This is a genomic window from Anaerolineales bacterium, from assembly GCA_037382465.1.
Taxonomy (GTDB): Bacteria; Chloroflexota; Anaerolineae; order Anaerolineales; family E44-bin32; genus WVZH01.
Map to the genome: position 1 here is coordinate 1 of JARRPX010000025.1, position 52702 is coordinate 52702.

A 52702-nucleotide genomic window follows, 5' to 3' on the forward strand; every position below is an offset into this window, starting at 1 on the left:
AGCACCGGCTTTGACCATCAACATCACGCGCCGGGGTTTCTTCAGCACACCAACCAGTTCTTCGATGGAATGGGTCCCGATCACGTTGGTGCCCTTCGCGCCAGCCTGGAGGAACTCATCCACCTTCGAAATCGTACGGTTGAAAACAGCCACGGTGAAACCGTGATCGTCCATATTCAGGACTAGATTCTGGCCCATCACCGCCAGTCCGATCAAACCGATGTCAGCTTCTTTCATTGAACAGCACTCCTTTGGTTCGTGAATTGAAGATTTTTTAATCTCAACCAGGACGGCCACGAGATGAGACATGGCGCCTTGGGGTCCGTCCGGTCATTCACTGCAGAAAAATAGAATGCGGATCGCCTTTCGACGACATGCTTGTGTGATGTCCGCTTCACTCATCTCACACGGCTTTATTCTACGTTTTTCAACCGCCGCTACGGCACCGAATCTCGCACGATGAGGCGCGGCGGCATGACGACGGCATTGTCTCAAATCCCATCGCCTTCTTCGATATTCTGGTTCAACAATCTCGTGGCAGCAGCGTAGCATTCCGATGGCTTCCGTCTACCGGGTCGCCAGACTGCGAGCGATACCACTGGGCGATGACCGAGCGGTTGGATGACGGCCCCTGACCCGCTGCCGCGTTTGCGGGCTGGGTACAGATGCTGACCTTGCGCGAAGCCTTCATCAATGAGACCCCAGCCTCACGTGCCGAGTCAGACACGCCGTTTCTGCGCGTCATGATTCTCCTGTTTGCCTTACGTTAGCGCTAACGGGACTATAAACGGTGATATGCAGCTTGTCAATCTCTGCTGCAAGTTCCTCGTTCGAGATGTCGACTGGGTTGAGAGACAGCATAACGCAGCACATCAACCGTCTTACATGAGGCCAAAGATTAGCAATATACTTCTTCGAAGGAGCCGGTCCCGCAAGGCTGGTGTGGCGTTCGAGAAGAACATGAGGTCGAGAGTGAACGTGTAGGGAATCGTCCCTTCACCCAGCCTACGTACTCACGGCCTGGGATTGATGCACCAGATTCCGAATGATACGCAGCACCTCATCCTCCTGATAGGGTTTGACGAGGTATTCCGCTGCACCGATCTCCAGCGCTTTGCTCCGATGCTTACCCCCTGCGCGTGAAGTCAAAACGACGAGCGGTATGTTTTTGTAATTCTCGTGCGCTTTCAAAGTGGACATCAGTTCAAAGCCGTCCATGCGCGGCATTTCGATATCCACAAGGATCAAGTCCGGGAGTTGGGAGGCTTGCTGCAGAATCTCCAGCGCTTCGATGCCGTCTTTCGCAGCAAGCGGCTGCCAACCGGCATGCGTTACAAGTTTGGAGACGACGCGGCGAACGCTCAACGAATCGTCGACGATCATGACGATCAATGACCCTTCATCCTCCACGGCGGTCGCCCGGTCTCTTGCCCGGCCCTGAACTTCCGCTTGCGGGGTTCCTGTGATCAGATCGGCCGGATTCAGAATGAGAACCACGCTTCCATCCCCCATCAGCGTAGCCCCGGTGACGCCGTGGACCCTGCGCAGATGAGTGCCGAGAGTCTTGATCACGATCTCGCGTCCCGTCAGGAGCTGATCTACTACCAATCCGATTTCTTGATCTCCAACTTTGAGGATCAAGAGCGGCATGTGCTCAATGATATCGCTGGCGGATTGACCAAGCCCGAGCGCCTCGCCCAGATGGCGCAGCGGAACGACACGATCTCCCAATCGGATCCCGGGCTTTTTACCTGCGGTTTCGATCCGCTCCTCTTCCAGTCGCAGGATTTGCGATACCGCACTCAGGGGGATGGCAAAGGTCTCCTCATTCACCTTAACGAGGATGGCCCGCGTGACCGCCAACGTCATCGGCAGGCGAATGGTATAGAGCGTATATTCGCCGGGCGCCGAATCGATCGCCAGCGTACCTTTCAGGTTCTCGACGTTGGTACACACGACATCCAGCCCGACCCCGCGGCCAGACACCTCACTGACTTCATCGGCAGTGCTGAATCCCGGCATGAAAACAAACGTGTAGATCTCTGCATCGGAGAGGTTTTGTACTTCGGTATCCGTAACGTATCCCTCTCGAACGGCGACGGAACGGATTGCCTGGAGATCCAGTCCAGCTCCATCATCCCGCACCTGTATGACGACCTGGTTGCCCTCGTTATAGGCGCGCAAATCGATGCGGCCACGTTCCGGTTTACCCTTCGACTTGCGAACTTCCGGCGTCTCGATGCCGTGATCCACGGCGTTGCGCAGCAGGTGCAGCAAGGGGTCGACGATCGCATCCAGGACCGTCGTGTCCATCTCGATCTCCTCGCCTTCGATGATCAAATCCACCAGCTTTTCCTGTTCGCGTGAAAGTACGCGGACGGTTCGATAGAAACGTGTCGCAAGTGTAGCCAGGGGCACCATGCGCGTGCGCATCAATTCGTCCTGAATTTGAGTCGAAAGCCGGCGATGACGGGTGAGGATGCCGTCGAACTCCGCAATCAAGTTGAAGAGTTCGGTTCCCATCGTGCGGATGTCACTCGAAGTCTCCGTCAACTCTCGAGACAAAAGATGAAACTCGGTATAGCGGTCGAATTGCAGCTCATCGAAGTCTCCCGCGTCCACCATTCCCGTTTCGTTGGCTGCGTTCCGATCTCTCGTTCCGCCAAGCATGCTGATCCGTCCGCCGAGTGCACGCACCTCATAATTGGTCTCGATGGTCGACGTCAAACGGCGCAGGCGCTCGCTGCTCAGCCGCAATTCATCCACTTCACGAGTGAAGTCTTTCATGCGCAGCTCGAAGGCAGAGCGGCTGATGACCAATTCGCTCACCAATTTGACAAGCTCATCCAGCCGTTCCAGAGGTACGCGCACGATCTTACTCGGCTTACGCGATGCCCGTGTCATCGCAGGAAAAGCGCCGACCGATTTTTCGGTGAGCGTCGGCAAAGTCTCCAGATCCAGAATCCCGCCTTCGCCGAATAATTCGATTTGGGGAGAAAGCGGTTCCTCGATATCATCTCCGAGGAGGTCTGTATAGCGGCCGTACAAATCATGCAGGGTATTCTGCATCGCAGACGCTTCGACATCCCCCGAAACCAAATCCTCCAGGGCGTCTGCAGAATCGAACATCAGATCCATGGATTGTGTGTCAATGGGCATGCTTGCTTCCGAAAAACGATCCAGCACATCTTCCATTCTGTGGGTGAGCTGCGCCACGGCCAATAAGCCGACGGACCCCGCTGCGCCCTTGAGAGTATGCACACTGCGGCGAATGGCTTGCAAAGATTCTACGTCCGACGGTTCTTTGACAATCTTCACCAACAGCGAGCCGACATTGCGCATGTGCTCTTCAGACTCCACGCGGAAGACGTTCAAAAGTTCGGGAGAGACATCCTCATGACGCTGCGCGTCATCCGGTGTGGAAACGACGGGTTCGAATTCTACATCCAGAGTGCTTTCTACATTTTTAGCGATTTTACGCAGCGCCTCTTCAATTGCAGTCTGGTCTTCCGCCTTCGGCAGTCGCTGCATGCGGCGATAAACGATCGTGGCATCCTCGATCAACCGCCGCTCATCGAGCTCGCCGCTGACAATACCGCCCAGGAATGTTTCGATCTGAGTGACCAGTTTATGCAGCCGTCCGAATGCCTGTTTGCCCATCTTGCGTTTGCCCGCGACGAAATCTTCGAGGACTTCCTCCAGATAGGAAGCAATGAGGCTCAATCCCGGCAGCTCGATCATCGAAGCAGTACCCTTGATGGTGTGCGAATAACGGAATGCCTCTTTGATCGCGGTCGACTGCTGCGGATCTGCCCGGAAAGCTTCGAGCCTCTCCAGGATGATGGGCAGGTAACCTCGAGCTTCGTCGAGAAAACCAGCGAGCACATCCTCGTCCGTCTTCTTTACCATTGGGTCTTCTCCAAACTCGTGTCTACAACCCCGAACCGACCAACGGGTCACCCCGTATCGATCGTCGTTCGCCACTTCGACAGCTAGGCCATCGCATGCATACCGTCGCTGGGTAATTTGAAGGCGCTGACCGATACGCGCAGTTCGTCGGCCATTCGAGCCAGCGAGTTGATCGAAACAGCGGTGTCTTTCGTTCCTTCGGCGGTCTGCTGCGTGATTTCTGCGATCTCACTCATCGCCTTTGCCACATTTTCCGATCCGCGGGCTTGCTGCTGAGCCGCCAATGAAATGGATTGACTCAATTCCGCCAGGCGAACCGAAACGGCCTCGATCTCGTTCAGGGCGTTGCCCGCTTCCTCCGCCAGCTTTGTTCCCGAAACCACCTCGTTGGTGGTAGCTTCCATGGCCGCAACGGCCTCGTTCGTCTCAGTCTGGATGGTGCGGATCAACGTTTCGATCTGCTGCGTAGCCTGCAGCGAACGCTCGGCCAGACGTTCGACCTCCTCGGCAACGACGGCAAAACCTTGCCCGGCCTCACCCGCCATTGCAGCCTGGATCGATGCGTTGAGGGACAGGATGCTGGTTCGATCGGCAATGTCGCTGATCAATTCCACGATCTCGCCAATCTCCTGGGAACTTTCACCCAGCCGCTTGATCCGTTTGGCGGTCTCCTGCACTTGATCGCGAATGCGATTCATACCTTGCATGGTATTCTGTACGGCCAACGTCCCCTGTTTGGCGTTGACCAGGGACTGCTCACCCACCGACGCCGACATTGTTGCGCTCTCCGAAACCTGAGCGATCGACGTCGCCATCTCCTCGATCGCACCGGAGGTCTCAGCAATCTGCAGGGCTTGCGATTCACTGCCCCGGGATAACTGCTCGGTTCGTGCCTGGATCTCGTTCGCCGAAGCGCTCACCTTTTGTGTGGCTTGCTGTACGCCGGTGATAATCTCGCGCAATTGGCCGATCATCAGGTTGAACGAGTCGGCGATGGCGCCGGTCATGTCTGCCGTCACTTCCGCCTCGACGGTTAGATCGCCATCCGCGACACCGCTGACCTCGCGCAGCAGCTTCTGGATCGAAGCCTGCATCGCGTCCCGCTCCTCACGCGTCTGGATCAGTCCCAGCGTATTGTCGAGCATGGCGTTCAAGGTTTCGCTCGTCTCACCAAGCTCATCGTGGGACGTCACCTCGACTCGAGCGTCAAAATTCCCCATACCGATCTCGGAACAAGTCTGCGAGATGGCGTCGATCGAGCGCAGAATATCCTGGACGACGACGAAGCGCAGCAGCACCGCCGCAGCCAACGCACCAAAGCCGATGAACAAGATCGCCCTTCTACCAGAAGCCTGCACTGCATTTACAGCAGCGATCGAAGCATCGACTTCGCCCAACCGTTCGTTGACTTGAACATCAAGGAGATCTCCCAGGACATCCGCATCGGCGTACATCTCCTGCTTCAATCCATCCAGCTCAGTTTGCTTTGCCACATAAGAATCAACTTCCTGGAGATATCCCTGGGTTAAATCGAGTATGTTCGCTGCACGCGCGGCTACATCTTTCGCCATCACGACCGTATCATCGCCCATTTCAACCGAACGCGATTCGAGTTCTGCGGTATTCGCTTGGATCTGTTCTCGATATAGATCGACGTTTTCAGTGAGCGCGGCGAGGTCCCCCGTTGCCGCCGCCTGATCCACCTCCCGGATCATGTTGCCCAGTGTTGAATCCGTTTCAAGCAGAACAACCCAAAACGGCACGACATCTTGGGTAAGGAAATTGAATGTGGGATTATCCGGACTGCCAAGAGAGATCGAATTCGCGACACTGGCTTGTGTTTCGGCGTACTTATCCGCGTTAACCTCGATTTGCACTTCAAGGATTCCGCTGAGTTCGACGGCCTCCTGGTACATGGCAGTCCCCAGGCTGTTGAGATCAGATTGCCTTCGCTGGATATCTTGGCCCGTCCCCATACCGCGTTGAACCAGGACGAGAATGGAATCGGATTGTTCCTTGATCTGATTCGCGGCTTCAGATGACCCAGCACTCCCTTGAACTTCTTCCACGATGTACTCATCAACGGATTGCTGTATCGATAAGACATAGTTCAAAACATCATTGAGGTTATCTTCCCCACCCGATGCCAAATATCCTTCCATCTCCTTGAAAAGTGAACTGTAAGCCGCCTCAAGCTCCAGCAAGGCACTCGCTCCTGGAACGAGTGCCTGTTCTAGCTGCGCAGCTTCATTGCCAGCTTTTGTGATCGAGCCGGCCGAATTGTAACCCAGGAAGGCTACGAAAACGATGATGATCAGAAAGCCCACCGTCATTTTCGTTCTGAGTTTCACATTGCGAAGTGGATTAAAACCAACACCTCGATCACGCAACCTTTTCAACATCTCGAACTCCTTTCCCAAAAACACGTCCCCTGGGGAATATATTTTGAGTCATGATTTCTTCCCACCGGAGATATCCTTGAATACACCTCTATCTAATCTGCATTCTCTCCGATGAAAGCACCCGATCGAAATCCAACACCATGAACTCTTGTCCTTCGATTTCACATACGCCGTCGACAAATTCTTCGATGAATTCCGTGACCGCGGTCGTCGGCTGCCGAATTTGATCCAGGTTCAAATATCGAATCCCACGCACCTGATCGACGAGCACACAGGTAGAGATCTCTCCATCGCTCGATCGCGCGACCAACATTCTTTTATCCTGCCCCGGATCGGCATCCGGCAAGCCCATGAAGATGCGTAAATCGATTACCGAGACGATGTCCCCGCGCAAGTTGGCAACCCCCAGAACCCATTCCGGCACGTTGGGCACCGGCGTGGCATTCAATGGCTCACCAATCTCGACTACGTTATCGATGGACACCGCATATTCATACTCGCCGAGGGCGAACGTTACATGCTGCTTCCCTTCGATCGCTTCGATCTGACGAACAAAAGGCAAGGCGGCCAACGTCGCCCGTTCCATGGCTTTCTCGTCGCCTTCATCGATGGACGCAATCAACGTCGCAAGCAGGGTCCGACCTTTCTCAGGATCGAAGAAAATCTCGTGGCTCGACCCGATCGCGATTCCTTCGTCCGGCAAATCTTGATCCGCGATCTGAGAATCGATTTCTGCTTTATTCAAACCGGTCGACGAAGGGGCTTTGGTTTTTCGTTCGGCTGCAGTTGATCCTTCGAGCCGAGATTCCGGCTTCGCGGCGGCCGCGGGTTTCTCCTCCGACTTGGGCTTCGGCGTCGTCTTCTTCGCCGTCCGCTTGCGGGATGCGGTTTTCGGCTTCGCGGCGGCCGCGGGTTTCTCCTCCGACTTGGGCTTCGGCGTCGTCTTCTTCGCCGTCCGCTTGCGGGATGCGGTTTTTGGCTTCGCAGCAGCCGCGGGTTTCTCCTCCGACTTGGGCTTCGGCGTCGTCTTCTTCGCCGTCCGTTTGCGGGATGCGGTTTTCGATTTCGCGACGGCCGCGGGTTCCTTCTCCGACTTGGGTCTCGCCGGCGCGCGTTTACGGAGTTCAGCCTCCGGCTTTACCGGGGTTTCTTCTGGCTTCCCCGTGTCGTCTGCCTGTGCGAACGGATCATCAAAGAGTGGTTTGGTGGACTTGTCTTTATCCTTCTGCATCGCTCACGACCCTTTCCACCAAACGCGCATAATCCATCGCACCGGTGCTGTTGGGGGCGTATTCATAAATCGTCCGCTGCCGCCCTATTGCTTCGGATATTCGAACGTTGATTCGGATCGGTTCGGCGACTTTATCGGCGAAGTGCCGCTGGAGAATTTCCATAACCTCTCGATCTTTACGCAGCCAAGAATAATAAAACGTGGGCACGATCAGCATGAGTTCGCTGTCGTGATTCGAAACCTTACCAACCGTCATCAAAGTCTGAATGACCTGCCGCGTGCCGATCAACGCCAGATAATTCATCGCTACCGGTACGATGATCTTGCGCGCATAGAGCAAACCGTTCTCATTTACGAGGCTGGCGGAGGGTGAATGATCGAGAAGAATGTAATCATAGCCACGAACGTATCGCATCTTCTCGCGAAGCACCCATCTCGCTTTTTGGTCGTCCTTCATGCGCCATAACTCCCCCTCCGCCTTGAGCAGACTATCGTTACTGATGATCAGGTCGAGATTTTCTCTCGCTTTGACGATGCATGCTTTCGTTTCGGCCTTCCCGAGCAGCAAATCGGTCAGTGAATTCGGGTGCTGAACGCCGAAGCACGTCGCCAGGCTTCCTTGCGCATCCAGATCGATACATAACACTCGCTCGCCGCGGAGCGCAAGTCCGGCGGCTAAATTGACAACCGTGGTGGTTTTTCCCGTACCCCCTTTGAAGTTCAGTACACCGATGATCTCGGTCATTCTTGCGCCTCCCGCAGCAGCATGTACGAAGTTGCGGAAATTACCGGCTACAGCAGCTTTTCGATGTTGGCTAGATACTGTTCGGTATCAAAGGGTTTGGTCATATATTCGTCAGCACCTTGCTCAAGGCCCCAAAAGCGATCGCTGTCCTGGGTCTTGCTGGTCAACATGATGATCCGGATGTCTTCTGTATCCGGGGAAGTTTTAAGTTGCCGGCAAACCTGGAAGCCATTCTTCTTGGGCAGGATGATATCCAGCACAATCAAATCGGGACGCTCCCGCATGGCAACGTCCAGGGCTTCTTCTCCATCCACGGCAGTGAATACCCGATACCCCTTGTCCTTCAAGGGGGCCGTCATCAATCGCAAATCGGTGGGGCTGTCATCCACTACCAGGATTTTTTCGTTTGCCATCTAGACCTCCTTATGATTTTCCTGAAAGTATTATTGTCACGGCTCGCTATTCCGCTGTTATCCACCAAGGCGGTGCAGGATCTGCTGCATGCATAAAGTCCTTTCCATCAAGATCCAGAACCCCGCCGGAGAAACCTGGATGGGTACCCTTCGATAGCGGACCTCAATTCATCCAGGAAAGCATCGCACGTATCGGACCATCTATTCGCAGCAGACACGGATCGGAAACGCTTCGTGAGTAAAGCGAAGAACCGATCGAGAATCTCCACGATGCCCAATCCGATCCGGGGATATGCAGCCTGGAGATCACCGCCGCCCGCCTGCCATTTCTGATCGTTTCCCGGCATTTCCACGGACATCAAGTCATTCTTTACCTTCAAGAGATCCATTCCGCTGTCTGCCGTGTATGCAGCGGACAAAGCTTCATCCAGGACATTGCCAGGGAGATGTTTCCCGGCCATCTCGACCACGTTCTTCATGATTCTTGAGAAAATGCGGAAGGCCTCCGAAATCTGATCCTGTCCGGCGGACTCGGTCAAGGAGGCACGCGAATGTTCGAGTTTCGACAACAGGTAAATCAAGTCGAGTTCCAGGGCATTATCATGCTCAATTTCACTCTGGGTGAGATTCTCGTCTCGTTTGAGGATGGCCGCCCCTTCGACTTGCATCTCAGCGACACGCCGCCGGCCCTCTGCCAGGATTTCTTCCCATGGCGTAGTTATCGTGCGGCGAGGCAGCAACACGTCACTCGACAGACGGAATTTACCCTCGTTCCAGGTCAGGATTTCGAGCACTGCCTCTTCGCCGTGAATTGGACCGGCCGCGGCGTCGATGATTTCGCCTTGGTTGAAAAAGATGACCCCGTCCTCCTCATCCTCCTTCATCAGGATTAATGCAGCACTCTGTTTTTCCAGACAAATCAGCTGTACGAGATTTACCAGACTCATCGTTTTCAATCCGCCGTATACCCTCGCTCAGCAAGAGACATTGGGGGCATCGACCCTTCAGGCATGATTACCAATTGCGTACTCTCTGACGAATTCAACCAACTCGTCCGGTTCGAACGGTTTGGTTATATAGCCGCACGAACCAACTTTCCGTCCCATTTCCCTATCGGCAACATCATCCTTTCCCGATAACATGATCACCGGGATATTTGCGGTTTCCTGGGTTGTCTTGATACTCTTGCAAAGCTGATATCCATTCATCCGCGGCATGGTAATGTCGAGCAGAACCAGGTCGGGCAGCTCGGCGATGATTTTTGCCAAGCCTTCCTGCCCGTCGGCAGCCGTAATGACCCGGTAGCCTTCACGCTCCAACGTGATCTTGACCAGCCGGCAGATCGTCGGGCTGTCATCAACGACAAGCACGGTCGAACCAACTTCTTCGACCTCATGCTTCGCTGATGCGATTCGCGTGAGTTCTTCAAGCCGAGAAATCAAGAAGCTGTCATCCGGACGCAAGCGTAACGCCTGCCGCAAGCGAACCGTCCCACCATCGATCTGACCAAGATTTAAGTAAGCCAGCGCCAGGTGGTAATGTGTGTCGAACGAAGCCTCATCCTCCTCGCCGTTCCGAAGACGTTCAATGGCATCGAGGATAATCGCTTGCTTCGCCCCTTTGTTGCGCATGAGTGCATCCAGGTCATTGAACGTGAGTACAGCTCCGCATGAACGGCACACTGTAAGCTGCTCTGTAAATTGAGTCTGGCAAAGCGGGCAACACCAGCCAGCACTTCTCTCCGATCCTTCAGTATCTTGCGCCTCCGCCAGCTTTCCCTGTGCCCACTTCAATCCGGAAATAGCATGCTGGTTGGCAGGATTGATCGCCAGCACGCGCTTCAGGTATTCCACCGCTTCTTGTGGGCTTTCTGAAACGCCGGCCAGCCACAACCAACCAAGCTCGCCATCAGGGTTGACCTTCGTGGCCTTTTGAAGGAGTTGATACGCAAGCGATTTATTGCCATCTTTTGCGGCGGCAATCCCTTCACTAAGCAGCATGCGGAACATATCTTCAGACAAATCCACTTACCTCATTCGGCGCAGGGGACGATTAAGCTACCCGGGGCGCGATCGTCATTCCAAGCTCGCTACGTTCTATCTCTTGATGAACTTGTCGATACCTTCCTCTCGCCAGACCTTCAATGTCTTTTCGTCCTTCGGATCGATTTTTAGACCGATGGCATTGACGGGTACATCGTGCTTCTTCTGGATCTCGATCCAGTTCTTTTTCACTGCTGGATCAATTGGCATTTCGTTGCCTCCTATCTGTCAGGCGCTCATCGAAAATCAGCCAACATGTCGTTGATCGACGATGAGCTATAGTGCTGCGTATCCCCAGGACCGACGATCGCGATCATGGCCTTCCCGAACACATCTGCGAAGGTCTCGTTCGCAAATCGCTGTAAATCGTGATGATCGGGTGAATCGATTCGAGCAAGAATTTCATCGCTAGGAATGTGTTCTCCGAAATAGAATTCTTGCGTAGCCAATCGACTCATGCGGGTATTCGTGTTTTCACCGGCGAGTAAATGCTGCCCGCGCAAATACATTTTTGCCTTCCAGAGTTCTTCGGCGTCCACCGGTTTATCACCGAAAAAGAGCTGCCCCGTTTCGACAAGCGTCATAGCCAGGACCTGCATCAGATTTTCAGGCGCCGTACTCCCCTCGATGACGAGCAAACCAGCATCTCGATAGGCGTGATACTCGGAATCGATGTGATAGACGAGTCCGCGCTCCTCGCGTATGCTGCGGTAAAGCCGCGAGCTGATTCCACCGCCGAGAATGTTGTTGATGAGGTGGATGGAATATCGATCTGCAGAAGCATAGGGAAGCGTTTGGATTCCCAGAGAGAAGTAGACTTGCGAAACCGATGCGTGTTCGATCTTCTTTCCGGATCGAAACGAAGGGACGTCGACGGCTCTGATCTGTCCAGCACCCTGGAGGCGCCAGAAGGCATCCCGTACCTGGGCAACAAAATCCTTATGCTCCAGATTGCCGGCTGCAGCAATGATCATGCGATCCGGCAGATAGTGATTGTGTACAAAATAAATTACATCCTCGCGCGTGAGTCCTCGAACCGTCGTCGAATCACCGGTAATCGCCCGGCCCAATGGGTGATCCGGCCAAACGGCGGATTTCAGAAGCATGTGTGCACGTTCGTAGGGCGTGTCACGTACCCGGTCGATCTCGCGCAGGATGATCGTCTTTTCCCGCTCGACGTTCTCAGGCGGAAAGATCGAATTGAGCAGGATGTCGCCGAGTAGATCGATGGCGTACGTCCGATAATCGTCGAGTACAGTGGCAAAGTAGCACGTGTAGTCTCGGGTAGCAAATCCACCGAAATTCCCGCCGCCCACGTCCATGAGATTGGCAATTTGATTCTCATCCCGGCTGCTGGTCCCCTGAAAGAGAAGGTGTTCTGTCAGATGAGCCAAACCCGCTTTTTCCGGCTTCTCGTCCCGCGGACTCGCATCGATGAGAATGCCGATGGCAACGGAGCGCGAACCCGGAATGGTTTCGCTGACCACGCGGATGCCATTTTCCAAAGTCGTCCTTTGATACTGGGACGGACGCGTTTCGAGTGCTACAGTGAAATCCTCCCTCCCCTCAAGCAAGTTGCGCGGGCCGATATCTGCCGCTCGGATCGCCAGAGATGCTGAAATGGAAGCCGCGTCACAGAAGTCGTGATGAAATTCGGATGATTCGGGTCTCGCATGCAGTTGCATCACATCATCACCTTTGAACGACGTTGGCCATGAATGACATCGAGATGCGGCTTATAGGACACACCCGATGGCATTCCTCATCTCTCGCCTGTATCTCCCCCCAGCCCCTATGAGATGCATTTATGAATGCTGGGTAGAATGATGCGCGCTAAGAGAGATTTCTCAAGTAGGCTCATCATGAGATATACCTCTCATGATATATTGCCCTTACGCTCCCCTTACCTTACGAGCACCTTTCAATTTATTGCGTTCCTTAAATGTACATCATCTGGGACAATCGCGCTTGTCGCACAGACATCATTTTTACGGCGGACTTATTCTTGAAACGACAGGACGGATGCGGCGGTCACCTACGCTACCATCGCCCGAAATTCAGAGTCCCTTCGAAGTCCAGAGACCCAGCGTCGTTGGTGCTGGTCGGCGGTGGCGGATTGAGATCCGTTGGATTCAAGGTTGTCTGCGTGTTCGTCGGGAACGGATTCGATAGCGAGGTACACCTCGCAGCGAGCAGAAAGCACGTCCGACAGCGGCGTGAAACTAAAACTCTATTTCGACCCTCAGACGCGAATCACCAGCCCGGTTCCAGGGTGAAGTACGTGTAATGATAGTGGATCTTGCCATCTTTCAATCCCAGAATATCGTTCCCGTTCCGGACGACGCCCGTTTCGGCCTGAGCATTCCAGGTGAAGTGACGTGAATTACCGCTTCCGCTTCTGCCAGTCAGACGAAATTGGCCTCGCGGCATCAACTGGCTGAACAATGTCTGATACCAATCCCGAATCGAGCCGTTGCCCACGACCGTTCGTTCCCCCGTGACGTGAGCCGCGCGGGCGGCATAGAGTTCAGCCAATTGGGATGCATCGTGCTCGTTCATGCTGTCGATCAGCTGCTCGGAAATATCCGGAGGCGGTGGCGGTGGATCCCAATTGTATTCGGCAACGGCATCCCATAATTCCATGTAGCCGCTTCGTCTGGCGTTGTCCCAACTCCAGGCGTTTGCCGCGCTCAAGCCGAGTTCTTTCGTGCGTGCCAGGAAGCGCTGGATTTCATCTTTCGTCGGGCGCCAACTGCCCCGTCCGTAGGTTGGGGCCGTGGGAATCACGGGTCTGGCGTTTGCGAGCGACATGTACTGCTCGACGCTGCGATCCAGCTGCTCTTCCGGGTTGTGGGCGCCCTCGAAGTACACCTGCGGCATGGCGTAGTCGCAGTACTCGAGAAACTCATTGAACGGCAGTTCGGCGTGTGTTTTGGGGTAGCGGTAGGTACTCAATGCAACAGGTAAATCGGGTAATCCAGTCCTCAACACTTCCATGAATCGGGTCGCAGCCTGTGCCCTGCCGCTCTTCTTGTACTCCGCTTCCGCGTCGAGCACGTAACCGTCAAGGCCCAGAGCCCGGGTGCGAGATACTGCCAGGCGAGCTTCCCCGATGGGATCGTAGCCCATGATGTAGTGCCAGCCCCATACTTCGATACCCACCTTGCGCAATTCGGCCACGACCGGAGGCACGAGATCGACGCCCTGAGGGGTTTCATCATAGTTGTAGCGCCAGGACGGACCATCCGCGATTTTGATCAGTACGTGCGAGAGTTTCGCTTGCGCGGCGCTGGCGGCAATACTCACCGGATTTCCAGAATCGCAGTTCGGAATCCGCCAGATAAAGTAACCCTTTCCTTTCAAAGTCATCGACGATCCTCCAGCAAGACTCAAAGACCTCAGCGATGAAAATCCACGATCAACCGTCCCCGTTTTCTGCAATTGAAAACAAACGCGCAGTTTACTATGCATCGTCTTCGTGTAGATCCTCGGATCCGAGCTGCCTTGCCCGGCGCAGGGCTTTCGTACCGTAGCGGCTTCGAATTGCATCGATCGCCTGCAGCAAACGGCCGTCCTGTTCCCAGGAACGATCGAAGAGCGAAAGCTGGCGAAGCGGAGATGCCAGGTCGGCGACTCCAACGCCCAACAGGCGGACCCGGCGTCTGGGCGTCCAGGCCCGGTCGAACAATCTACAAACGGCTTGATAGATTTCACCATCCTGATCCGTTCCCTGCGGCAGCTGGTGCTGCCGCGTGATGGTCGTGAAATCTGCCCAGCGTAATTTTAGCCGTACGGTCTTTCCAGCCAATTCTGCCTTCCGCAATCGGGCACCCACCCTTTCGCTGAGTTCGAACAGCACATGCTTCAATTCCTCGAGATCCGCAATGTCCTTTGAAAACGTCCTCTCCGCAGACATCGATTGAGGTTCATACGTTTCCTGAACCGGCCTGTCGTCCTCTCCACGTGCTCTGGATGCAAGTTCCATTCCGTAATCACCGAAAATTGCCCGCAGCCGGCCGGGCGGCATGTCTGCCAGCTGCCCGATTTTATGAACGTTTTCGGATTTCAAACGCTCCGCCGTTTTCGGGCCGACCCCCCAGAGCATTTCCACCGGCAGCGGCGCCAGGAAACTACGCTCCTCACCCGGTTGCACCACGATCAAGCCTTTCGGTTTACCGACCTCCGTGGCGACTTTTGCCACCAATTTGTTGCCGGCAACTCCCCACGAAGTCGGCAGTTTGAAGCGCTGATCGATTTCCGCCTGCAGTTTCTTCGCCACTGCTTCCCCACCGAGTGGATCGTCACTCACATCCAAGAACGCTTCGTCGATGGAAAGTTGCTCCACCAACGGCGCCGAATCACGCAGAAAGGCCATAATTCTTTTCGAGTGTTTGTGGTAATCAGCGTGCTTGCCGTGCAGCACGATCAGCTCCGGGCACAGACGCAGCGCACGCAACGTAGGCATCGCCGAGTGAATCCCGTAGGCGCGCGCCGCATAGGATGCGGAAGCCACGACGCCCCTACCCTGCGGTGAACCCCCGACGACAAATGGACGATCCTTCAATTCGGGCCGATGCAGTTCCTCAACGGAACAGAAAAATGCATCGAGATCCACGTGTAAGATCGTGCGTTTCGTTTTACCGGACATTCCGATTCCACCCGGCATTCTTTTTACGGCCGTACTTCCGGCTGCCTAAGCAGACCGTTCCCAAGCGTCATACGTCTCACGCGCCACAGTCAACGCTTCACTGCGAGTCGCAACCTCGGCGGCCGCCTGTGCTTCGCGAACGACTTCGAGCAATTCGCCGACGACGGGTCCCGGTTCGAGGTGTAAAACGCGCATGATATCGTCGCCATCGATGAGCTGCGGTGGATCCACGACTCGTCGACGGTTTTCGAAGAAAGCTTCCAGAAGTGCGCGCGCCAATTCGACCCGCTGCGCCCATCGATCTTGAGACAGTCGAGCCGCACGGGCGCCGATAAAACTCGCCAACGCCAGCATGATGACCTCCACCCCGGCTCCGCGCGTCGTGCGGAAAAAACGGTAGATCGCCCTGGGTGAGGGAAGCTGCTCGAATCCGAGGCCTTCAAATGTCCCCTGATGGCGGACGATGCGTTCCACAAGATCGACTCCGGCGTTGCTCAAACGCATTCTACGCCCAATTGCTCCGGCGATGCGCGCGCTGTTTACCGCCTCGGTGTTCCCCACCAGATACGGTGTCTCGGAATTCACACCGCCAGATAAACCGGCCGTGTGGCAGATTGCGGCGAAAAACAATATCTGACGCGCCTGATTCGCCTGACTCAAATAGCGAGCGAGATGGTCGGCCAGGGGATTGCGGAAACGTCCCAATCGTAGTGCGACCTCCGCCCACAACAGATTCCCCGCAGCCTGCGGATCGTGAACCGGATCGAGCACAGTCAGCAGATCGCCCAAACGGTCCACCACAGCAAGTGTATGCTCCAAAGCGTTGATATCTTCGGCTGCAGGAAAATCGATTTCCCGAATCGCCCCAAGTTCTGGGAATAGCGAGTCCAGAATGCCCATGTAATCCAACAAACGAAACGCCTTGCCGGGATGCGGCATACGGCAAATCTGCATGAGTTCGTCTCGTATTCGCTCGAAAGAGACGGAACCAAGTGTCCCTTTAACTCGTACGATACCTTCCCTGGTCTCGTCCGCAATTTGGAATTCGAAGCTCAACGCGAAGCGGATCGCCCGCAGGGCGCGAACCGGATCGTCGGCTAGCGAATGGGAGCTGCACGCTTTTACGACTTTCTCTTTGACGTCGCGCGCCCCGCCGAGGGGATCGATCCACGTGTAGGGTGCGCTGAGGCGAACGGCTATGGCGTTGATCGTGAAGTCCCGGTCGCGAAGGTCGTCCTCGATGGTGGTTCCCCGGAGCCTGGCGAAATCGAAAGTGATGCGATCCTTTTCCCCTCCGGTCAAGATGACCCGACCGATGTCGCGTTCCCGATCGAGAGCATAGTAAGCCGCTCCCAGCTGGTCTGCAAATCGCCGGGCGAGCGCTCGTGCTTCCCCCGCCACCACAAAATCGAAATCCCGGCTCACGCGGCCGAGGAGCTGATCTCTTGGTATGCCGCCGACCAGCCAGATTGCGGGTTCTTCAGGAAGGTAGGGGAGATATTCTAGGATCGCAGGCGGAGGGGCAGAATCTGATGACATGCTCGTGCAGCACTTAGCTCTTGCCTTGGATTTGTTCCGCTCGAACGACGCCGATGAACGGAAGATTTCGATAATATTCGTCGAAGTCCAGGCCGTAGCCGAAGACGAATTTATTGGGGATCGTGAATCCCCGGTAATCGATGGGGACTTCCACTTCCCGCCTTTCGGCTTTGTCCAGCAGCGTACAAATCTTCAGGCTTTTCGGACGGCGCGTGTTCAAAAAGTTGATCACTGACGTGAGTGTGTGCCCGCTGTCGATGATGTCTTCCACGATCAAGACGTTGCGGCCTTCGATCGGCGTGGCCAGATCCAATTTGATCTGCACACTGCCCGTTGAGTGCCTCACCCCCGCGCCGTAAGAGGAGATGGCCATGAAATCGATGGTATGGGGGACGTCGATGGCGCGCATCAAATCCGTGAGGAACATCACGCCCCCTTTCAAGATGCAGACAAGGAGCAAATCTTTGCCCTCGTAATCGCGACTGATCTCCTGTCCGAGCTCTTTAATGCGTTTATGAAGTGCATCCTCTGGGATGAGAATTTCCTCGAGTACTTCTTGATAATCCTGCACGTCACTCCCTCGGCACGGTGTGATGCGCGCGGCAGCGGGCTTCATACATTTCACTCGCGCCGACGACGACCACTGGATCGTCGTAGCGAGCCGGCTTGCCGTCGATCAAGCGTTGCGTGCGGCAGGCGTCATTGCCGCATACCATGCAAATGGCATGCAGTTTATCGACATGTTCCGCCTGCGCCATGAGTGAGGGCATCGGCCCGAAGGGTTCGCCGCGGAAGTCGGTATCGAGTCCGGCCACCAGAACGCGGATGCCGCGGTCCGCCAGTTCCTGGACAACATGGACGATATCTTCATCGAAGAACTGCGCTTCATCCACGGCGACCACCGTGGTGTCTGCGTCAAGCAGCTCCAGGATCACACTCGAATGATCGATCGGCGTCGCTTCGAATTCGGCTCCCGCGTGGGATGCGAGTTTCTCTTCGCCGAAGCGCGTGTCGATGCTCGGTTTGAAGACCTGCAATTTCTGACGGGCGATCTTCGCCCGGCGTAATCTGCGGATGAGTTCATCGGTCTTTCCGCTGAACATCGACCCAACGATGAGCTCAACGCTGCCATTTTGATGTTTCATGCAAACCCTCTGTTTTGAAGTCGACAACGAAAAAGGCAGGTGTGATTCACCTGCCCTACGTTACCTCATGCGCTCTTGAGAATCAAGCTCGCTTGCGATAGCAATATTGCCTCACGCCTCTTTTTCAGCCTCAGGCAGTTTGAATCCGGCCCGGCCCAACGCACGTTTCAGATCGGCCAGCGTCTTGCGGCCGATGCCATCGATCGCCAATACTTTGTCGTCCCCCTCAGCCAGCAGTGCAAGTGCGTCACCAACGACTTCGATCCCGGCCTTGAGATACTTGCCTTCCGTTCGAGAGCCCAACTCGAGCTCCGTAATCGGCAGGTCAGGTGACGTGCGTGCAGCTTCGCGCTCTTCTTGCTCGGCGATGTATTCTTCCCGGGCTTGCAAGCGTTTATAGAAGCGATCCACCTGCCCCTCGGTGTCTACGATGCGTTGTTCGCCGGTGTAGAACGGATGACACTTCGAGCAGACGTCGGTCGTGATCGACTCCACGGTCGAACCGGTCTCCCATGTATTGCCACAAGCACAAGTGACTTTGGCATTCGTGTAGTATTTGGGATGTATGTTTTCTTTCATCGTTTATCCAACCTCCCCGGTTTGGCACGAATTGCCCCGGGCAAGCTGATCCCCGGGGAAGGATTCAGCATGTTGGGCGACAATCGTGCGCGTTATTCGAATCTATTCAGGAATTACGTTTACGCGTTTTCGGCCTCGACTCATGTAATCGTAGTGCACCACGCCGTCCGAGATAGCAAAGAGCGTGTCGTCTTTACCTCTGCGCACGTTCTCACCCGGGTGAATCTGCGTGCCGCGCTGACGGACGATGATGTTGCCGACGATCACGCGCTCGCCGCCGAATTTCTTGACGCCGAGCCGCTTCGAATGACTGTCACGGCCGTTGCGGCTTGAACCGCCACCTTTTTTATGCGCCATGATATCCTCTTACCTTCTACTTCTCACTTTTTGCTTTACTCGAGCTCGACTTTCCGCTCGACTTTCCGCTCGATTTCCCACTCGACTTTTTTGCCGTCGACTTCTTGGTGCTCGTTTTCTTGTCCGCCGATGTGGATTTTGTTGAACTCGACTTCGATTTTGTTGTCGAGGATTTCGCCTTGGTGGTTTTTGCTTTCGATTTCGACGTTGAGGCGGCTTTGGTCGTCGTGCCAGCCTTGGTCGTCGGCTTCTTCGCAGCGGGTTTTGTCGAGGCTTTCTTCGCCGTTAACGTCGATTTCGCCGCCGGCTCGGATTTCTCAGCCGTCTTCTTCTGCGGCGCGGGCTTGCTTTCCTTTTCCGCTTCCTTCGTCTCGGCCTTCTTCGCCGACGATGGTGCGCCGATCGCGTCGATCAACACACGCGTGTAGCGCTGACGGTGCCCCTTTGTGCGCCGGTATCTCTCCTTTGGAATGTACTTGAAGACGATGACCTTCGGCGCTTTTATCTCGGCGAGAACGGTGCCCTTGATCGAAACACCCTTGACGTAGGGATTGCCGACCTCCGTCGTGCCGTCGTCCACGACAAGCAGGACCTCTTTGAACGTGACCGATTTGCCGACTTCGATGGGCAGACGATCGACTTCGATCGTTTCACCTTCACGGGCAACGTATTGTTTGCCGCCCGATTCAACAATTGCATATTTCATCTCTATACGTTCTCCAGCTTCGCTTCACCATCATCTCTGCGAACTTCACGGTATGGCCGCCGAGTGACGGGGAAGTTGGGGATTCACACACATGCCCCAACCTCATCGGTGGGGCGACGAGATTATACCACCAGCCCAATGCCTGTCAATGATTCGCATTCGAGGAACTATAGATCCACTGTAACGAACCAGGTCAGGCAGAATACCGCACTCGAAATTCATCCGAAGCCGCCGGTCGTGGAAATGAGTCGAGCTAATCTCCCGCTACGGGCTCAGGTTCCTCGACCGAAGCTTCCACCTCGATTTCGACGTCTTCATCCGCAGGCTCGAGTTCGCCATCCAGTCGTTCGTCGTGCAAAGCGACGTCGGAGCCCGGGAAACCCGTCCCGGCCGGGATCAGTTTCCCGATGATCACGTTTTCCTTCAAGCCGCGCAGGTAATCCACTTTGCCTTCGATCGCCGCATTGGCCAACACCTTGATCGTGTGTTGGAATGATGACGCCGAAAGGAACGACTCCGTGCTCAACGAAGCCTTCGTCACGCCGAGGAGTACCTGCATCGCTCGAGCGGGTTTGCCGCCCTCTGCGATGATGGCTTCGTTCAAACGGATCAAGTAGCGTCGATCGATCAGGTCGCCCGGCAGCAGCGAGGTATCACCCGCCTGCATGACTTGCACCTTAGAAAGCATCTTGCGGATGATCACCTCGAAGTGCTTGTCGTTGATGTTCTGACCTTGCGAGCGATACACCTTTTGTACTTCGATCAACAGGTAGGCTTCACACGCCTCCGGCCCAAGGATGCGTAATATTCGATGCGGGTTCAGGGAACCTTCCGTAATCTGCTGGCCGGCTTCGATCTTCTGTCCATTTTTAACCAGAAGTCGCGCGCTGGCCGGGATGTCATATTCGACTTCATCGACGCGATCGTACGATACGATCACCTTGCCATCCTCCAAGCGCAAACGGCCTGCATGGCTGGCAACGATCGTCGAATCGCCGCGTTTCGCAATCAACTCGCCGGCATCGATTTCCTGGCCATCTTCCACTTTTATCGCCCAGTTCCCCGGTACGGAATATTCATCGGAGAGCAATTCGCTGAGGTGGACGCGGACCTTGCGTGGTCCGTCCGGAACGTCCGGCTCGATGATTTCCACCGTTCCGGCGATTTCCGAGATGACCGCCTCACCCTTGGGTTTCTTGCGCGCTTCGAACAGTTCTTCAACGCGCGGAAGACCCGTCGTGATGTCGCCGCCTGCGGCCACGCCGCCGGTGTGGAAGGTACGCAGGGTCAGCTGTGTGCCTGGCTCACCAATGGATTGTGCGGCCACGATTCCGACTGCGGCGCCGAACGATACCAGCTCGCCTCGTCCCAGATCCATTCCATAACAGTTGCGGCAGAGGCCGAACTGCAGTTCACAGGTCAGCGGGGAACGGACGTAGACTTTTTCGACGCCCGCTTCGGAGATCATGCGTGCTTCACGCAGCGTGATCAGATCGCCGCGCTTGAACAAGATCTCGCCCGATTCCGGATCGGCGACTTTTCGTGCGAGAACCCGTCCGACGAGGCGGGCATGGAATTCCTGCCCTGCCACATCGTCTGAACGGCGAATCCAGATCCCGTTCTCCGTTTTGCAGTCCACGTCGTTGATGATCACGTCCTGCGCCACGTCCACCAGCCGCCGGGTGAGATAACCGGCATCCGCCGTCCGCAATGCCGTGTCCGTCAAACCTTTACGGGCGCCGTGTGTGGAGATGAAGTACTCGAGCGTGGTCAGCCCGTCACGGAAATTCGAGCGGATCGGCAGGGGGATGATGCGTCCCGCAGGGTCGGCCATCAGACCTCGCATCCCTGCGAGCTGGGAAATCGGTTGGAAACCGCCCTTGGTCGCCCCGGAGAGCGCCATGGTGGACAAGTTGCCTGTGGGATCCATCGTCTCCCGTACGGCGTCGGCGACTTCCGTCGTGGTATCCTGCCAGAGTTCGATGATGCGTTCCTTCTGTTCCTGCTCGGTCAGCAAGCCGCGCTGGTAATCGACGCGTACCGCTTCGGCATCTTCCAGGGTGCGCGAGATGATTTCCCTTCTCGAGCTCGGAACGGTGATGTCCGAAACGGCGATCGTCGTACCCGAACGCGTGGCGTACTTGAAGCCCACGTCCTTGATGGCGTCGACCACGGCCGGCGTACCTTCTTCCCGGAGCAGATGGTAGATGTCACTCACCAATTCCTGGATCGATCCTTTGTCCAGGACGCGATTGACGAAGCGCAGTTCATCGGGGAGCACCATGTTGAAGATCACCCGCCCGACGGTCGTCTCGACCAGACGCTCCTGCGGCTCGGAAAGGCGTACGCCTTCCTCGTCGTACCAGGTTTGGGTATAGATCTTGATACCGCTATGGATTTCCACCTGGCCGAGAGAATATGCCAGTTCGACCTCATCCATGTCTGCAAAGGCGCGTCCTTCCCCGAGATGTTCTTTCCCTTCTTCGGACATCGTCAGGTAATACACGCCGAGAACCATGTCCTTGGTCGGACTGACGATCGGTTCGCCATCGGCGGGTTTGAGCAAGTTCCGTGAGGAGAGCATCAGCTCACGCGCTTCGCGAACGGACTCCTGCGACAGCGGCAGGTGCACCGACATTTGATCTCCGTCGAAGTCGGCGTTGAAGGCGGCGCACACCAACGGATGGAGCTGAATCGCCTTGCCTTCCACCAACACCGGTTCGAAGGCCTGAATGCCGAGGCGATGCAAGGTCGGAGCCCGGTTGAGCAGCACCGGCCGATCCTTAATCACTTTCTCGAGGACTTCCCAGACTTCCGGTCGTTCGCGCTCGATGATGCGTTTGGCGCCCTTGACGTTCGCCGCGTAGTTGTGTGCAACGAGCTTCGAGATCACGAATGGGCGGTAGAGTTCGAGGGCCATCGTCTTCGGCAGTCCACATTGATAGAGCTTGAGATGCGGGCCGATGACGATCACCGAGCGTCCGGAATAGTCCACGCGCTTTCCGAGCAAGTTGCGTCGGAAGCGTCCTTTCTTGCCCTTGAGCATGTCGCTGAGGGATTTCAATTCCCGGCGGCCGCGGCGCGATAGCGCCTTGCCGCGCTGGGCATTGTCGATCAACGAATCCACCGCTTCCTGCAGCATGCGTTTCTCGTTGCGCACGATGACGTCCGGCGCGCCGAGTTCGACCAGCCGCTTCAGGCGATTGTTGCGATTGATCACGCGGCGATACAAATCATTCAGGTCGGACGTGGCGAAACGTCCGCCGTCGAGTTGGACCATCGGGCGGAGGTCCGGCGGAATCACGGGCAGCTGCGTCAGAATCATCCATTCCGGCCGATTCCCCGAGCGCCGGAAGGCTTCGACGACCTTGAGCCGTTTGGTCGCCTTCTTACGGCGCTGCTTGCTGCGGGTTGTGCGAACCTCGACCCACAACTCTTCCGTGAGTTTATCCAAGTCCATGCGCTGCAAGATCTCGTAAAATGCTTCTGCGCCCATGTCCGCTCGAAACACCTGGCCCCACTTGTTTTTCAATTCCCGATAGCGGCTTTCGCCCAGGAACAACATGGGATGGATGGCGCTCAATTCCTCCAGATCGCTTTTTAACTCTTCGATTTGGTCGGCCGCTTCGTCATCGACATGTTCGTCAAGCCCTTCGATGGCAAGCTCGGCTTCGGCTTTTATCTTTTCAGCCTCCATCTTGATGCTTGCGATCTCACCGTTGCGTTTCTCTTTCAACGCAGACTCGACGTCGTTCAAATGCTCTTTAACAGCTTCCTGGACCAGTTTGATGTGATCGTTGTTGATCGTTTCCTGTTTATCTGCGATCAACATGTCGATGGCCTCGAAGCGGATCGGCGCGCGTATGGTCTTGTCGAGTTTTTCGCTGAGGGTTTTTTCCAGACGCTGGCCTTCGCGAATCACGGGATCGATTTGATTTGCGACTTCCTCTTCATAGGCCTGCTGAATTTCACGCTGCTTTTGTTCAAGCGCCTCGAGTTCCGCCTTACGATCGGCTTTGATATCCGCGATGCGCTTCTTATAGGCGTCGGCGCGAGTCTTTTCGTGTTGTGTGATTTCGTCTTCGACGCGTTTTATGGCGCGCTGTTTCGCATCATCGTCCACCTGGGTAACGACGTACTGCGCGAAATAGAGCACGCGATCCAGATTACGTCTGGATACGTTCAACAAGAGGCCAAGGTAGGAGGGAACACGCCGCGTATACCACACGTGTGCGACGGGGGCAGCCAAGGTGATGTGCCCCATGCGCTCTCTACGCACGGAGGAACGTGTGACTTCTACGCCGCACTTCTCGCAGGTAATTCCCTTGAAGCGAATATTCTTATACTTACCGCAGTAGCACTGCCAATCCCGCTGTGGTCCAAAGATCGCTTCGCAAAACAAACCATCCTTCTCCGGCCGCAACCTGCGGTAATTGATCGTTTCCGGTTTTAATACCTCTCCGTAAGACCAACTCAGAATAGTTTCCGGTGATGCCAGACTTACCCGTAACGCTCGAAATCCCTTCGCTTCCACTAAATTCCTCCGTGGCGCTGTACTGACCTACAAAAATTCTTCCGATCCGATGAACCCTTGACAGTAATTATACGAACGGAACATACGTTCCACAGCGCAGGCAAAGCAAAACAAGCGCGTGAGGCTCCTTCGACCTCAAGCGCTTTAAAGTGCCGACCACCCGCTTGGGTTTCATAAGATTATATTCTACATTTAAACTGGAAAATGTCAAGAAGAGTCGATCGTGCGAATCTCCAACGACCGGCCTTTCGATCGCGAATTTAACGGAAATTCGGATCTTCGCACGTTATCGCTGCGAATGACCTCCTTTCAGAGGACCTGACCAAGGATCCGGAAACAATTCGAGCGCTCGTGCGGCCGCCTTGACGATGCTTTCATCGCTATCGAACTGCCGTGCCTTGATTGCGGCTTGCGATTCAGGCGTGTGCCACTCGACCAACCGCAGCAGTGCGATCATTCTCGAACGATCGTTATCCGTCTCGATGGATTCGTCATTTTCAACCAAATATCCCGTACGCGGGGTCTCCAGGATCTCGATCAAGACCGGTACCACGGCCATGTGATTGAGTCGGGCGAGGTATTGGGTGGATTGGTGGGCGACTTCCAAATCCGCCACACGCAGGGAGCGAAAACGATGAATTTGTATCGTCGTCAATACTGCCACTTCACGCACGAGTGGATCCGGATCTTCCATCGCGGCCGCGATCTCCTCCAGCTGTGCATCGTCCTGAGCAATTCCCGGGCGATTGGCAAAGGCGATCGCTTCCCGCATCCGCATGGACAAATCCCCCGTGCGAATGTCGTACTCGACTCGCGCTCGTTCCAGCAAGCGTCCCGCAGGTGTTTGTTCTACGAATTGCGGCTCTTCCTCGGTAAGCAGGAGTTCGTCCGGCGGCAAATCGAGCATGTGCAGCACTTGATCCACTACCGGTTGAATGGATGGCTCATTCAGCTCGCTCAGTTCTTCCAGATAAGCCCGTAGGCCGGCCCGGCCACCCGCCGTCATAACGCCACGAGCGCGCTCGCGCCAAAGGTTTACGTCCGCAGCAATCTGCTGCTGCCGATTGCGCAATTGGATTTGCTCCTCCCGCAGCTGCTGCTTCTCCTCCCCTCGTAGCTCCAGCAATTGTTTGCCGATATCCTCGATCCGCCTTCCAAGTTCGATGAATTCATGCTGCACTTCATCCGCTTTGCGGTTGAGTACCTGTTGCAACGGTTTCAGCCCGAGGCCAAACACTGTCACTGCCCTCCTTGGACCCGACAAAGGGTTCGAAGGCGATTTGATCCAGATGAATTAAGTTACTCGCATACCCAAGAACGGTAAAATGACTTCGCGATCATCTCTTCTGCGTGACGGAAAGCCGTCCCGCATTTATCGTTCAAGCCATCACAAGTCAGTATAGTAAAGGAAAGATAGCACGTCAAACACTTTCTGCTCGCTACAAAGCAGACGACTCGTTCGAGAAAAATCGTATTGGCGCGAAGTTAAATATTGCCTAAGATACTCTCACCCCGGACCCACCTGATATTCAACACGGATTCAGCCGCCCCCGTGTGCGATCGACGCAGACAAGGAATGAGATGAAGATGGATGCCTTCCAGCCGATTTCGAATAAACCGCACGATGACGACGAGAAGCCCGACTTTCAAAGCATATTGTCGCGCCGGTGCCCCCGCTGTAATGGTGAATTGGAATTCCACAGCAGCAGACCCAAGGTCGGCGCTCCGGACGAAACCATTCGCTGCTCGTCCTGTGGTTATACGCTCGACCTTTCGGACGCTGCGAGTTTCCAGGTGGGAGAGACGGGCGTGGATCTGAATCTGCAGCCCGGATGGTTGACGGCCCTGCAGCACGGCGGACTGCCGAATTTCAGCGTTCGCAGAAAAGACGGGGATGAAGTGCCTCTATCAGACTGGATCCGCAGCGCGAGCAGCGTATTTCGAACCTGTAACCTGGTCATCTTTTTCATGATCCTTGTTGTCGTGATCGTTGTAATCTTCTTGCAATAAATCGATCGTTTCGTCTCCTCATCTCGCACATCCACGGAGAATTTGAGGCGCACTTCCAGACCCATCCTGCGGGGAAGCCTACTTACCTTGAATGCCTAACGATTGATTCAAAAACCCAATCACTCGCTGCTCGTACTCCTCGGGTTCGTCGAAAAGCGCATCGATCTGATGGCCGGGTTCGTCACGCACCCAGAGTGTGGACGGACCGTTCGTCAGTTCGGAATACGCCTGGCTGGTCGCCAATTCGGCGTCGGCGGCGATCAACAGCAGCGGAGTGGAGCTGATCCGGGGCACCGCTTCGCGCAGCGGAGTTGGGTTTCGAATGCCGGTCTTCCACTCGACGAACTGCCATGAAAGCCACTCTGCAGGCAGCCAAACGTACCACTTCGGTTCCGTATCCAGCAGCAGGTCCTCGAACGTGCGCCAGCGTGTCCCTTCGACTACGACCGCGGCGATCGAATCGTCCTGTGTGGCTGTGTACAACGACGCCTTCGCACCTGCGAAAAGTCCAAGCACCGCGATTTTCTCAGGGTCGACATCCGGTCTCTGTTTGAGATAATATACAGCCGCTTCGACGTCGAGATAATCTTCCCAACCCAGCGCGTAAATCTCACCTTCGCTTTCGCCCTGCGTGCGCGTATCGTAGAGCAGCGCGCCATAGCCATGTTTGGCGAGAAGCCCGGCATGATAGAGTGTCCCCGTGCGGTTACCGCTGTAGGCGTGCACGAGCACGACGGCGGCTCTATTGGTGGAAGGAATATACCAGCCATAGAGCTTGAGATTATCGCGAGTTACGAGTGTGACGTCTTCGTACTCCAAGCCCAAATCGGCCGGAGACACGTCGCCGATCGGGTAACGCGGTGGATGCAGCGCGCCGTAGGCGTCGATGATCGGCACACCGAAGTAAAGCAGAATCGCGACGATGGCAACGACGCGAACTGTAAAGACGAGTAGATTCTTATAATAAGTCCGGTCGCGCTTTTGTTTCTGGCCTTGTTCCATGTCTATCTCATCAGCCTTGCGTCATGTTGGACAATCATCGCTGCAGTTATTCATTAATTCGGTCGCCTTGCGCAAACAGTTCAGGAACCGATGGATCGCAGCTCCCGAACGGACAATATCAGCAGCGAAATTCCACTCACGATCAATCCCCAGATCAAAGCTTCCGAGAAAAGTCCACTCCAGTAGGGTCCGGGCTTGAGCATTAAAGGAAAGTGCTTCAAGATGCCCGCCAAAGCCAGAAAACCGCCCACGAATGCGGTGCCGAGGAAGCCCCAACGCCGTCCTCTCGCGGCGAGCGAAAACACCACGATCAGCAGCGCAGCGAAAAAGGCGGCGAGACTCTGCGCCTCGATATTGGTGAGGCCGAATTCCTCCGGAATCCCAAAAAGGAAATCGTCGATCAAGTGGGGAATAGCCACGGCAGTCAGAACGACGCCGTTGATTAATATCAAATTTCTCTCGGCCTCTCTACCCATGTTGTTTCCCCGCCAATGATTTTTTATCAAGTTTGAATGATCATTCTCCCAGATTTCTTTGAAACCCCAATTTTTGCCTGCAATTCAACCAGGTTTGCCCCCCCGGGCAGGTCGTGTTGTAGCCACACTTTTCGCACTGCGTGGGCATGAAGATGAGGAAATGCACTCCGAGAAGCAGCAGATAGACCGGGACCAGATACCAGCCAGTGTTAAATATCCAATACAGCGGGAAGACGATACAAATGAACAACATGGTCTCTCCGGCCTTTGCGTTGTGTTCAAAAAAAGCTTGTTCGAACTGCTTATCTTTGTAGAGGATGCCTGAAAGAAAATTGCCCAGGTAAACACCGCACAACGCGGGACAGTACTGGCCTCGATATGGACATCCCACACAGCATCCCGCTTGAAATACGTTGGTAACAATGTAGAGCGCCAACCAAATTAGCATGAGTAGTGCAGAGTATGTGGACAGCAAATACACAGTCCCGACGAATCCCGTCAGAAAGGGGATTATCGCCAGCGCATAAAACAGTTTGTCTTTCAGTTTCCACTGGTAAGCCGTTGGTTTCATCACAGAATCCTGCTCTTCCGGACAGCCCAGTGTATGCCCGTTGTCATCTTCGAGAAAGCGCTGGAACATTTCCAGGTCATCACAATCATACTACACTCAACACGGAGAGATAAACTGAAGATCGGGTCCATCGGGATCTGGCCCGGATGAATCAACCAATTCACCAACCTTTATTCCACGAACACCTTCGCGAATAACGCCAGACAGTTACGATCATAATCCAGCGAATCTGAAGGTTTGTCGCCAACACGGATTATGACTTTTTTTGGATTCTCTTTCTTTACGGTGGAGAGCGTGATTAAATATGAGGAGACCGATAATGGGAGGGAATACTATGTCAACGCAGGTTTCTGATCCGTGTACCATCGTCATATTCGGCGCATCCGGTGATCTGACGTCCCGCAAGCTGATGCCGGCGCTGTTCAGCCTGTACTTGAAAGACAGACTCCCGAAAAAATTCAACATCATCGGCTACACACGAAGAGATTGGAACGACGAAGTCTTCCGACAGACTATGCAGAAGAGCATCGAGGAACACATGGATTTTGATGAGATTGCAGATGGCTGGAAACGATTCGTGCCGCACCTGCATCACATCCACGGAGGGCTTACCGATGCGGAAGACTATCAGCACCTGCATTCCGCGCTGCCCAAGTTTGAAAAAGGTGCATGGAATCGATTGTATTATCTCGCCGTGCCGCCTCGTTTTTTCACGGATATCGTCTCGGGGTTGTCCGAAAGCAGCATGACGGATCAAAATGGAGCCTGGCGTCGAATTGTGATCGAAAAACCCTTTGGCAGCGATCTAGACTCCGCACGCAAACTCAACGAGGCGCTGCATGACCATCTCGATGAGAGCCAGATCTATCGTATCGATCACTACCTCGGAAAAGAGACGGTACAGAACGTCCTGGTCTTCCGCTTCGCGAACACAATCTTCGAACCGATCTGGAATCGCAATTACATCGAGCACATCCAAATTACCGTCGCCGAAGAAGTCGGCGTCGGGCACCGGGCCGGGTATTACGACGGCGTGGGTGTGATCAAGGACATGTTCCAGAATCACCTGATGCAGCTGCTCACGCTGGTTGCCATGGAGCCCCCGTCGACGTTTGAAGCCAACGCCTTGCGCAACGAAAAGGTAAAGATCCTCAACGCCATCCGCCAGCCATCGGATATGGACCTCGACGACTACCTGGTTCGTGGACAATATCGTGGTTACCGGGACGAGGAGAAAGTAGATCCGAATTCGGATACACCGACCTATGCGGCCATTCGTTTCGACATCGAGAACTGGCGCTGGCAGGGAGTCCCCTTTTTCCTGCGATCCGGCAAGAGGATGGCAGCGAAGACCACGGAGATCATCATCCACTTCAAACGGCCTCCGCACGTCATGTTTCCGCTTCCAGAAGGGTACAAAATCTCTCCGAACATTCTGGCGCTGTGTATCCAGCCTGACGAAGGCATACATCTACGGTTCGACGCCAAGGTTCCCGATACTGCTGCGGAGATGAGACCCGTCGATATGGAGTTCCACTACGCCAACAACTTCGGAGAATGCGCCATCCCGGAAGCCTACGAGCGTCTACTGTTGGACGCCCTGATCGGGGACGCCTCACTGTTCACACGCAGTGACGAGATCGAGAAAGCCTGGGCGTTGATCGATCCTTTCATCGATCTTCCCAAAGGGAAGAAAGAATCGAAATTGGAATTCTACGAACCAGGAAGCTGGGGACCGGCAAAGGCGGAAGCCCTGCTCGGAAAAGTGGGGCGAAGGTGGTTGCGCGGCTGTGCAGACGGCACCTCCCGATCTTCGACGACTCAATCTGGATGCTGAAGACCGTCCAAGCGCCCGTTGATCTGACCGACCTATTATGGCGGTCTCCGACCGCCTTGTTGCAGCGCTGCATCATAAATTTGGGTGCCATACCGTGAAAGGAAAGTGAGGCGTTCTAGAGCAGACGGCATGCCGTTGTCCAATTTTAAGGAACAGAACGGTTCGATTGGCGATTGGATCAGTTTGCTCTACCGCTCCCTTCCGGTATAATCCGAACCGTGGTTGGAAGAGAAGACCGTATCGTTGCACCAAATCGCAAGGTAGAAGATTCGAACGAGCCTTCCCTGCGTCCGCGCATGCTGCACGAACTCATCAATCAAGAGCGCGTCACGGAAAACCTCGCCATCCTCATCCAGGCAGCAAAGGGGCGCGGGGAAGCCCTGGATCACGTTCTGTTTCACGGCCCTCCGGGATTGGGAAAAACCACGCTGGCACACATTTTAGCCAACGAGATGGGCGTGAACATCAAAGTGACCTCAGGGCCGGCAATCGAACGAGCCGGAGATCTTGCCGCCATCCTCACCAATCTGCAGTCCGGAGACATCCTCTTTATCGATGAGATCCACCGGCTGGGCCGAGCGGTGGAGGAAATCCTCTACCCCGCCATGGAAGATTATGCCCTGGACATCACCATCGGCAAGGGACCCAGCGCCCGTTCGATCCGGTTGAAACTGCCTCGCTTTTCCGTCGTTGGTGCGACGACTCGCCTGGCGCTGCTGACCGCGCCGCTGCGTGCCAGATTCGGCGCGATCCATCGCTTGAATTTCTACGAATCCGAGGCCATGGAAGCCATCGTGTCACGCGGCGCCGAGGTGCTCGACGTGGAAATCGATCCCGGTGGCATATCGGAAATCGCCTGCCGCGCTCGCGGCACACCACGGGTCGCCTTGCGGCTTCTTCGGCGCGTACGAGACTTCGCACAGGTTCGCTGCGATGGCCGCGTTACCCGCGATAACGCCAAGGAGGCATTGAAATTACTCGAAATCGATTCTATCGGACTGGATGATTCCGACCGCCGGGTGCTCAGCACCATCATCGATAAATTCGACGGCGGGCCTGTTGGTTTGCAGACCATCGCCGCTTCCATCAGCGAAGAAGCCGACACGGTAATGGACGTCGTGGAACCCTATCTGCTGCAATTGGGCTTTATCGACCGCACGCCTCAAGGACGCGTGGCCACTGCGCGCGCATACGAACATCTGAAACTTGCACCGCCCACGAAACAACAGCCGCGGCTGCCCGAGATCTAAATCCGCATGATGCCAGACACATCGACGTTCGCAAAGTGGTTCATCATCGCCGGCCTGATATTGCTGGGAATTGGTGGGATCATGTGGCTTCTCGGTCGAAGCGGAATTTCGCTGGGTGAACTGCCCGGCGATCTGCGCTTCAGATTGGGTGGGAATACTACCTGCTTCATCCCGCTCGTGAGTTCGATCCTGCTCAGCCTGATTTTGACGCTGATCCTCAACCTCGTCCTGCGACTGTTCAAGTAAATCGACCGTGCACACCGCTGACTTCGATTATGAACTCCCTCCCGACCGCATCGCCCAGCATCCCGCAAATCCGCGAGATTCATCCCGCCTCTTGATCCTCGATCGCCGGAACGACGATATACAGCACCGTTTATTCCGGGACTTGCCAGAGTACCTCTCCTCGAAAGACGTCCTCGTGTTGAACGAAACGCGCGTCATTCCCGCTCGTCTACACGGCAGGAAACTCCCCGGCGGAGGTCGGGTGGAATTGCTGTTGCTCAAACGCCTCGCGCCGCAAACATGGGAGGCCATGGTGGGCGGTAAGGGTTTGAAACCGGGCCGGCGAGTCGCCCTGACCGCAGGGATCACGGCGGAGATCGAAGCGGATCTCGGAGGCCCGCGCCGCAGGGTACGTTTCTCACAGCCAGTCACCCCGGAATTGGAAGAAATCGGCGAGATGCCGCTGCCGCCGTACATTCATGCGAAACTGGAAAACCCGGATTCCTATCAGACGGTCTTCGCCCAGACGCCCGGCTCCGCAGCCGCACCGACGGCAGGCTTGCATTTCACGCAGGAACTACTGGACCGTATTCGGGCGAAGGGTGTGCACATTGCCAGGGTTACGCTCCACGTCGGACTGGATACTTTCGCGCCGGTTTCGGAGCAGGATCCCCACTCCCATCCGATCCATTCGGAGTGGTGCCAAATCACGCAGGAAGTGGTGGATGCAATCATCCATTGCAAGCAAATCGGCGGCAGATTGATTGCCGTAGGCACGACGAGCGTACGTGCGATGGAAACCGCAGCGAGAGCCGCACAGGCGGGCCAGATGATCTCGGCATACGAAGGCGATACCGATCTTTTCATCCTGCCCGGGTTCGATTTTCGGGTCGTCGACGCCATGTTGACCAATTTCCACCTGCCCAGATCGACGCTGCTGATGATGGTCAGCGCGTTCGCAGGGCGCGAACGAATCCTGCGCGTCTACCGGATCGCCATCGAAAACGGCTACCGCTTCTATTCATTCGGCGACGCAATGCTGATTCTCTGATTGACTTGCCGGACGACCTATGGGATACTCATTAGCAGGAATTAACAACCTGCTTCCCCTTCGCTATCTCTATATAGAGGAGGTGGTGCCCATGAGTAATAGTGGCAAACTTAACGCTGCGGCATCCCTCCTCTGTGATGAGTAAGGATGCCGCAGCCATCGAGAGAGCCGTCCAATCGGGCGGCTCTTTCACTACGAAAGGGTGACCGCCATGGCCAAGTTCCCGGTTGGAAAACTCCCTGCACAAGTCCTGTCCAGGCTGCTGCAGCAGCTCAGCAGCTCGGATCCCAATGTGATCCTGGGGCCAGGGATCGGTCTGGATTGTGCGCTGATCGGACGCGGGGAACAAGTCCTGGTGCTCAAATCCGATCCGATCACCTTCACTGCGGAGAACATCGGCTGGTACGCCGTCCACGTCAACGCCAACGACATCGCCACGACGGGTGCGCAGCCGAAGTGGTTCCTCGCCACGCTGCTCCTGCCCGCGGCACGCTTCGATGAAAATCAAATTGACACAATCCTGAAGCAAATCGACGAAGCCTGCCAACACGTCGGCGCAACGCTCGTCGGCGGGCACACGGAAATCACCACGGGAATCGACCGCTGTATCTTGTGTGGCACGATGATCGGGGAAGTCGAACGCGAGGACCTGATCACGCCGCAGGGCGCTCGTCCTGGAGATACCCTCATCCTGACGAAAGGGATACCCATCGAAGCCACCAGCATACTCGCAAACGACTTTGCGGATAAACTGAAGTCGCTGCCGGGGGACCTCCTGACTCGTGCACAGAATTTTCTCCACGACCCCGGCATCGGCGTCGTTACGGAAGCGTTGGCGGCAGCACGCTGTGGAGGCGTCAGCGCGATGCACGATCCCACCGAAGGCGGTCTTTCCACCGGCGTGTGGGAGCTGGCGGCTGCGTCGAAGGTGGGACTGATCCTGGAATCGGAAGCCATCCCCATTCCGGTAGAATCGCAGGCCATTTGCAGCGCACTTGACGTAAATCCGCTGGAAGCTATCGCCTCCGGTGCGCTGCTGCTCACCGTGCGACCGGGAGCAGCAGCAGACGTGCTTGCTGCCATCGATGCCACCGGCGTAGATGCGTACGTGATCGGTGAGGTCATCGAAGGCGAGAATGTGGCTATGCGCACCTCGGGAAGTCTGACCGCCCTGCCCTGGCCGACTCGCGACGCTCTCACGCACCTTATCGAATGAACTCGAACGGAAAACGCTCACGACTCCGTGAGCGCCCGCGCATTGCAACATGGTGTTGCCCGGCTATTCCTGGTTGTATTCTTCCCCGTTAACCTAGCAATATTTTCACACGCCGTTTACATTCGGAACGTGATCTATCAACTCTCCGAGGCAAGCCAATTGCGCACCTTCGTAACCAGTTCTTCGTGATTGATCGTTTTTCCCAGGAATTCGTTCGCGCCGGCCTCGAGCGCCTTCTGACGAATTTCCTCTCCCACCGCCGCAGAATAAAGCAGGATGGGTACTTCATGCATTTCTGCATCCTGACGTAATTGCTTGCACACTTCCAAGCCGTCGATCCCCGGCATCATCACATCCACAAGGAGTACATCCGGCTTCGTCTCTTTGGCGAGGCGGACCGCATCCTTGCCATTCGCAGCCGTTACGACATCAAATCCGCTGCGTTTGAAAATATAGTCCAGGAAAAAGAGCAGCTCTGTGGTATCGTCGACAATCAGTATCTTATCACTCATCTACTTCCTCCCGAGCGGAGGGAAACTCCAACCGCATGGCATCGCCTGAATCTCCAAAGAAATCCCCCTCTTTAAATCCCCATTTTTCGTAAACGGTTTTTGGATCGTAATCGTGTTCGATAAACCATTCCGCTAATTTCTGTCTTCGTTCCTCACCGGACGGTTCTTCTCCGGGTTGAAAACCTTCATCGTCCATTCGCAACCCACAAATCGAGCAGTCGACAGTCTGGAAGGGATAGGTGATCGGCGTTGGAGGGCCCAGCCGGGCAAAAAGGAAACCGCAAGTCGCACAAGGCGCATACTTCCCCTTTTCATCATTCAACGAAGAAACGGGTTCTCCAACGACAGGTACAAAAGTTCGACGTTCAACAATCGTAGCTGCAATCAAACCGCCGACACCCAACAGGCTGACGATCCACCCCAGAATCGGCCAGATCGTACCGAAAGGCCGGTAACGAATATGGACTTCATGTTCGCCTTCGGGAAGGGAAATTTGGATGAGATTTTCATAGACTTCCATTGCCGTCTCTTCACCATCGACGCTTGCCCGCCAGCGAGGAGAATATGTATAGGAAAGCAAGGCATTTTCGAGCGGCTCATCCAGATCCGTGACGAAGGTAAGACTCCTGCCGCCGGCTTCGAAATTCGAATAGGGTACGGAGTATAAACGAAGCGCCTGGTCGATGTTCAATCCTTCGAGGGTTAAATCACGCAGCGCCGTCACAGTCTCGAAGTTACCTTGAAGTTGTGCATAATAAAGGAGATTCAAACCGATAAACCAGGCGCGGCCATCGCCGACGTCCTTGTAACCCAGGATAGGGTACCACTCGTCGCCAAATTTTACCTCGCCATAGACGGAATCGAGTCCCTGATAGATTGCACCGGACCACCCCTGCGGAGCCACGACGTCCAGTGGTAGTGATTCCGGCAACCCGGCGAGTTCGTCTGTCCAGCGTATGCGTATCGTATCCGGAAAAGAGAGCCGCAGCACGTTCACACCCAGCAAGTCCAGGGTGCGGCCAAAGACTTCCTCCATGCCGCTCAACTCCAATATCAGACGGCCTCCGTTCTGAAGATACTCGATCAGGAGAGATTCATCTTCTCCAATTGCGTTCGTGGAACGCTCGAAACGATACAATCCAATCGCCGCATACGCTTGTAGTTCAGCAGGCGTGAGCCGGGAAAGATTCACTTCCCGAGCCTCTTCTGCGAACGGATAGGTCATGAGAAATGGAGGCAGTCGATCTCCAAGCAGGAGCATACGTTGCTCGGGAATCCGCTGGAGCATGCCCGCAGGTTGTGGATTGACCCAGATCTCATAGATTCCTCTCGTCTGCCGCAGTTCGAAGCCAATCTGCGCTAGAGCGGATTGTGCGAACGTAGCAGCCTGCCAATCGCCACCTACTACGGCGACACCGACGTTCCACAACGAGAGAATGTGCTGCAGGTATTCCGGACTCCATTCCGTCGCACTGAGTACACGCCGCAGCGCCCTGTGATGCGGCGTGTTTTCCAACGCCCAACCGTTGATCAAACGCCCGTCTTGGCCGGCGAAATAAACCTCCAGGGAGTCCGGCTCGGGGTAGGTCAGCAAAGCAATTCGGCAATCGCTGCTGCCGTCAGGACAATCGATGTCCGAGAGAAGCGCCTGCTGGTAAGGATAAGGGTGATTACCGATCAATCCCCAACCCGGGAAGAGGTCAATGAAGACCGCTCCAACGACGACGATTACACGCGCCCAACGGGCACGATTGCCGATCGGTAAAAGGCCGGAAGCGCCGATGGCGAGAGCGAAGGTGGCGAAGTTGAGAAATCGCTCCGGCAGTAATTGTGAACTCAGCGGCAGCAAATTGAACAGCACGCCCCTCGGGCCAAACGACAGCCAGATCGAGATGATTCCCGCGAAAACCCATGCACTGCGATTCTTATCCGGTCTGGCCGTGGCAGCCAGCAGCGCCATGATGATCGTGCCAAAGCCGAAAAGGATTTGCCCGCCAGTGATGTCAGCCGCCGGCAGGATGGATTCGATCGACGTGGAAAACAATGCCACTTTTTCCTGGGGTAGATATGGAACCTGCGGGATCTCCCCACGGCTGTAGGCCGGGAGGATCCATAACGCTGTGAGCAGCGCGCCAGCGACCACCCCTGCAGTCCACCATGCCCCCCAGTTCAACGGTATATCCGCGTCGATGAAGAGGCGTACCACGATGTAAAACACGAAACCAATGGCGAAAATGAGCGCCTGCTGCGGATGAGCCAGGATCGCCCAAGCCCAACACAGGCTCAACACAATCACAGTCGGCATCTTCGGACGCGAACGATCCAACAACCGCTGTGAAAACAGCGCAATGGGAGGCAAAGCGAGCAGCGCCAGAATCCGCGGGTAGTTGCCCTCGAAGAACAAGGTTCGCAGCTGGTACGGTGCCCACAGGGCCAGTATCGTTCCCAACGCGGCAGGCCAGGGGCTGCTCATGCGGAAAAACGAGACGTAGCAAAGCGCGGCAAAGACCAGAACCGCCAGCGAAGCGAACAGCTTATGGATCTGGCCGGGATCGCGGAACAGATAAGCAATGGGCGTCAGAATCAACGTCGTCAGTGGGGGATAAAAAGTGCGGAAAGCATCACCCATGTACCAGTTGGGCATCCAGCTTGTGGAAAAATACGCACCCGGCCCCTCTTCCCGAATTTGATCCGCGAGGTATTCCGCCTTGGCGATGTGACCCCAGGCGTCGGTGCCGATCGGATATCCCTTCGACCAGACGCCACTCAACAATACGAACAGGGCCAGCGTGACGAGCATCGCTGGCCCGAGGTGTTTTTTCGAGAGACGGTTCCAGTCTATTCTGCCCAGATGTCTACGAGCCCTCCCAACCATGCCACGGACCGTTTCAGTCCCTGCAGCTGCAATTCTTCCAACCACTCCCCTCGGGTCGTCCATCTCGGCTCTTCGCTCAGTACCTTCAATATGCCACTCAAACGGAAAAAGTATACAACCGTCCGATATACCGCCAACAGCGGTAAATACAACGCAGATTTTCTCAGCAGCCGACGTTCGCTGCGAGCGCAAACCGGCCATGCCACTGCCATCTGCACGGCATCGGTGAGCACGTACAGTGTATACATTAAAGCTGCTGCTTGCGCAATTACGCTCGTTTCATACCCGAAGAAGGGGAACAAGGGCAGCAGGAAAGCCCAGATCAAGCGCAGCAAGGCCAATGCATGATCGTTCTGCAGCCGACGAGGCATCGTCCAACTCCAAAAACGGCCTCGTTTTCCCAGCAAATCGGAATTGACTGCCATGACCTCGATTTCCCCTCGCTGCCAACGCACGCGTTGGGAATACAAATCACGCCAGTTGGTCACAGGAGCCAGGTGGATACGAACCTGCGGTAGATAACCGACGCGTTCCTGGGCGCGCTGCAGCGTCAGCGTGGCATCCGTGTCTTCCGAAACCGTGCGCCCGCGGTAGCCGTTCATGCGTTGGATGACTTCCCGGCGGAAGATTGCACAGGCCCCCGATAGCGTAAACAGCTCCTGGCGCACCGCCTCAGCGTGGCGGCCGATGCGAAACGCCTGGAGGTATTCGAAGAATTGTGCCGAAGCCAGGAATTTCTGGCTGAAGGTCAGTTCCTTCAGGATGGGCAAATCATCTTCATCCAGGCGGATGTAGCCCTTATCGTTCGCCTCGACGAGCAGGTTGGGGTCGATGATCAAGTGCGCCGTCGCCGCCTGTAAATGGGGATCGACCCTGAACGCAGCGACGGCCTGCTCGACGGCTTCCGGCTCGAGAACGACGTCCGAGTCTACGGCAAAGATCAATTCGCCTCGGCACTGTTTGATGCCCAAATTGACCGCCGTCGGTTTTCCCTTGTGCTCGCCCTGCACCAGCGTCATCACCCCGCCGAACTCACGCGCCGGGATGATGCGGTTGTGCAGGCGGATGTGCCCGTTCCAGTGCGCCGTGCCGTTGATGTGCCCGTTGACAACTTCCTCCGGGCGGTCCGTCGAACCGTCGTTTATCACGATGATCTCGATCAAATGATGCGGATACGTCTGCGCCTTGAGGCTGGTGATGCAGCGGTCGATGTTCAACTGCTCGTTGTAGGCCGGGATGATGACCGAGACCTTGGGTAGACTGCGCCGGGGCAGCGGCGGATACAGCTTCGCCATGCGGCGGTGACGCCAAACCAAAAAGGCGTCGTTGAGTGATTTGAAGACGTCGATGCAAAGTGGGATGAGTATCCACACACCCCAAAATATGAGGAAATGCTGCCAACCCATGGTCGTCATGCTTTATTCTCCGGCCAATTATTGAACCGCTCGGCCACTGACCTCCAAATCCCTGCGCACGAAGCGGATCGTCGGCAGGGTCAACATGCGCCAATATACGAATACGATTCCCACGAAAAACACCATTCGCCCCACCAGTGCGTGTGCCCAAGGTACAGCGGGTTTTCCCAACGCCGCAACCATGGCAATGATCACCGAAAGACGGATGAGATTGATGATCACCGTCGCTGCCAGGCCTCCGATCAAACGCCGCAGCCGTTCGGCGGGCGGAAAACGCGGATAGAAAAGCAGCAATCCGGCAAAAACCGAAAGTTCGATCAACGTCGAGCATTCGATGCCGATCGCCAGGACGGACCAGCCGGTCGGATCGGGCACAACGAGCTCGGCGCCGTTCAACGTCGATAAACCCAATCCGAACCACCCCCAAACGATCTCAAGCAGGCTCGCTTGCGCCGCACCCAGCGGCTCATTCCACCCGCCCAGCCATCCCGCCAGGATCAACAACGCAGCCAGGCCAAATGCGCCCCAAAGATATGCAGTGAGACTGTAGCGTCTGTGCCGCAGCGCAAGCAGGCCAATGATGTAAACAGCAAGCGCCAACGCCATGAGGGGGTAGTTCATGCCGCCTCCAGGGCGAATTCATGCCTGCGGCGCCAGAGCCAAATGACGAGCAGCGCAACGGCGGCCAGACTGAAAAACCATCCCAACGATGGTACGGAGTAGAAGGTCGTGGAAGCGCTGTCGATGTCGCAATTTTGCGAATTACCGGTGCTCCAGCACAAACGCACGGTGTACGTGCCGATGCTGGGGAAGGCTGCATTGGAGGTGGACCACGAATCGCTGTACGTGTCGCCGGCCTTCATGTTCGGCATGTTTGTCGTATGTGTGGCGACCACGGTGACGCCGTCCGGCGCGAAAATCTGGTAATACAAATTCGAGTTGGAGATTTTAACGTCCGCCCGCTCGCTACTGTGTACGTTTACGCTGCTGCCCTGGCTGGATGCGTCCGAAGCCGTGAGACCGGTGATGACACCCTTGCTGGTCTGGGCGAGCGCAGGTATGGCGAGAAGCATGAGGATCACAGTTGCGCTGAATCCCGCTCGAATCGATCGTGATACCATAATTCCACCTTTACGCACTCATACGTTCGAAACCACCTTCCAGCGAAAGGAAGGTGCAGTTCCGATCCATGTTTGTGAAACGTCCATCTTGAATGTAACTCATTCTCAGGCGCAGTGACATTTCAACGACCTTACAACTCAAACCGAATGGTCCTTTGCAGTTTTTCGTTTCGAATAGTAGTGAGGTTTTTATTATTAAGGAGACGCTCGGATGGGCGCCTATCGTTCCCTTCGCCTCCGTAAAGACGCCCATCTCCCGGTGGTTTATCCTCCGGCTGCAGGGTTGTTTACACATTCCCCCAATTCTGCTGGTTTTTCCCTGGAAACGCGAATGAGGCTGTCCTTTTGGGACAGCCCCAGGTCACCGCGCATGTTATAAACTACAAAGGATCGGAAATCGCGACAGGAAAAACTACGGCAGGTCCCAATAACTCACGTTATAAACGTCCACTTCTACACCGGCCGTCATTGCGGAACTCACGAACACGCCGAAGCGTCCACTGGCGTACGCTGAATCAGACACCTGTGCGATCAAATGGCCATTGACGTAGAGTTTCAGTGTATCTCCCTCGGCCCACAAACCAATACGCTGCGTTTGATCGGATCCGTATGCGAGCTCCGCAGATACGGTCCAGTTGGCCAACTTCGTAAACTCCGAACCGTCCCATATTCGCAATGCGTAACGCCCGTCGCAGGAAACCCCGAACAGGTAACCGACGGCGCCGTCCTCCGTGAGTTTCGAACGTGCCATCAGACCATAAGCGTCCAGACCGCTGCAGGAACCGATTTTCGCTTCCATCTCCAGATAGAAATTGGAAATCGTGGGCGAAGTCAGCATCCAGCTGTTCCAATAATCGGGGTTGAGCGCGGTCATGATGAGTTCATCCTCCCCGATCTCAAAACGCGCATGCTCGTCTTCGTACAGCGGCCAATTGCTTCCGGAGCTGAAGTTATCCTGAAACACAGGCGCGCCCAGCCCCGCTCTCGGATCTCCCGGCGGGAGCGTCGGCGTTGCCGTTCCGGCAAGTGTGGGCGTGATGGTTGCGCTCGGCTCCGCTTCCGAAACGGTTGCCGTCAACGTGGGTGTAGGCTGCGCTTCGTACAGGGGAATGTTTTGATAGTCCCATCCAAAAGACACTTCGGTGCTTGAATTGTCCTCGTCGATCGTGACGGTGAAGCTGATCATCTCGTCGCTTCCCCGGACCTCGGGTGCAGTCCAGCGTCCGGGAAGAAGCAGCGACGAATTGGCGGCGCTTACTGGATCGATGCTGACGCAGTACGTCCCCGGATACAGTCCGGCGAAGAAGTAGAAACCGTCCGGCCCGGTCTGTATACTGCGATACCCAATGGACGGGCAAGTCCCCTCCCCCAACAGCACTTCGACGCCTTGGATGCCGATTTCATTCCCATCAACGGTTCCGTTGGCCATCAAGGCCGATCCTTCCGGTGCATCAACACAGCCTTCGGGAGAAATGAACGGCAACGGCTCCCCTTCGGCCGGGTTTGCACACAGGTCGTGCCACACCCGTCCGGCAATGGTGTTGCTGCCCGGCGTGATTTCAATGATGGTTGGAATCGCCGTGGGACCAAAGCTGATTGAATCGGTGAACGTACAGGCCAGCAGGGAAAGGCCCAGAACCAGCACTACAAGTGGAACGTATCTTCCTTCCCTCTTATTTCTATTCATGCCGTCCCTCAGCGTCGTATTGTCTACGGTCGCACGAATGCAGATCGTCGCTATTGTAAAATATTTTCACAACGACACAAATGGAAATAAGAGGGAAGGAAGATACGTTCCACTTGTAGTGCTGGTTCTGGGCCTTTCCCTGCGCAACGGCGCTGATTCTACCATGTGCGCGAACTCGGCGTCAATAAACCTTCACGATGCCCGGTGATCGCACTATGTTACAATTCCAACCATGTTCGTCCAAATTGTCGATTCGAGTACAATCCAGGCATGAACACTGACGAAGTCGAACGCCTTCTGGGACGCATCCTGCCCACGGTGCAAAAGCCAGGCCGCTACACCGGCGGCGAGTTGAACCAGATCGTGAAAGAATGGTCCACCATCCCCACGCGCATGGCGCTGGCCTTCCCAGACATCTACGACCTGGGTATGTCCAACCTGGGTCTGGCCATTCTCTACGACATCCTCAATCGTCAGTCGGACGTGCTCGCCGAGCGCGTGTATCTGCCCTGGAGCGACATGGAAGCAGCCATGCGCCAGGCAAATCTGCCGCTGTATTCTCTCGAGAGCAAGCACCCCATTTCCGAGTTCGACATCCTGGGAGTTTCGCTGCCATACGAGACGCTCTACACCAACACACTCAACCTGCTCGATCTCTCCGGGATCCCGCTGCGCGGCGAGGAACGAACGGGCGGGCATCCACTGGTCATCGCCGGTGGTCACGCCGCGCTCAACCCCGAACCGATGGCCGCCTTCATCGACGCCTTCGTGATCGGCGAAGGGGAGGAAGTGATCCTCGAGATCGTACGCACCTTCAAGGACTGGAAAACACGGCAGGAACCGAGAGGAACGCTGCTGGAATCGCTGGCGCAGATTTGGGGCGTATACGTGCCTTCGCTGTATGAGGCGCATTATCTCGAAGACGGCACGCTCTCCCACATCGAAACGCGAAGCGAAAAAGCACCCGTTCCGGTTCTGAAGCGCATCGTCCCCAAGCTCCCGCCGCCGCTGACGCGTTTCATCGTGCCCTTCATCGACGTGACCCACAACCGCGTCCCGATCGAGATCATGCGCGGCTGCACACGCGGCTGTCGCTTCTGCCAGGCCGGCATGATCACGCGCCCGGTTCGGCAGCGACCGGTGGCTGAAATCCTCGACGCCGTCGAGAAAGCCCTGGCGCACACCGGTTTCGAAGAAGTCGGTTTGCTCTCACTCTCCTCCTCCGACTACGGACCCATCCTCGAACTGGTGCGCGGCGTCAACGAGCGTTTCGCCGGACGGCACCTGAACGTATCGCTGCCCTCCTTGCGCATCGAGACCTTCTCCGCCGAACTGATGGAGTCACTCAAAGAAAGCTCGCGCCGCAGCGGGTTCACCCTTGCGCCCGAAGCCGCCACGGAACGCATGCGCGAGATCATCAACAAACCCGTGTCCACCGAACAGCTGCTGGACACCGCAAGGGAGATATTCTCGCGCGGCTGGCACACGATCAAACTCTATTTCATGATCGGCCATCCTTCGGAGACGCTCGAGGACGTTCGAGCCATCGCCGATTTGTGTAAGGCCGTGCTGAAAGAAGGGCGCCGTATCATCGGGAAACGTGCACAGGTGAACGCCGGCGTGAGCACCTTCGTACCCAAACCCCACACGTCTTTTCAATGGGTTCCCGTCGATGCAACGGATCAGATTCAAGCCAAACAGGAACTGCTCAAAAAAGAACTTCGGGGTCCCGGATTGAAACTCAACTGGAACAAACCGGAGGAAACCCTGCTCGAAGCCTGGCTATCCCGCGGCGACCGGCGCATGGGAGAAGTCATCTTGCGCGCCTGGCAGCATGGCGCAAAATTCGACGCCTGGCAGGAACACTTCCGCTACGATCTGTGGATGCGGGCCTTCGATGATGTCGGCTTGAATCCCGATTTTTACACCCTGCGCGAACGGCCGATCGACGAGACGCTGCCATGGGACCACATCGACGCCGCGGTGAAGAAGCAATTTCTCACCGAAGACTACCTCTGGAGCCTCAATGGCCGGACGCGCATCGATTGCCGCGAACGCTGTTTCGCCTGCGGCATCTTGCCCAAGTACGCCGATCTACGCCGAGCACATCCGGGAGAAACCTGGGAATGTCCCGAAGTGCGTTCGCCGCGGCATAAATCGCACGCGAAAGACCATTTACCCACACCGGCTTGAATTTCATGGAAACGACTGCCTACCGCTACCGCCTCACCTTCTGCAAAGAGGAATCGGTCCGTTTCACCAGCCATCTCGATCTGCATCGCGCCTGGGAACGCACGTTTCGCAGGGCCGGGCTGCCGCTGGCCTACCGCCAGGGATTCAATCCGCGCCCGCGGATCAACATCGGCAGCGCTTTGCCGCTGGGCTACACCAGCAAGGCGGAGCTGCTCGATTTCTGGCTTGAGGAAGAACTAGATACGAAGACGATTGCCAGGGCATTGACTCGAGCTCAGGCGCCCGGTCTGCCAGTTCGTGAAGTACGGCGCATCGAAACCAGGCAGCCGGCGCTGCAAGCCCAGATCAACTCCGCGAGCTATCTCGTCCGACTCGATGATCCACCGCCGGGTCTTCTCATCCAAACGACGGTCGACGGTCTAATGAACGCAGCCAGCCTGCCGCGCGAGCGGCGGGGGAAATCCTACGATCTGCGTCCATTGATCGAGACTCTACTCGTGAAACGGGAAGGGGACGCCGTTCAACTGGAAATGACACTCAGCGCTCGTGAGGCCGCCACGGGAAGGCCTGGAGAGGTGCTGCGTGCTATGGACCTCGATCCCGCCTGTGCCCACATTCAACGTACCAAGCTGATCATCACCCAATTGGAAGAGAATTAACACAAACTTGCGCCGCCGCAGTGTTTTACGTCGGGATGCGGGCCGCAAGCTTGCGGAAATCGATTTCGAAACTGTCGAAGAGATCTACGACAGTTTAAAGAGGCCCATGTACTTCATCGCCAGGTTGAGATCGCCCTTCAAAATCACCTTTTTCGTGGCGATGGCGGTCATCGGGTTGAGCTTACCCATGATCATGTCGATGTAATCCGGGGCTTCCGAAGTGACCGTCAGGTTGGCGTCGTCAACGCTGCCCCTTTCCACCGTACATTTCTGCTCGCGGATCGTGCAAACCCAATCGCCGCCCTCCCCCAGGTTGAACTGAATCACGGCATCCACACCTTCCGCTTTTTCGGGCAGGAATGCGCCTGGCATGCGTTCCATCAGGTCTTCAACGGTCAATGGCATGTTTTCGCTCCTCTCGTTTTGTAGATTTCAGCGGCGATCAAACCAGCAGGTTTTCGAAAATCCCTGCCGCACCCATTCCGCCTCCGATGCACATGGTAACCATCACGTATTTCACCTTGCGGCGGCGCGCCGCATGCATGATCTGCACCGTCAGCTTTGCGCCCGTGCCGCCCAACGGATGCCCCAAAGCGATGGCGCCGCCGTTGACGTTGACGATCTCGTGATTTAATCCCAACTCGCGGATCACGGCAAGGCTTTGCGAGGCGAAGGCTTCGTTGAGTTCGATCAAATCGATATCTCCTAATTTCATTCCATATCGTTCCAGCGCTTTGGGTATCGCTTCGATGGGTCCGATGCCCATGATTTCCGGCGGGACGCCGGCCACCGCAAAGCCCACGTATCGCAACCATGGTTGGACGCCCAGCTCCCTGGCTTTCTCAGCGCTCATTACCACCACGGCGGCGGCGCCATCGGAGAGTGGCGAGGAATTTCCCGCCGTCACCGAGCCGTCCGGCGTGAATGCTGGCCGTAGTTTCGCCAATGCCTCCAGCGTGGTATCCCTGCGAATGAGCTCATCCTCGTCGAAAATCACGCTTCGAGTTTCCTGCGGGGTATTTATTTCCACCTTCAGCGAGGTAATCTCGTCCTTGAAGAAACCCTCGTCCTGCGCCTTGGCCGCTTTCTGGTGGCTGTGCAGCGCAAACGCATCCATGTCCTCCCGGCTGACGTCGTATTTCTCGGCGACGTTCTCCGCCGTCTGGCCCATGCGGATGTAGGCTTCCGGCATGTCGAGCACCAGCTGCGGATGTGGGCTGAGGCGAAAACCCGTCATCGGAACCATGCTCATGCTTTCCACACCGCCGGCGATGATGATGTCCGCCCCGCCGGTCAGGATCCGTTCGCAGGATTGAGCGATCGTTTGCAACCCGGAGGAACAAAAACGATTGACCGTCATCGCCGGAACTGAAGCCGGAAATCCGGCGTACAGTCCGACCTGCCGGGCCATGTTGAGACCCTGGCTCCCTTCGGGAAAGGCACAGCCCAGAACGATGTCATCCACGAGCGCCTTGTCGAAATCGCCGGCTCGTTCCCAGGCCGCCCGAACGACCGTGCCGGCCATGTCCTCCGCCCGGTAGGAGTGCAGCGTGCCTTTTTTCGCCCGTCCAACCGCCGTTCGAGCCCCAGCTACGAGCACCGCTTCTTTCGCCATCGATTCCTCTCCTTGCAGCCTGGGCATCAGATCTCAAGTCACCTCCGACACCCAGCTCCATTAGCTCATTTACACCAACTCGCCATACGGCGCACCTAATTGCGCAGTGGTTTGTTGTGCTCGATCATGTGCGCCAGCCGCTCGAGTGTCTTCGGCTCGTGGCACAGTTCGAGAAAGACCTCACGCTCCAGGTCCAGGATCGTCTGCTCATCGACCCACGCCGGCTCTGACCACTCGCCACCGCAAAGCACGCGCGCCAATTTCCCGGCGATCAGCGCGTCGTGCGCAGAAGCCCAACCCGCTTCTTTCAGGTCCCACACTGCAGCGCGCAGCAGGGCGAGCACGTCCCGTCCGGCGGCGTAAATCTTCTCCGGCATCGGCGGACGGTAGCCTTCCTGAACCATTGCCAGTGCGCTGCGTTTGGCTTCCGCCAGCAGATGTTCCTTCTTCATGATCACGCGATCCCCCGGCTGGAAGAAACCCATTTCGAAGGCTTCGAAAGCGCCGGTGGAGACCTTCGCCAGCGCGATCTGCTCGAATGCTTTGAGCATGACCGAATTGGGATCCGCATCCGGAATACGCATGACCGGGTTGATCACCCGCCGGATCATCTCCTTCGTGCCCGACCCTGCGGGTATCACCCCGACGCCCATTTCCACCAGCCCGATGAAGGTTTCCGCTGCAGCGACGCGTTTCGAACAGGCCATGGCCACTTCAGCGCCGCCGCCCAGGACCATGCCGTGCGGCGCAGCGACGATCGGCTTGGGGAAATAGCGCATGCGCATCAAACCGTTCTGCATGCCGCTGATCATGTCCTCGATCTGATCGAACGCCTCCTGCTGTGCGCCCATCCAGATCAACATGATGTTTGCTCCGGCGCAAAAATGCTGCCCCTCGTTGCCGATCACCAGGGCATCGAAGCGGCCCTCCTCGGCGAGATCGAGCGCATGATCGAGCATGTCGAAAATATCCTGATCGAGGGCGTTGGCTGTGCTGTGAAACTCGATCAAGCCGACGTTGTCCTGCATGTCGATCAGGCTGGCCGAAGCGTTCTTCTTGATCACCGCCCCATCCCGGCTCTTGATGACCGCAATCGGCAGCACCCGATCGTCTCGCGCCAGGGCGACGTAGCCTTTCTTCTTCAAATCGTAATATCCCACGGCCTGCCCGTCCTCGTATTGGTAGAACGTCTCGCAGCCCTGCTTCAGCATGGTCTTCACCCAGGAAGCGACTTCGAAGCCTTTCTCCTCCAGGCGCGCAAGCGTCTGTGCAACGCCCAGGGCGTCCCAGATTTCGAAAGGACCGATTTCGTTGGCGAAACCCCATTTGAGTGCCTGATCGATGTCGACGAAACGATCGGCGATCTCCGGCACGCGCCGCGAGGCGTACGCCAGGGCGTTGGCCGTCGTCTCCCAGATGAAGCGCGCCATCCTACGCGTCTCCTCTGAAGCATCTTCCGCGTCCACCTGAGAAACGATCCAGGCGTAGCGCTCACCCAGGTCCTTGATCTTCCGAGCGGCGCTGAAGAGTTCGAAGCGCGGTTTCTGGGGCGGTTCGTGCTCCATTGTCTGCGGATTGAGCACCCAGAATTCCTTCGTGCCGTCCTCCATGTCGACGCGCTTGTAAAATCCCACTTTGGTTTTGTTGCCCAGCCAACCGCGCTCGATCATATCGCCCATCAGTTTGGAGGTCGAGTCGTGTTTCAAAATTTCACGCGATTCATCATCCGGGATCAGGTCGTAGAGATTGCCGGATACGTGCGCGGCGACGTCGTTCCCCACCAGGTCCAACAAGCGGAACACCGCCGTCTTGGGACGCCCGATCATCACCCCGGCGATGGCGTCGATTTCCTCGATGCCGTAGCCATTGTCCAGGGCATAGGCAAATTCGTAGGTGCTGGTGATCGAGAACATGCGGTTGGCGATGAAATTGGGCGTGTCCTTGCAGATCACGACACCCTTCCCCAACACATTCTCGCCAAAATCCACGATCGCTTCGAGTACCGCCGGGTCGGTCTTCTCGTGCGGGATGACCTCCAACAGCTTCATCCAGCGAGGCGGGTTGAAGAAGTGCATGCCCAGGAAATGCTTCTGGAAGTCCCCGCTGCGCCCTGCGGCGATGTCCCGAATCAACAATCCCGAGGTGTTGCTGGCGACGATGCAATCGTCACCGCGAACCTTTTCTATGCGTTCGAACAAACCTTGCTTGATCTTCAGGTTTTCGACGATCGCTTCGACGATCAAATCCACCTCGGACAAGCGATCGAAATCATCTTCAAGGTTTCCCAGCGTGATGCGCTCTTTGGAGGCTTCACTCATCACCGCCGGTGGACGGCTTTTGACCACCGCCTTCCAACCATTCTCCACGATGCGGTTGCGAACGGCTTTATCTTTCAAGGTCAAGCCGGCGTCTTTCTCCGCATCCGTCAATTCCCTGGGGACGATGTCCAGCAGAAACGTTGGAATCCCCAGGCCGGCGAAGAGCGCCGCGATGCTGCCACCCATCGTTCCGGATCCAATCACGGCCGCTTTCCTGATTCGATAGCCCATAGAAATCACTCCTCTCATGGAACCAAGCCGCGAGGCCCATCAAACGGGAATCGCCTCCCGCCTGCCTGGCTACGATCAGCCGGTTGATCTGGCCGGTACCCTCGTATAGATCGTTGATCTTCGCATCGCGGAACCATTTCTCCAGCAGATACTCGCGCGAGTACCCCAACGGTCCAAGCAATTCCACCGCACGCTGCGTGATTTTCACCACCACGTCTCCGGCGCGCACTTTGGACATCGAAGCCGCCAGGGTGTTTGGCTTTCGCTCGTCCATCTGCCACATCGCTTTCAAAGTCAGCAGCCAGGTCGAACGCAGCATGATTTCCATGTCGACGATCTCACGTTCGAGGTTGGTCATACGGCTGCGCGGCAGCCCGTAGCGAATCTCCACGCCGTGTTCAGCGAGAATCTCCTTGAGTCGTTCGAGCGTGGCCCGCGCGATGCCCAGCGCGGAAGAAGCCACGACCGGGCGCGTGGCGTCGAAAGTCGCCATGGCGCCCTTGAAACCCTTCTTGTTCTCCGGCTTGACCACTTCCGCACTACCGAGCAGGTTCTCCAGAGGAATGCGGCAGTCCTCGAGCACGACCGAGGCCGTATCGCTGGCGCGGATGCCCAGCTTGTGTTCCAGCTTGGTCACCTTGCAGCCCGGCGTTCCGGCTTCGACGACGAACGGGCGTACGCCGGCGCGTCCTGCCTTGGGATCGATCGTGGCCCAAACGACCACGAAACCATCCGAATCGACCAACGCTTTATGGCCCGCGGTGATGAAAATCTTCTCGCCATTCAACACCCACTCGTCACCATCGCGTACGGCCGTCGTGCGCACTTCAGCCGGCATCGCCGATCCGGCGTGGGGTTCGGTGAGCGCGAAGGCATCGAAAACCGGCTTCTCGCCGCGGTGACGCGCCAGGAAACGCTCCTTCTGTTCGTCCGTTCCGGCCGCATTTACCGCCGCCGCGCCCAGACCACCGCCCGGCGTACAGAGCCACAAACCCACGTCCCCCCAGGAAAGCATTTCCGTCTGGAAGGCCATACGCTGGAAGGCGATGCGCGGCCCTTCCTTCTTCTCCTTCTTTTCCTTTTTCTCTCCACTTGGCGTGAGGCCGCCGCCGCCGAGCGCTTTCAAGGAAGTGTGCATGAATTCGATGTAATCCCAGGGAATTTCGTGCTCGTTTTCGTCGAAGTGCCGCGAGACCGGACGCATCATGTTCTCGGCGATGGTCTCGGCAAGCACGACAGCGTGTTCGATTTTTTCGGGCATTTCAAAACTAATCATTGCTGATACTCCCTTCTCGACGATCGTCAGACCATCGCCAAACCGGTGAAGATCGGAATGCCGCGTCCGTTTCGCATCCAGAGTTCGACGGGATGCTCGCGGATATATCCGTGGCCGCCAAACACCTGAACGGCTCTGTCGGTCACCATCATCGCCATGTCGGAGGCGCCGGTGAGTGCCAGGTAGGCGGATTTGGCCGCATCTTCCTTGTCGTTGTCCAGTTTCCAGGCGGCTTCCCATACCAGCATGCGGATGGCTTCGATCTCGATCGCCATCTCGGCCAGCATGAAGGCGATCGACTGCTTCTGTGCGATGGGTTTTCCCCAGACTTCGCGTTCCTTGGCGTAGGGGATGGCGTACTCCAAAGCCGCCCTGCTCAGGCCCACAGCCATGCCCGCGATCGCCACCTGTGAGCTGGCGATACTGCGTTCGATGGCGGAGTCTTCACCACCGCCCAATCTGGCGTCCTCAGGCACGACCACGTCCTGCAACTCGAGGCGAAAGGTAGGCAGCGCCTGAATGCCCAGCAGCTTTTCACGTTCCCCGACTCGAATGCCTTCCGATTCCGCGGGGATGATAAAGGCCTGGGTTTCACCCGCCAGATCGGCGAACACCAGGAATGCCTCGGCTTGATCGGCGAAAGGGACGTAGGCCTTTACGCCGTTGAGCGTGTATCCCTTTTTCCCGTTCTTCGCCGAGGTACTCATCGCCGAGGGCGTGAAGTCGAAACTGGGTTCGATGAAGGCCGCCACGTACGGTTTCCACTCGGCTTCGATCACAGCGGGAATCCATTTCGTTTTCTGTTCCTCGCTTCCCCCGAAAAGGAGCGGTAAGGCGAAAGCGGCAGGCGCCATCACGGCCAGCGAGGCAGCCAAATCTCCCCAAGCCATTTCCTCTGCGGCGAGCACGCCGGTCACCGCCGAGTGCTCCCCGAATCCGCCGTAGGCTTCCGGGATGCTGGCCTGGAGTACACCCAGCTCCCAACCCTTCTCGATCAAATTGGCCGGAAGCTCGTTTTCCTCTTCGGCTTCCCGCGCGGCGGGTTTCAAGTCGTTTTCGGCATAGCGGTGAACGGCATCGATGAGCATGCGTTGTTCTTCGTCGGGTTCAAATGAATACATAGGTCACTCCTTCGGAGAGGGCTCACTGCTCTCCCAGCCTACACGGAATTGCTCGAAATATCCTTCACCTCTTGCTGAGGACCCGACCCGTGGTTTCAGGTTTCTGCCAATCGGAAACCACGGATTTTCGAGGCCATCCGCTCGACGATACCGCAAAGGCACGATCGAATGCGTTTCGAGATCGTCGATGTTATCAACGTACACGTACCCAAGCTGTGCCAGATACTCTACGTGGGCGCCCGCTTCTTCGACGGCCAACAACTTGTCGTATCCCTCCACCTCCGGAAACAGCGCCGACGAGATCTCGGCCAGCGTCTTCGACTCTTCTAATTCGCCGACGATCTTGCGCAGGCGGTCCCGGTGCGATTCTTCGATTTCGTCGATGCGTCTCCCCAGATCGTGCATCTGCTCTCCATGACCCCCGAGTACGTACTTCACCTCGGGATGCCACGTGCGCGTTCGTTCGAGCGAATCGAGGTAATGCCCCAGCCCCATGTTCAGACTCAGACGTTCCGGGGCCTGGTGAGGGGTGATGTGCGGCAAGATGTGATCCCCCGAGAGAAGCACGTCGTCGAGACGAATGATGACTTGCCCCGGACAATGCCCTGGAACGTGCAGCATTTCCAATCGTCCGACGCGCATGCCGACGGCGAAGTAGTTGAAATCCGGCATCAAGGAAGTAAACAAATCCTTATTGATCAGATAGGTGTTCATAAGTTCCTGGCGATACGCCTCACGTACACCCGCCTCGATCAGATATTGATCCAACCGCTTGGCCATCATGGCCACCCGCTCCTCGTAATGCATGAGCACCTTGGCGTCCAGATGATGGATGCCGATGGGCGCCCGGGTACGCTGACGCACGAAGTTCAAGCCTCCGAAATGGTCGATGTGGCCGTGGGTGATGAGGACGTGGGTGAGGTCTTCCCAACTTACCTTTTCATCGAACTGCGAGCTTATGCTGGCGAAGGCCTGATCCAATTGCTCGTTCGAGTCCATGAAACCCGATCCGGAGTCAATCAAGGCCGCCACATCGCCGTCGAGGACGAGATGGGCGAAGCCTTTTAGAAAAGGGAACAGCACGAGGGGGATGCGGTAAATCCGACCTCCGCCGTTCGTGCGCACAAATTCGATCTCGGCCGTCATCTGCTTCAATCCCCTCAAGAAATCCGCAAGCCGTCGAGGATCAGATCACTGAACCGATCGGCAAGCGTATCGGCGCTCAAACGGCCATTCTTGCGAAACCAGGTGATCGTCCAATTCTGAAGCCCCAACAGGGCGAAAACCGTTACTGCCTCGTCGACTTTACGGAACGCCCCTTCTTTAATTCCCTGGCGTACGATCTGCCGCCAGAGATTCTCGTAGGCATCCCGCCGTGCGTTCTGCCGCGAGCGCAGGGAAGGATCGAGACTGCGGTAATCGAAGAGGAGCACGGATGCCAGGTCGCTGTCTTTGGTGAGGCGTTGGAGGTAAACGTGCATCGCCCGGCGCAGTTTCTCGTCGGGGGACAAATCCGATTCTACGACCTGCTCCAGGTCTCCGATCAGCAGATCCAGTACCTGATCGAGGATGGCGAGCAGGATGTCTTGCTTGCTTTCGACGTGGTGATACAGGCTGGCTTTCTGGAGCCCCACGGCGTCGGCAATGTCCTGCATCGAGGCGGCGTGATAACCCTTCTGGCGGAAAATTTGGGCCGCTGCCTGGACGATGTCGCTCCTCTGCATATCGCAAACCTACCGACCGGTCGGTAGTCATATCATAGCAGATCGCAAGACCGCGGTCAAGCATCGA

General features: G+C 56.3%; 44 protein-coding genes and 1 pseudogene. 8 read left to right on the forward strand and 37 right to left on the reverse strand.

What is annotated here, in order from left to right; translation table 11 throughout:
* From P8Z34_08295 to P8Z34_08395, 21 genes and pseudogenes are all read right to left on the reverse strand, one after another.
* Positions 1 to 237, reverse strand: a 237-nt coding sequence (locus P8Z34_08295) for an NAD(P)-binding domain-containing protein (protein ID MEJ2550666.1), incomplete at its 3' end; no start/stop codon positions are given.
* A 286-nt stretch (positions 238 to 523) separates the two neighbouring features.
* Positions 524 to 745 (reverse strand): hypothetical protein, encoded by a 222-nt coding sequence (locus P8Z34_08300; protein ID MEJ2550667.1) that lies wholly within the window; start codon positions 743 to 745, stop codon positions 524 to 526.
* A gap of 260 nt (positions 746 to 1005) precedes the next feature.
* Positions 1006 to 3909, reverse strand: coding sequence for an Hpt domain-containing protein (locus tag P8Z34_08305; GenBank protein MEJ2550668.1), 2904 nt, complete (start codon positions 3907 to 3909; stop codon positions 1006 to 1008).
* Between the two features lie 83 nt (positions 3910 to 3992).
* A complete protein-coding gene (locus P8Z34_08310; GenBank protein ID MEJ2550669.1) occupies positions 3993 to 6311 on the reverse strand; it encodes a HAMP domain-containing methyl-accepting chemotaxis protein in 2319 nt (772 codons plus the stop codon).
* A gap of 88 nt (positions 6312 to 6399) precedes the next feature.
* Entirely contained in the window at positions 6400 to 7542 is a 1143-nt protein-coding gene (locus P8Z34_08315; protein ID MEJ2550670.1) for a chemotaxis protein CheW, read from the reverse strand.
* Positions 7529 to 8287: a ParA family protein gene (locus P8Z34_08320; GenBank protein MEJ2550671.1), complete on the reverse strand. Its 759-nt coding sequence runs from the start codon at positions 8285 to 8287 to the stop codon at positions 7529 to 7531. The genes P8Z34_08315 and P8Z34_08320 overlap by 14 nt, the downstream gene beginning before the upstream one ends.
* 47 nt (positions 8288 to 8334) lie before the next feature.
* On the reverse strand, positions 8335 to 8700 hold the full coding sequence (locus tag P8Z34_08325) for a response regulator (GenBank protein MEJ2550672.1): 366 nt from the start codon (positions 8698 to 8700) through the stop codon (positions 8335 to 8337).
* A gap of 107 nt (positions 8701 to 8807) precedes the next feature.
* Positions 8808 to 9656: a DUF4388 domain-containing protein gene (locus tag P8Z34_08330; protein ID MEJ2550673.1), complete on the reverse strand. Its 849-nt coding sequence runs from the start codon at positions 9654 to 9656 to the stop codon at positions 8808 to 8810.
* Between the two features lie 48 nt (positions 9657 to 9704).
* Positions 9705 to 10727 (reverse strand): response regulator, encoded by a 1023-nt coding sequence (locus P8Z34_08335; GenBank protein ID MEJ2550674.1) that lies wholly within the window; start codon positions 10725 to 10727, stop codon positions 9705 to 9707.
* Positions 10728 to 10796: 69 nt separating this feature from the next.
* Positions 10797 to 10952, reverse strand: a complete 156-nt coding sequence (locus P8Z34_08340; protein ID MEJ2550675.1) for a hypothetical protein — start codon at positions 10950 to 10952, stop codon at positions 10797 to 10799.
* 26 nt (positions 10953 to 10978) lie between these two features.
* Positions 10979 to 12427 (reverse strand): pitrilysin family protein, encoded by a 1449-nt coding sequence (locus P8Z34_08345; GenBank protein MEJ2550676.1) that lies wholly within the window; start codon positions 12425 to 12427, stop codon positions 10979 to 10981.
* Positions 12428 to 12995: 568 nt separating this feature from the next.
* Positions 12996 to 14111, reverse strand: a complete 1116-nt coding sequence (locus P8Z34_08350) for a nuclear transport factor 2 family protein (GenBank protein ID MEJ2550677.1) — start codon at positions 14109 to 14111, stop codon at positions 12996 to 12998.
* A 94-nt stretch (positions 14112 to 14205) separates the two neighbouring features.
* Positions 14206 to 15390 carry a DNA polymerase IV gene (dinB, locus tag P8Z34_08355; protein ID MEJ2550678.1) on the reverse strand — a complete coding sequence of 395 codons (1185 nt, stop codon included), beginning with the start codon at positions 15388 to 15390 and terminating at the stop codon, positions 14206 to 14208.
* Between the two features lie 45 nt (positions 15391 to 15435).
* Positions 15436 to 16929, reverse strand: a complete 1494-nt coding sequence (locus P8Z34_08360) for a hypothetical protein (protein ID MEJ2550679.1) — start codon at positions 16927 to 16929, stop codon at positions 15436 to 15438.
* A 13-nt stretch (positions 16930 to 16942) separates the two neighbouring features.
* On the reverse strand, positions 16943 to 17545 hold the full coding sequence (gene hpt, locus P8Z34_08365) for a hypoxanthine phosphoribosyltransferase (protein ID MEJ2550680.1): 603 nt from the start codon (positions 17543 to 17545) through the stop codon (positions 16943 to 16945).
* Positions 17502 to 18074, reverse strand: coding sequence for a thymidine kinase (locus P8Z34_08370; protein ID MEJ2550681.1), 573 nt, complete (start codon positions 18072 to 18074; stop codon positions 17502 to 17504). Before P8Z34_08370 ends, hpt begins: the two co-directional genes overlap by 44 nt.
* A gap of 111 nt (positions 18075 to 18185) precedes the next feature.
* The gene (gene rpmE, locus P8Z34_08375) at positions 18186 to 18653 is read right to left on the reverse strand and encodes a 50S ribosomal protein L31 (protein MEJ2550682.1); all 468 of its coding nucleotides are present in this window, start codon (positions 18651 to 18653) and stop codon (positions 18186 to 18188) included.
* 102 nt (positions 18654 to 18755) lie between these two features.
* Positions 18756 to 19010 carry a 50S ribosomal protein L27 gene (rpmA, locus tag P8Z34_08380; protein ID MEJ2550683.1) on the reverse strand — a complete coding sequence of 85 codons (255 nt, stop codon included), beginning with the start codon at positions 19008 to 19010 and terminating at the stop codon, positions 18756 to 18758.
* A gap of 16 nt (positions 19011 to 19026) precedes the next feature.
* Positions 19027 to 19716 carry a 50S ribosomal protein L21 gene (gene rplU / locus P8Z34_08385; GenBank protein ID MEJ2550684.1) on the reverse strand — a complete coding sequence of 230 codons (690 nt, stop codon included), beginning with the start codon at positions 19714 to 19716 and terminating at the stop codon, positions 19027 to 19029.
* Between the two features lie 376 nt (positions 19717 to 20092).
* Positions 20093 to 24250, reverse strand: a pseudogene (rpoC, locus tag P8Z34_08390) (DNA-directed RNA polymerase subunit beta').
* Between the two features lie 286 nt (positions 24251 to 24536).
* On the reverse strand, positions 24537 to 25493 hold the full coding sequence (locus tag P8Z34_08395) for a hypothetical protein (GenBank protein MEJ2550685.1): 957 nt from the start codon (positions 25491 to 25493) through the stop codon (positions 24537 to 24539).
* 344 nt (positions 25494 to 25837) lie between these two features.
* Here P8Z34_08395 and P8Z34_08400 point away from each other — a divergent pair, with 344 nt between their 5' ends.
* Positions 25838 to 26260: a hypothetical protein gene (locus P8Z34_08400; protein MEJ2550686.1), complete on the forward strand. Its 423-nt coding sequence runs from the start codon at positions 25838 to 25840 to the stop codon at positions 26258 to 26260.
* Positions 26261 to 26338: 78 nt separating this feature from the next.
* Here P8Z34_08400 and P8Z34_08405 read toward each other — a convergent pair whose 3' ends face one another.
* The 3 genes from P8Z34_08405 to P8Z34_08415 all read right to left on the reverse strand — a co-directional run bounded on the left by P8Z34_08405 (position 26339) and on the right by P8Z34_08415 (position 28309).
* On the reverse strand, positions 26339 to 27262 hold the full coding sequence (locus P8Z34_08405) for a CocE/NonD family hydrolase (protein ID MEJ2550687.1): 924 nt from the start codon (positions 27260 to 27262) through the stop codon (positions 26339 to 26341).
* Positions 27263 to 27342: 80 nt separating this feature from the next.
* Entirely contained in the window at positions 27343 to 27738 is a 396-nt protein-coding gene (locus tag P8Z34_08410; protein MEJ2550688.1) for a hypothetical protein, read from the reverse strand.
* A 40-nt stretch (positions 27739 to 27778) separates the two neighbouring features.
* Positions 27779 to 28309: a hypothetical protein gene (locus P8Z34_08415; protein ID MEJ2550689.1), complete on the reverse strand. Its 531-nt coding sequence runs from the start codon at positions 28307 to 28309 to the stop codon at positions 27779 to 27781.
* A gap of 334 nt (positions 28310 to 28643) precedes the next feature.
* Between P8Z34_08415 and zwf the strand changes: the two genes are divergently transcribed.
* The 5 genes from zwf (at position 28644) to P8Z34_08440 (ending at position 33888) form a co-directional block, all read left to right on the forward strand.
* Positions 28644 to 30146: a glucose-6-phosphate dehydrogenase gene (gene zwf / locus P8Z34_08420; GenBank protein ID MEJ2550690.1), complete on the forward strand. Its 1503-nt coding sequence runs from the start codon at positions 28644 to 28646 to the stop codon at positions 30144 to 30146.
* A 218-nt stretch (positions 30147 to 30364) separates the two neighbouring features.
* The gene (gene ruvB, locus P8Z34_08425; protein MEJ2550691.1) at positions 30365 to 31396 is read left to right on the forward strand and encodes a Holliday junction branch migration DNA helicase RuvB; all 1032 of its coding nucleotides are present in this window, start codon (positions 30365 to 30367) and stop codon (positions 31394 to 31396) included.
* A 6-nt stretch (positions 31397 to 31402) separates the two neighbouring features.
* A complete protein-coding gene (locus P8Z34_08430; protein MEJ2550692.1) occupies positions 31403 to 31642 on the forward strand; it encodes a DUF2905 family protein in 240 nt (79 codons plus the stop codon).
* 7 nt (positions 31643 to 31649) lie between these two features.
* Positions 31650 to 32672, forward strand: a complete 1023-nt coding sequence (gene queA, locus P8Z34_08435; protein ID MEJ2550693.1) for a tRNA preQ1(34) S-adenosylmethionine ribosyltransferase-isomerase QueA — start codon at positions 31650 to 31652, stop codon at positions 32670 to 32672.
* Between the two features lie 211 nt (positions 32673 to 32883).
* Positions 32884 to 33888, forward strand: coding sequence for an AIR synthase family protein (locus P8Z34_08440; GenBank protein MEJ2550694.1), 1005 nt, complete (start codon positions 32884 to 32886; stop codon positions 33886 to 33888).
* 137 nt (positions 33889 to 34025) lie between these two features.
* Here the strand turns inward: P8Z34_08440 and P8Z34_08445 are convergent, their stop codons facing one another.
* The 6 genes from P8Z34_08445 to P8Z34_08470 form a co-directional block, all read right to left on the reverse strand.
* Entirely contained in the window at positions 34026 to 34400 is a 375-nt protein-coding gene (locus P8Z34_08445) for a response regulator (protein MEJ2550695.1), read from the reverse strand.
* Positions 34393 to 37200: a 6-pyruvoyl-tetrahydropterin synthase-related protein gene (locus P8Z34_08450; GenBank protein ID MEJ2550696.1), complete on the reverse strand. Its 2808-nt coding sequence runs from the start codon at positions 37198 to 37200 to the stop codon at positions 34393 to 34395. Before P8Z34_08450 ends, P8Z34_08445 begins: the two co-directional genes overlap by 8 nt.
* A gap of 38 nt (positions 37201 to 37238) precedes the next feature.
* Positions 37239 to 38690, reverse strand: a complete 1452-nt coding sequence (locus tag P8Z34_08455) for a glycosyltransferase (protein MEJ2550697.1) — start codon at positions 38688 to 38690, stop codon at positions 37239 to 37241.
* A gap of 18 nt (positions 38691 to 38708) precedes the next feature.
* Positions 38709 to 39311, reverse strand: a complete 603-nt coding sequence (locus P8Z34_08460) for a hypothetical protein (protein MEJ2550698.1) — start codon at positions 39309 to 39311, stop codon at positions 38709 to 38711.
* On the reverse strand, positions 39308 to 39811 hold the full coding sequence (locus P8Z34_08465; GenBank protein MEJ2550699.1) for a hypothetical protein: 504 nt from the start codon (positions 39809 to 39811) through the stop codon (positions 39308 to 39310). Before P8Z34_08465 ends, P8Z34_08460 begins: the two co-directional genes overlap by 4 nt.
* A gap of 412 nt (positions 39812 to 40223) precedes the next feature.
* On the reverse strand, positions 40224 to 41498 hold the full coding sequence (locus tag P8Z34_08470) for a hypothetical protein (protein MEJ2550700.1): 1275 nt from the start codon (positions 41496 to 41498) through the stop codon (positions 40224 to 40226).
* A 270-nt stretch (positions 41499 to 41768) separates the two neighbouring features.
* Between P8Z34_08470 and P8Z34_08475 the strand changes: the two genes are divergently transcribed.
* A complete protein-coding gene (locus P8Z34_08475; GenBank protein ID MEJ2550701.1) occupies positions 41769 to 43691 on the forward strand; it encodes a TIGR03960 family B12-binding radical SAM protein in 1923 nt (640 codons plus the stop codon).
* 5 nt (positions 43692 to 43696) lie between these two features.
* On the forward strand, positions 43697 to 44350 hold the full coding sequence (locus tag P8Z34_08480) for a TIGR03936 family radical SAM-associated protein (GenBank protein MEJ2550702.1): 654 nt from the start codon (positions 43697 to 43699) through the stop codon (positions 44348 to 44350).
* Between the two features lie 84 nt (positions 44351 to 44434).
* Here the strand turns inward: P8Z34_08480 and P8Z34_08485 are convergent, their stop codons facing one another.
* The 7 genes from P8Z34_08485 to P8Z34_08515 form a co-directional block, all read right to left on the reverse strand.
* Positions 44435 to 44755 carry an SCP2 sterol-binding domain-containing protein gene (locus P8Z34_08485; protein ID MEJ2550703.1) on the reverse strand — a complete coding sequence of 107 codons (321 nt, stop codon included), beginning with the start codon at positions 44753 to 44755 and terminating at the stop codon, positions 44435 to 44437.
* A 37-nt stretch (positions 44756 to 44792) separates the two neighbouring features.
* The gene (locus tag P8Z34_08490) at positions 44793 to 45965 is read right to left on the reverse strand and encodes a thiolase family protein (protein ID MEJ2550704.1); all 1173 of its coding nucleotides are present in this window, start codon (positions 45963 to 45965) and stop codon (positions 44793 to 44795) included.
* 95 nt (positions 45966 to 46060) lie between these two features.
* Positions 46061 to 48469: a 3-hydroxyacyl-CoA dehydrogenase/enoyl-CoA hydratase family protein gene (locus tag P8Z34_08495; GenBank protein ID MEJ2550705.1), complete on the reverse strand. Its 2409-nt coding sequence runs from the start codon at positions 48467 to 48469 to the stop codon at positions 46061 to 46063.
* Positions 48351 to 49790, reverse strand: a complete 1440-nt coding sequence (locus tag P8Z34_08500) for an acyl-CoA dehydrogenase family protein (GenBank protein MEJ2550706.1) — start codon at positions 49788 to 49790, stop codon at positions 48351 to 48353. The genes P8Z34_08495 and P8Z34_08500 overlap by 119 nt, the downstream gene beginning before the upstream one ends.
* A gap of 26 nt (positions 49791 to 49816) precedes the next feature.
* Positions 49817 to 50911: an acyl-CoA dehydrogenase family protein gene (locus P8Z34_08505; protein ID MEJ2550707.1), complete on the reverse strand. Its 1095-nt coding sequence runs from the start codon at positions 50909 to 50911 to the stop codon at positions 49817 to 49819.
* A gap of 3 nt (positions 50912 to 50914) precedes the next feature.
* Complete coding sequence (locus P8Z34_08510) at positions 50915 to 52057, reverse strand: MBL fold metallo-hydrolase (protein MEJ2550708.1); 1143 nt, start codon at positions 52055 to 52057, stop codon at positions 50915 to 50917.
* A gap of 14 nt (positions 52058 to 52071) precedes the next feature.
* Entirely contained in the window at positions 52072 to 52635 is a 564-nt protein-coding gene (locus P8Z34_08515) for a TetR/AcrR family transcriptional regulator (GenBank protein ID MEJ2550709.1), read from the reverse strand.
* Between the last annotated feature and the right edge of the window lie 67 nt (positions 52636 to 52702).

What these genes read in the sequence shown, in the direction of transcription:
- P8Z34_08485 (MEJ2550703.1), bottom strand. Translation starts at nt 44,755, where the DNA reads ATGCCATTGACCGTTGAAGACCTGATGGAACGCATGCCAGGCGCATTC.
- hpt (MEJ2550680.1), bottom strand. Translation starts at nt 17,545, where the DNA reads ATGAAGCCCGCTGCCGCGCGCATCACACCGTGCCGAGGGAGTGACGTG.
- P8Z34_08300 (MEJ2550667.1), bottom strand. Translation starts at nt 745, where the DNA reads ATGACGCGCAGAAACGGCGTGTCTGACTCGGCACGTGAGGCTGGGGTC.
- P8Z34_08465 (MEJ2550699.1), bottom strand. Translation starts at nt 39,811, where the DNA reads ATGGTATCACGATCGATTCGAGCGGGATTCAGCGCAACTGTGATCCTC.
- P8Z34_08405 (MEJ2550687.1), bottom strand. Translation starts at nt 27,262, where the DNA reads ATGGAACAAGGCCAGAAACAAAAGCGCGACCGGACTTATTATAAGAAT.
- P8Z34_08495 (MEJ2550705.1), bottom strand. Translation starts at nt 48,469, where the DNA reads ATGGGTGGCAGCATCGCGGCGCTCTTCGCCGGCCTGGGGATTCCAACG.
- P8Z34_08320 (MEJ2550671.1), bottom strand. Translation starts at nt 8,287, where the DNA reads ATGACCGAGATCATCGGTGTACTGAACTTCAAAGGGGGTACGGGAAAA.
- P8Z34_08515 (MEJ2550709.1), bottom strand. Translation starts at nt 52,635, where the DNA reads ATGCAGAGGAGCGACATCGTCCAGGCAGCGGCCCAAATTTTCCGCCAG.
- P8Z34_08415 (MEJ2550689.1), bottom strand. Translation starts at nt 28,309, where the DNA reads ATGAAACCAACGGCTTACCAGTGGAAACTGAAAGACAAACTGTTTTAT.
- rpmA (MEJ2550683.1), bottom strand. Translation starts at nt 19,010, where the DNA reads ATGGCGCATAAAAAAGGTGGCGGTTCAAGCCGCAACGGCCGTGACAGT.
- P8Z34_08475 (MEJ2550701.1), top strand. Translation starts at nt 41,769, where the DNA reads ATGAACACTGACGAAGTCGAACGCCTTCTGGGACGCATCCTGCCCACG.
- P8Z34_08455 (MEJ2550697.1), bottom strand. Translation starts at nt 38,690, where the DNA reads ATGACGACCATGGGTTGGCAGCATTTCCTCATATTTTGGGGTGTGTGG.
- P8Z34_08490 (MEJ2550704.1), bottom strand. Translation starts at nt 45,965, where the DNA reads ATGGCGAAAGAAGCGGTGCTCGTAGCTGGGGCTCGAACGGCGGTTGGA.
- P8Z34_08445 (MEJ2550695.1), bottom strand. Translation starts at nt 34,400, where the DNA reads ATGAGTGATAAGATACTGATTGTCGACGATACCACAGAGCTGCTCTTT.
- P8Z34_08430 (MEJ2550692.1), top strand. Translation starts at nt 31,403, where the DNA reads ATGATGCCAGACACATCGACGTTCGCAAAGTGGTTCATCATCGCCGGC.
- P8Z34_08340 (MEJ2550675.1), bottom strand. Translation starts at nt 10,952, where the DNA reads ATGCCAATTGATCCAGCAGTGAAAAAGAACTGGATCGAGATCCAGAAG.
- P8Z34_08500 (MEJ2550706.1), bottom strand. Translation starts at nt 49,790, where the DNA reads ATGATTAGTTTTGAAATGCCCGAAAAAATCGAACACGCTGTCGTGCTT.
- P8Z34_08325 (MEJ2550672.1), bottom strand. Translation starts at nt 8,700, where the DNA reads ATGGCAAACGAAAAAATCCTGGTAGTGGATGACAGCCCCACCGATTTG.
- rplU (MEJ2550684.1), bottom strand. Translation starts at nt 19,716, where the DNA reads ATGAAATATGCAATTGTTGAATCGGGCGGCAAACAATACGTTGCCCGT.
- P8Z34_08350 (MEJ2550677.1), bottom strand. Translation starts at nt 14,111, where the DNA reads ATGACTTTGAAAGGAAAGGGTTACTTTATCTGGCGGATTCCGAACTGC.
- P8Z34_08460 (MEJ2550698.1), bottom strand. Translation starts at nt 39,311, where the DNA reads ATGAACTACCCCCTCATGGCGTTGGCGCTTGCTGTTTACATCATTGGC.
- rpmE (MEJ2550682.1), bottom strand. Translation starts at nt 18,653, where the DNA reads ATGAAAGAAAACATACATCCCAAATACTACACGAATGCCAAAGTCACT.
- zwf (MEJ2550690.1), top strand. Translation starts at nt 28,644, where the DNA reads ATGTCAACGCAGGTTTCTGATCCGTGTACCATCGTCATATTCGGCGCA.
- P8Z34_08360 (MEJ2550679.1), bottom strand. Translation starts at nt 16,929, where the DNA reads ATGTCATCAGATTCTGCCCCTCCGCCTGCGATCCTAGAATATCTCCCC.
- P8Z34_08470 (MEJ2550700.1), bottom strand. Translation starts at nt 41,498, where the DNA reads ATGAATAGAAATAAGAGGGAAGGAAGATACGTTCCACTTGTAGTGCTG.
- P8Z34_08345 (MEJ2550676.1), bottom strand. Translation starts at nt 12,427, where the DNA reads ATGCAACTGCATGCGAGACCCGAATCATCCGAATTTCATCACGACTTC.
- P8Z34_08510 (MEJ2550708.1), bottom strand. Translation starts at nt 52,057, where the DNA reads ATGACGGCCGAGATCGAATTTGTGCGCACGAACGGCGGAGGTCGGATT.
- P8Z34_08480 (MEJ2550702.1), top strand. Translation starts at nt 43,697, where the DNA reads ATGGAAACGACTGCCTACCGCTACCGCCTCACCTTCTGCAAAGAGGAA.
- P8Z34_08305 (MEJ2550668.1), bottom strand. Translation starts at nt 3,909, where the DNA reads ATGGTAAAGAAGACGGACGAGGATGTGCTCGCTGGTTTTCTCGACGAA.
- P8Z34_08315 (MEJ2550670.1), bottom strand. Translation starts at nt 7,542, where the DNA reads ATGCAGAAGGATAAAGACAAGTCCACCAAACCACTCTTTGATGATCCG.
- P8Z34_08410 (MEJ2550688.1), bottom strand. Translation starts at nt 27,738, where the DNA reads ATGGGTAGAGAGGCCGAGAGAAATTTGATATTAATCAACGGCGTCGTT.
- P8Z34_08310 (MEJ2550669.1), bottom strand. Translation starts at nt 6,311, where the DNA reads ATGTTGAAAAGGTTGCGTGATCGAGGTGTTGGTTTTAATCCACTTCGC.
- P8Z34_08450 (MEJ2550696.1), bottom strand. Translation starts at nt 37,200, where the DNA reads ATGCTCGTCACGCTGGCCCTGTTCGTATTGTTGAGTGGCGTCTGGTCG.
- P8Z34_08440 (MEJ2550694.1), top strand. Translation starts at nt 32,884, where the DNA reads ATGGCCAAGTTCCCGGTTGGAAAACTCCCTGCACAAGTCCTGTCCAGG.
- P8Z34_08370 (MEJ2550681.1), bottom strand. Translation starts at nt 18,074, where the DNA reads ATGAAACATCAAAATGGCAGCGTTGAGCTCATCGTTGGGTCGATGTTC.
- P8Z34_08505 (MEJ2550707.1), bottom strand. Translation starts at nt 50,911, where the DNA reads ATGTATTCATTTGAACCCGACGAAGAACAACGCATGCTCATCGATGCC.
- dinB (MEJ2550678.1), bottom strand. Translation starts at nt 15,390, where the DNA reads ATGTCCGGTAAAACGAAACGCACGATCTTACACGTGGATCTCGATGCA.
- P8Z34_08400 (MEJ2550686.1), top strand. Translation starts at nt 25,838, where the DNA reads ATGGATGCCTTCCAGCCGATTTCGAATAAACCGCACGATGACGACGAG.